Raw genomic sequence first — 56,313 nt, 5'->3', positions numbered from 1 at the left:
TTTGAAATTGGAATCTGCCCCGGCTACACCCAAAGATCGCATAAGACAGCTTATGGAACTTCCACCATTAGCTTGCACAAGTGGTGCAACCAGGCGCTGGTACTGGGAGCGACCGACACTGCGGCATCAGAATTTCGGTGCCATCAACTTAACCGTCGGGAAATACGTCGTGTAGCGACAGACGTCTCGCATCAGCAAAAACGTCGCCACTGCGGCTTGTGCACCAATGAAGAACTCCGGCAGTACACCAGTCCGCGATCCGCCACGCGTCATCGCGATAATGGCCTCCGTATCAAGCCCGTTCCCCGCGTAGCCACGGAGCTTCTGGAAGCGGCTGGCCGGCCTTCTATCATCGGAACTTGTCAGGACGATCCTCGCGTCAGCCGTCGGAGCTAAAGACGTCGGGCGCCCCACAGCAGGCTTCTTCCAGGCCGAAGATCAGGCCAAGGACTGATCAAAATAGAATACATTCAGACTAGAGACTGACGTTAGAAGAGCGTCACACAACTTATAGGCTGAAAGAATCCGGTTGATAGTCAGTCTATATGCTGATAACTTTGAGCGAAAATCAATTTTCAGGCTGAGACATGAAGAGTGACATTCGTAAAAGAGCGCGGACACGGCTTGACGAAAGACTTCAGGCGCTCCAACCAACTGATCGGTTTAGAGCACCGCCGAAGGGATGGATACGAGCGCTACGCGACGCCCTCGGCATGACGGGTGCGCAGCTGGGCGCGCGCATTGGGGTCCGGCCGCAAACAGTTGAATCAATTGAAAAGTCGGAAGCAGCAGAGACGATCCAACTCAACACCCTGCGCCGCGCCGCCGAGGCGCTGGATTGCACGCTCGTCTATGCCCTCGTTCCAAACAGCGCGCTTGAAGCCGTTGTCGAGGCGCGGGCGCGCAAGATCGCAACACGCGAACTCCAGCGCGTCGCGCATACGATGCGTTTGGAAGCCCAAGGCACGGACAATGCGGATTTCGAATCTCGTGTCCAGGCATACATCCGCGATAGGCTCTCGGAACGTGATCTCTGGAACGAAGTATGACAGATCTTATCCAAGAACCTGATGACGCAACACCGCTTGAGCCGCAGGAACGGGAGGGTTTGCTCCAGACTTGGATCACTCACCGCCGCGACCTAAACGAGGCGGAAGAGGAAAGCATCGTCAAGGGCGCCTGGGCGCGTGGCCGGAGGCGCTTGCCACTCGAGCGGATGCTCAGCGAAGACTTCATGCGGACGCTACATAAGCGTATGTTTGGAGAGGTCTGGCAATGGGCCGGCACGTTCCGGACGACGGAGCGCAACATCGGTATACAGGCTTATCGTATTGGAATGGAGCTCGCGAGCTTATTGTGCGACATCCGTTACTGGATTGAAAACAAGACCTTTTCGCCGGATGAGATAGCAATCAGATTCCATCATCGCCTCGTTACCATCCACCCTTTTCCGAACGGGAACGGGCGCCACGCACGTCTCGCGGCCGACCTCCTGATCGAGCGCCTCGGCGGTGATCCTTTTACCTGGGGCGGTGGCAGTCTCGCCACCGTTGGCGAATTGCGGGCACGCTACGTTGCGGCATTACGCGCCGCGGACAACCATGACATCGCTGCGCTTCTGGAATTCGCACGCAGCTAAGTGCAGAAGTTCCCAGTTTTCGTCTGTTTCATCGCCTTGAAGGGATATCTGAACGATTGCTTCCTCGATCCCTTGACGGCACTCCGCTGAAGGGAGGCGGAGAAACCGGCAAGTCCCCCTCCCCACAATCTCGCGCCCCTCGTCGGCAACCTCATCAATGTTGAAAAATCAAAGCAAACCGGAATGACATCCTCCGTCTCGTCACGACGATCCGTTCCGGCCAGGTCCGACCTTCCTCGCGGTCAAAGCGACGTCGCCGAGGCTCATTGAACCATTGCGTCAAGTGACGATGCCGGGCCTCGCCGACGCATCACGCCGTCGCGCCGGCGAACACCTCGAAGCCGGTGTCGAAAACCGAAGGTTCCGGCGGGCGCTGTGGTGACTCGAACGCCTTTTCAACCGCGGTGCGGCCAATGAGAAAGCGGTTCGAGCGGATCGTTGACAGCGGCTGCGGCAATTCCCGGCCGATATCGAGACCATTGAAGCCGAAAATCGCCAGCCGGTCCGGGATGGTGATATTCGCGGCCATGCAGTGAAAGATGCCGCCGACCGCCATGTCGTCGTTGGAATAGACGATGACATCGAGCTCCGGATGCTCGGCACAGAGCCGTGCCGTCATCTCCTTGCCGACGCCGACGGAACTCGGCGCCTCCGCCACTGCTTCCGCCGTGATCGTCAGACCCTCATCCCGCAGGGCATCGACAAGGCCGTCGTAGCGAAGACGCGCGCGTCGGTCCGCCGTCCAGTCGTGGCCGGCATAGCCGAAGCGACGATAGCCGCGCCCGACAAGATAGCGCCCGGTTGCGTATCCGGCGCGCCGGTGCGACATGCCGACGGCGATATCAATCGGGATCGCATCGATATCCATCATTTCCACGACGCGGATATCGCTTTGAATGAGCATGCGGCGCGTCGCATCGGTATGTTCGAAGCCGGCAATAAGGATTGCACTCGGCTTCCACGAAAGCAGCCCGCGAACGACCGCTTCCTCGCGGTCCATGTCGTATTCGGTGACACTAATGACCGGCTGGTTCTCCCCGTCCCGCAGCGCGGCGTGGATGCCCTGGAGCACTTCGGGAAAGACGATGTTCGACAGTGAAGGGATGACGACGCCGACAAGGTGCGAATCGAGCGAGGCGAGCGAGCCGGCAATCTTGTTCGGCACGTAGCCGGTGGCGCGTACCGCCTCCATCACCCTTTTTCGCGTTTCTTCCGCAACCGGGCCCTTGTTGCGCATGATGCGGGAAACCGTCGATTCCCCGACGCCGGCACGCTGGGCAACATCCTTGACGGTGACCTTGCTCTTCCTGTCGGGCAGACGCAGTCTCGGTGGCGTAGCTTCTCCCATTCTTTGTGCTCCAGTGCCGGTTCAAGAAGACCTGTCGGCTCATTCCGACCATTCGTTCCCGTAGAACCTTTATACCAAGTCGTCCGGCGCTGCGAAGAGCGCCGGACGACTTGTTTCACAAGAGGCCGTGGCGCGAACGGCGAATGCCTATCACTTCCGCTTGACGTATTTCCGCCACGAGTGCTGCTCCCGGAAGCCGAGGATCTCGCGTGCCTTGCGATTGGACAGCAGGCTTTCGTACTCTCCCATCGGACGCGTGACTTTGACGCCCGGATAGAAGCGGTCGATCAGTTCCTGCGTCGGGAGATCGGAAGAGGTCTCGTCGTTGGCGGCGTTGAACACCTCGAAGCCCAGCCCGTCCTTGTGGATGGCGCGGTCGACGATCTGACCGAGATCCCGTGCATCGATATAGCTCCACGCAATTCTCTTGCGGAAGCCCGGATCGGCAAACCATTTGGGGAAGAGGTCGTACTCGTGCGGCTCGATCACGTTGCCGATGCGGATGGCATAGATGTCGATCCCGGACCGCAGCGCAAAGGCCTGCGCGGTCTTCTCGTTGCAGATTTTCGACAGCGCATAGCTGTCCATCGGATCGACCGGATAATCCTCCTCTAGCGGGAAGTGAACGGGATGGCGAGGCTCGTTGGCGAAGACAAGGCCATAGGTGGTCTCGGACGAGGCGATGATCACCTTCTTGATCCCGAGCTTCACGGCCGCCTCGATGACGTTGTAGGTCCCCATCGTGTTGATGCGGAACATTTCGTTGTCCGGCGTGAGCATGATCCGCGGGATCGCCGCAAAGTGGACGACCGCATCCACGGGCTGCGCCCTCAGCGACGGATCGAATTCGTGCAGGCCCATATAGCTCGAGAACGCGTTGAACACCTGGCCACTGTCGGTGATGTCGGTGATGAGCGTCCGGACCTTGGGATTGTCGAGCGGCTTGGTGTCGATGTTCAGGACCTGGTGGCCCTGTTCGACGAGGTACTGAACGACATGCTTTCCAGCCTTGCCGCTTCCCCCGGTGAACATAATGCGTTTGCTCATCTCATGCTCCATTGCTGCTGATATTTCTGTTGGGGATGTCGCCTTGCGCGGGTTAGCCCGTCGCGGCGAACATCACGTTTTCCTGGCTGGCTTCCTGGTGGGTGAAGCCACCGGTGATGCGGCCCTCCTTGAGGACGATCACCCGGTCGCTGATGGCGAGAATTTCCGGCAGGTCGGAGGAGACCACGATGATGGACATGCCTTCCTCAGCCAGCTTGTTGAGCAGGGCGTGGACCTCGGCCTTCGCACCGACGTCGATGCCGCGGGTCGGCTCGTCGACGATGAGGATGCGCGGCTTGCGGGCCACCCATTTGGCGATGATGACCTTTTGCTGGTTGCCGCCCGACAGATTGACGACCTTCTGTTCCGGGCTCGGCGTCTTGATCCCGAGCGCCTGGATGAACTCCCGGCAGCGTTTCGTTTCACGGCCGCGATCGACGAAATCGAGCCGGCAATAGTCCGCAAGATGCGTGAGGCTGAAGTTCTCGCGGACCGACATGTCGAGCACGAGCCCCTGCCCCTTGCGGTCCTCGGTCACGAAGCCCAGACCCTCGCCGATCGCGACCGAAGGGTCGCTCATCCTGACCGGCTTGCCATCGATCAGGATCTCGCCGACATAGGCCCGGCTGCCGAAGATCATTTCCATGACCTCCGTGCGACCCGCTCCGATGAGTCCGAAAAAGCCGAGGATTTCACCCCTGTGCAGTTCGAAGCTCACATCCCTGACATTGGCGGAATGATGCGTCGGCCGGTACATGCCGAGATTGCGCACGGACAACAGCACTTCGTCGGTGGCATGTGAGACGTGTTCGCCGAAGAACTGCGACAGTTCGCGATCGACCATCTTGCGCACCAGAAGGTCACGCGTCATGTCGCCGATGGGCCTGGAATCCACCGTCTCGCCGTCGCGCATGACGGTCACCATGTCGGCGATCTCGAAGATCTCCTCGAGCCTATGCGAGATGTAGACGATGCCGATATTCTGCGCGGCGAGCCGCTTGACCATTCGGAGCAGGACCGTCGCCTCATGATGGCTCAGCGACGCGGTCGGTTCGTCCATGATGATGAGTTTCGACTGATAGGAGATCGCCCGCGCGATCTCGACCATCTGCTTTTGTCCAATGCTGAGATCGCCGACCAGCATCGCCGGATTGAGCTTCATGTCGAGTTCGGTGAGAACGGCGGCGGCCGCCGCATTCATCTTCCGCCGGTCGATCAGTCCGGCCGCATTCAACGGTTCGCGGGCGAGGAAGATGTTCTCCGCGATCGAGAGATTATCGACGACCGCGAGTTCCTGGTAGATGATCGATATGCCGAGAGATCTGGCATGCACCGGATCGGAGATCACGACTTCCTCGCCGTCGACCGCAATGGTACCGCCGGGATCACAGCGCTGCACGCCGGTCATGATCTTCATCAGCGTGCTTTTTCCGGCCCCGTTCTCGCCCGCGACGGCATGAACCTGTCCGCGATAGAGGGTGAGATCGACCCCCTTCAACGCCTTCACGCCGGGAAAGGTCTTTGAGATGTTTCGCATTTCGAGAAATGGGGTCATGGTCTGCTCGAATCCCGGTCCGGTGTGAATGGATGCGGAAGCACTCGGCTCCCGCACCCGAGTTCTGCAGGTGTTACTTCGTGTAGCTGCCCAGATTTTCGGCCGTGACGACGGTGACGCCGGTATCGACGTCCGCCGGGCTCTTCTCTTCACCGGTGATCTGCGCCACCAGGTGCTCGACGGCCAGACGTCCCATCGTGACCGGACGCTGGACCATGATGCCGTCGATGAAGCCGTCCTTGACGCCCTTGACCGTGTCCGGCAGGTCATCGAAGGCGAACACCTTCAGTACACCCTTGCGGTCGGAGAACTCCTTCTCGGCGAGAACCTTGGCGACCGCGGGACCGCCAACCTGGCTGATACCGAAGATGCCCTTGAGGTCCGGATTGGCACGCAGCAGCGCTTCGGTCACCGACACCCCGCGAGCGAGATCATCCTCCGTGCCTTCGGTGGCAGCGATGGTGATCTTCGGATAGGCTTCGAGTGCCTTCTTCACGCCGGCGATGCGCTCATTCAGGTTCGACGCGCCGAGCTGACCGGTGACGATCGCCACCTTGCCCTCGCCGCCGATGGCTTCCGCCATCGCCTTGCCCATGGTTTCGCCAGCGGCTTCATTGATGGTGCCGATATACATGCTGCGGCCACTGTTGGCGCTGTCGCTGTCGAAGGTGAGAACGGCAATGCCGGCATCGACGGCCTGCTTGATGATGCCTTCGACCGACTTCGGTTCGTTCACCGAGATCGCGATCCCGTCGACATGCCGCGCGATCAGGTCCTCGATGATCTTGACCTGCGTAGAACCCTGGGTGTTCTGCGGAACGACCCACTGATACTGCACGCCGAGCTTGTCGGCAGCTTCCTTCGCACCGGTGTTGCAGTCGTCGAAGAACGGGACGGCAACCTTCGGAACGACGGCGACGGTAATGTCGGCCTTGTCCTTGGCAAAGGCTGCACCCGTTGCCAGCAGCGACATCGTCAGGATCGCCGCACGAGCGGAATTGAAAAGTACACGCATGAAATCCTCCTCCTCAGCAAGCTCTCCTCGAGCCTGGATTCTTCGTGATTGGTTTTAGACGTTCGGCATGCTCATTCTTCTTGGCTCAGTTCTTTCCTCCCATGATCCTGCTCCGCAGCACGTCGAGGCTCACGGCGATCAGGATGACGCCGCCGGTGATGGCCTGTTGCGCATAGGTATTGATGTTGAGCAGCACGACGCCGTTGGCGATGACGCCGACGAGCGCCGCGCCGATGACCGCGCCGGTCACACTCCCTGCACCGCCGGCCAGACTCGCTCCGCCGATCGCGGCGGCGGCGATGACATCGAGCTCGGACCCGAAGCCGGAAGCCGGCTCGGCCGAGAGATAGCGGGAGAAGCCGATGACGCCGGCCAATGCGGCAATCGTCGAAGAGAGCACGTAGACAGACAGCTTGATGCGGTCGACCTTGACGCCGCTCAGGCGCGCGGCGTGCTCGTTCCCGCCGGTGGCATAGACATGCCGGCCGAAGCGGGTGCGGCGCATGATGACCGCGAAGAGCAGCATCAGGACAACCATGATGATGACCGGAACCGGCACGGGCCCGATATACCCCTGCCCGAGGACGGCAAAACCTTCGGGGGTTTCGGGTGTCACCGGCACGCCCCGGGTGATCATGTACATCAGCCCACGCCCGATGCTCAGTGTTCCAAGGGTCGCGATGAATGGCGGCAAGCCGATAAACGTGATTAGCAGGCCGTTGCAGAGGCCGAAAACCACGCCGACACCCAGACCCGCGGCAACGCAGATCTCGGTCGGGTAACCCGCGCTAAAGCAGAGAGCGGTCACGAGCGAGGCAAGCCCCATGGCCGATCCGACGGACAGGTCAATGCCCCCGGTAATGATCACCATCACCATGCCGATGCTCATGATTGCCGTCAGCGAAAAGGCGCGGAACACACCCATCAGGTTGTTCGTCGTGAAGAAATAGGGCGTATAGAAGCTGATCAGTGCGCCGACCACGACCAGCGCGATCAGGACGTTAAACTCGCGCACCTGGAACAGTTTACCGGCTTCGGTCAGCAGGCGGGAATGAAGCGATCCGGACGCGGATTGGTGCTGATCGGTCGCAAGCATTTCTCATTCCTCCCAAAAAGTTGCTCCGGTGCGCTGCCGCCTTGACCCAAGGGGCTCCTCAACCCCTTTGGCCGTCCCTGTCGCCCTTTCTTCGGTCGAGAATTGACGATTGAACGGCCATCAAGTGGCAGCGCTGTCATTTTCTTGTTCAACTCATCGGTCTTGTCAACCGGCTTTTTACGATTTGCGGATCTTCGCATGCCATCTGCGGATTCCCGCAATTTTCCCGATGATGACGGAGACACAGCGGTTTTTTGTCTGTTGCGTTCATCCGAATATAGACGATAGTATGGCAGCGCTGTCACATTGAGATCTGCTCGAACATGATTGCGGGCGAGAATTAGAACCGGGGAGTCCACTAATGCCCGACACCACAAAGGCCGCTATGTCCATCGCGATGATTCACACCGTCGCAGGCCTCGTGCCGACGCTGGACGCGCTTGCCAGGCGTGAACTGGACGGCTGGGAGCCCTTCAACATTCTCGATGAAAGCCTGCTGAAGAACACGATCCGCGAGGGCAGCCTCTCGAAGACGACGATGCGGCGCCTGACGCAGTACATTTGGTCGGCCGTCGATGGCGGTGCCGACGCCGTACTCGTCACTTGCTCGTCCCTCGGTCCGGCAGTCGATGCCGCGCGACGCCTTTGCCCAGTGCCGCTTTTCCGCATCGACACGGGCATGGCCATGGAAGCGGTGTCGAAATCGTCGCGGATCGGCGTACTGGCGACGTTGCCGACGACGCTCGGCCCCACCGGCGACGTCATCAGGAGGGCCGCGGCCGATACCGGGCGCGCCGATTGCCGCGTTACGGAAGAGCTGTGCGAGGGGGCGTTCCAGCGCCTCTCGGCCGGCGACCGCGAGGGACACGATGCCATTGTGGTCGCAGGTTTCCGGCGGCTTGCGCCGAAGGTCGACCTGATCGTCCTCGCCCAGGCGTCGATGGCAAATGCACTCGCCCCTCTCGGTCCCGAGCCGGGTGGCGTGCCGGTACTGACCAGCCCCGAACTCGGCATGCGCCACGTCAGGGAGCAGCTTTCGGCAGGCGCCAGCCCCCGGTGAAATGACCGGCAACCGCAGATCAAGACGACAACATCAATGCTGTCGGGCATCCTTCCCGGCAAGACCAATCCAGGGAGTAACGCATGGAATATCGGCAACTCGGCCGCTCTGGCCTCAGGGTCTCGGCAGTGAGCATGGGCACCTTCTCGTTCGGCGGCAAAGGCGACTTCGCCATGGTCGCAAGCCAGGGCGTCAAGGAGGCGCAACGGCTGGTCGACACGTGCATCGACGGTGGCATCAACCTCTTCGATACCGCCAACATGTACTCCATGGGACGATCCGAGGAGATTCTCGGTGAAGTTCTCGAAGGCCGCCGCGACAAGGTTCTCGTCTCCAGCAAGGCGCGAATGCGGATCGGCGACGGCCCCAATGACGAAGGCGTGTCACGCTATCATCTCATCCGCGAATGCGAGCGGAGCCTCAAGCGCCTGCGAACCGACCATATCGACATCTATTTCATGCACGAATGGGACGGACTGACTCCCGTCGAGGAGATGCTTTCGGCGCTCGACACCTTGGTCGCTCAAGGCAAAATCCGCTACATCGGCTGCTCTAACTATTCGGGCTGGCACATCATGAAGGCGCTGGCGGTCGCAGATCTCAAGAATTATCCCCGCTTCGTCACGCAGCAGATCCATTACACGCTGGAGGCTCGGGAAGCGGAATACGAACTCCTGCCGGTTTCCGTGGATCAGGGCCTTGGCGTCATGGTCTGGAGTCCGCTTGCGGCCGGTCTTCTCTCTGGCGCGTTCCGCCGCGATCAGACACCTTCCGACTCCCGTCAGGCGGCCGGGTGGAGCGAACCTCCCATTCGCGACGAAAACCGCCTATGGGACATCATCGACGTTCTGGTCGAGATCGCCGGAGCACGAGGCGTCACGCCGGCACAGGTCGCGCTCGCCTGGACCCTGTCACGACCGGCAATTGCCTCGGTCGTCGTCGGCGGACTGACGGAACAGCACTTCAGGGAAAACATCGCGGCGACTGACCTGACGCTCACGCCCGAGGAACTGCAACGGCTAAACGGCGTCAGCCGTCTCCCCTACATCTACCCCTACTGGCATCAGCACAATTTCGCCAGGGAGCGCTTCGGCGCCGGCGACTGGGCACTGCATCAGAGCTACGAGGACCTCGGCAAAATCTGATGAAGACAGGCGGGCCCGGGACCCGCCTTTCGACCTGCTTCCAGGACTCGCCTCGAAGCCCAGCCGGATTAGCCGGCGAACGTCTTCAGCCAGCCCAGCCCGGCGACGGTGTCGCCCGCAGGGCGATACTCGCAGCCGACGTAGCCGGTATAGCCGAGGGCATCGAGTTCCCGCAGGACCCGGAAATCATCGAGCTCACCGGTCCCCGGTTCGTTGCGCGCCGGCACCGACGCGATCTGGATATGGCCGATGATCGGCATCAATTCGCGCAGCCCGCGGATCACGTCGCCATGGATGATCTGGCGATGATAGATGTCGAACTGGAGCTTGAGATTGGGACGACCCATGTCGGCGATGAGGTCGGCCGCCAAATTGAAATCACTGAGGAAATAGCCCGGCATGTCGCGCGGATTGATCGGCTCGATCAGCACGTCGAGACCCGCCTCCCCGGCTTTGTCGCTGGCAAGCGCCAGCGAGGAACGGTACGTAGCACGGGCCTTCGCGTCCGACCGGTCGGCGAGCCCACTCATCACGTGCAAGCGACCGACGCCGGTCGCGCGCGCATAGCGCAGTGCCGTCTCCACGGATTGGCGGAACTCCTCTTCCCTCCCTGGCAGCGCAGCCAGCCCGCGCTCTCCGGCCGCCCAATTGCCGGGCGGGAGATTGAACAGCGCCTGGGTCAGGCCGGCAGTCTCCAGCCGCGCGCGGACGACGTCCGGTTCGAAGTCGTAGGGGAACAGAAACTCAACCGCCTCGAACCCGGCGGCGGCCGCGGCCGCGAACCGATCGAGGAACTCGGCCTCGTTGAACATCATGGTCAGATTTGCGGCAAAGCGGGGCATGTCACTGCCTCCCCGGCGCTTCTGGCAGCTTCAGTCCGGCGACCTGCGCCAGAAGGCGGGCAACCGAGGCGTCGTCGTCACGCCCCATGCCGGCGGCCGAGGTCATGATGAACATTTGAAGGGCCGTCGAGGCGATCGATAGCGGGAACTTCAGGTCCCGCCCGATATCGGAGACGATCCCCAGATCCTTCGTGAAGATATCGATCGCGCTTCGCGGCGTGTAGTCGCCTTCGAGGACATGCGGTACGCGATTTTCGAACATCCAGGAGTTGCCGGCAGACGCGGTGATGACTTCGTAGACCTTGTCTATGTCCAGCCCCAAAGCCTTGGCGAAAGTGATAGCCTCGCATGCAGCCGCAATGTGAACACCGGCCAGCAACTGATTGACAATCTTGAACGAAGCGCCGATTCCCGCCCGATCCCCCAACTCGTAGACCTTCTGCGCGATCGCCTCGAGCACCGGACGGACCTTGTCGAAGGCCGCCGGCCGGCCCGACGCCATGATGGTCAACTGACCCGCGGCGGCCTTGCCGGCGCCACCGCTGATAGGTGCGTCAATATAATCCAGCTCGAGCGCCTCCACCCGTTCCTCGAAGCCGCGGGCGAGATCCGGCCCCATCGTCGCGAAGGAAAGAACGACACCACCCTTCGCCATGGCCGTGACCACGCCGCGCTCACCGAAAAGGACAGTTTCCGTCTGCGCCGCATTCACGACGACGGTGATGACGACATCCGCGCCTTCTGCCGCCTTGGCAGGATCCCCGATCGCTCTGCCTCCCGCCTCGACAAACCGCGCCATGGCAGCCTCACTGACGTCGCAACCGGTCGTCTCGAAGCCGGCGCGCAACAGCGAGGTGGCGACTCCCATTCCCATGGACCCGAGCCCGACGACGCAGACTTTCAAACCCGTTTGCTTGCTCATCTATGAAAACACCTTCTGATCCGTCGTCTTCCTGCCGCTTCGCCGGCGCTTGCTTTTCCTGCCTCGGAAAAGTAATGATAGCGTTGCCACAACATGGTTAGCCCATCTGCGAATTCCATTGCAAGCCCTTATTTTCGACAGAAGATCAACGGCTTCGATGCGTTTCCGGAGGGCCGGCCCGCGGCCGGGCGGCCGCAGTCATATCTGGGAGGAAGAATGTGCTGATTGGCGCTGTTGCCGACGACATCACCGGGGCCACGGACCTGTGCCTCATGCTCTCTCGCGAGGGCATGCGCACAGTCCAGGTCATCGGCGTGCCGACCGATGATGTCGAGCTTACTGACGCGGACGCCGTCGTCGTTGCCCTGAAATCGCGCACGATACCGGCCGCAGAAGCGGTCGAGATGTCATGCGCCTCGGCCCGCGCGCTTCTCGCCGCCGGGGCCGAACAGATCATCTTCAAATACTGCTCGACATTCGATTCGACGGATGCCGGGAACATCGGCCCCGTCGCCGAAGCGCTGCAGGATCTGACCGGCGCGCCGGTGACAATCGCCTGTCCATCCTTTCCGGCCGCGGGGCGCACCGTCTACAAGGGGCACCTCTTCGTCGGCGACAGGCTGCTCTCGGAAAGTCCGCTCAAGGATCATCCACTCACCCCCATGCGTGATCCGGACCTCGTCCGCGTGCTGCAGCGGCAGTGCCGCCGGCCGGTGGGTCTCGTGCAGGCCGAGACCATCGCAAAGGGCCCCGACGCAGTGAAGGCCGCCTTTGCCGAGCAGTACGCTTCCGGCAAGCGCATTTTGATCGTCGATACCCTGAGCGACACCGATCTCAGGACCATCGGCAAGGCCTGCGCCGGGATGAAGCTCGTGACGGGCGGTTCCGGCGTCGCCATGGGACTGCCGGAGAATTTCCGGCAGACGCACAGGTTCGTACCGCCCCCAAGGGAGGCGCGGATGGCAGCCCCGGCCGGCCGCGCGGCAATTCTCGCCGGCTCGTGCTCGGCGGCGACACGCGGCCAGATCGAAGCAGCTGAGACTGTCGGGTTGCCCGCGCTGCGGCTCGACATCACCGCCGTCGCGGATGGGCGCCAGACGGCCGCCGATCTCGCCCAGTGGGCGATCGCCACGCCGGCCGATCGACCGCCGCTGATCTACTCCAGTGCCGGCCCCGACGAGCTGGCCGCGATCCAGGCGCGGATGGGGCGTCATGAGTCCGGGGCGCTGGTGGAAAGAACCCTGGCGGATGTCGCGCGTCGCCTCGCCGGCGCCGGCTTCTCCCGCTTCCTCGTCGCCGGCGGAGAAACGTCCGGAGCGATCGTCGAGGCACTCGGAGTCAGGGTCCTGCTCATCGGGCCGGAGATCGATCCGGGCGTACCGTGGACGCGCAGCATTTCAGGTCCAGACCTCGCACTGGCACTCAAATCGGGGAACTTCGGTGCCTCGGACTTCTTCCTGAAGGCCTGGAAACTGCTCGAAGCGGAGACAGAAAATGCATGATCTCAACCGTCTGCGTGACGAGGTGTGCCGCGTCGGACAGTCGCTGTTTCAAAGGGGGCTGACCTCCGGTTCGACGGGCAATATCTCGGTCCGGACGTCCGATGGCGGCTGGCTGATGACGCCGACCAATGCCTCGCTCGGGAACCTCGATCCATCCCGCTTGTCCCTGTTCGACGCGGAGGGCCGTTTCATCGACGGAGACGCGCCGACAAAGGAAGCGTTCCTGCATTTTTCGATGTATGGCGAGCGTCCGGATGCCGGCGCGGTCGTGCATCTCCATTCGACCCATTCGACCGCGGTGAGCATCATGGCTGATGTCGATCCGGAGGATGTGTTGCCGGCGCTGACCGCCTATTACGTCATGCGCGTCGGCCGCCTGCCCCTCGTTCCTTATTACGCACCCGGCGATCAGGCACTCGCCGAGGCGGTGCGCAGCCTCGCCAGCCGGCATCATGCCATGCTGCTTGCCAATCATGGACCGGTCGTCGCCGGGACGAGTCTCGCCAATGCGCAGTATGCAGCCGAAGAGCTCGAAGAGACGGCCAAACTCTTCCTGATGCTGCAGAACCACGCCAAGCGCGTCCTGACGCCCGAACAGGTCGCAGATCTGCGCCGACGCTTCGCCCTTCCCTGACCGGCCGCGCCGATCAGCAAACCCTATTTTCGATACATTCGCAGGAGAAAACTATGAATACGACGGCAAATGAAACGGTGGGCTTCGTCGGGGTCGGCCTTATGGGTCACGGCATGGCCAAGAACATCGTCGAAAAGGGATATCCCCTGACGGTCATCGCCCACCGGAACCGCAAGCCGATCGAAGACCTCGTTTCGCGCGGTGCGACGGAAGCGAAATCGCTCGAAGAGCTTGCAGCCGCGTCCACTATCGTCTTTCTCTGCCTCACCAGCTCAAGAGAGGTTGAAGCCGTCGTCAGCGCGATGAAGCCGAAGCTCGCCCGCGGGGGAGTCGTCGTCGACTGTTCGACGGGGGACCCGACGGTTACCGCCCGACTGGCGGACGAGCTCAAGGCACTCGGCGTCCATTTCGCCGATGCCCCCTTGAGCCGAACGCCAAAAGAGGCCTGGGAAGGCACGCTCGATGCGATGGTCGGCGCCGACCACGAGATCTTCGCACGAATCCGGCCGGTGATCGCGACCTGGGCCGGGAAGATCGTTCACATCGGCGGCATCGCCGACGGCCACCGGATGAAGCTCCTGAACAACTTCATCGCGCTGGGCATGGGGGCGCTCTTCGCGGAGGCGATAGCGCTGTCACGCAAGGTCGGGATCTCGGTCGACCGGTTCGACAGTGTGATCCGCGGCGGCCGCATGGACAGCGGCTTCTACCAGACCTTCATGGGCTATGTCCTCGAAGGCAACAGGGAAGCGCACCGCTTCACCTTGTCGAACGCCTACAAGGATCTCAAATACCTGGAATCCATGGCAAATGCGGCAACCGTCGCAACGCCGCTCGCCAGTGCCACGAAGAATTCCTACGCCGTCGCCGTCGCTGGTGGCGGCAGCGGACCGGAAGACTACGTGCCGCATCTCGCCGACTTCATCGCCAGACTCAACGGTCTGGAGACGAAATAGGCCGGACATCCGAGATACGTGACGAGGGGCAATCGGACGCGAGGGGTTTCCCCGGCAGGGGAACCCACAATCCGGGCAGCGGCGTCATCATCCGCCCAGAACGGACATGGGACGCGCGATGCCGCTCTCCGCAGGACGAGAGAGGTCGAATGCGTGGCCTTTCGGCTTGCAAGACAAGGCACCGCGGATCAACTGGTCAATTGCGGATAGGTCGCCCGACCCGCGCAGAGCATCGCGAAGGCCGATCGATCCCTCCTTCCCGAGACAGGTGAAGAGTTCGCCGGTGCAACTGACGCGCACTCTGTTGCAGCTTGCGCAGAAATCGCAAGACAAGGGCGTAATGAATCCGAGGCGGCCATTCGTCTCAGCGACCTGTACATAGCGAGCGGGTCCACCGCTGCGGTCCGGGACAGGGACGAGTGTCCACCGTTTCTCGAGCGATCGGCGCAAATGCTGGAGAGACAGGAAACTGCCGCGGCGGTCGTGGCCGGTATTCCCGAGTGGCATTTCCTCGATGAGCGTCAGATCCATTCCGCGTCCATGGGCGAAGTGGATGAGGTCATCCACCTCGTCTTCGAACGCTCCGGACATCGCGACCGTATTGATCTTGACCCTGAGGCCGGCGGAGAGCGCCGCGTCGATACCGTCGAGGACCGGCTGCAGCCGGCCCCGGCGTGTGATCTGCGCGTAGCGGTCGGCATCGAGCGTGTCGAGCGAGACGTTGACGCGGCGCACGCCCGCCGCAAAGAGAGCCCCGGCATGACGGGAGAGAAGTGTGCCGTTGGTCGTCAGGGTCACTTCGTCCAGATCGCCATTGTCCAGATGCGGTGCAAGAAGTTCGAACAACTGCATGACGTTCCTGCGCACCAACGGTTCGCCACCCGTCAGCCTGATCTTGCGCACACCGCCCCGGATGAACACGCAGGCCAGCCGATAGAGCTCCTCGAGCGTCAGCACCTCGCGCCGTGGCAGAAAAGTCATTTGCTCGCTCATGCAATAGACACAGCGTAGATCGCAACGGTCGGTCACGGACAGACGCAGATAGGTGACCCGCCGTCCGAAACCGTCGACCAAGGGAGCGCGCGTCAACTCAGTTGCCGGGGCGAACCCTCGTTCATGCCGCATCGCGAAGGTTCCTTGCTGCCCGCACCGCACGCCGCGCCCAATCGAGGACGCCTTGCCGATCAGGCGCGAGAAGACACCCGAGTTCGCCGGAAAATTTTTGCCACGCGGGCAGATATTCGTCCCGCACGACCGTCAGCACCGGGATTCCTCGGATGCAAGCCTCCTCGATGACGGCTCGAAATCCCTGCCCTTCGGACTCGCCCTTGCCGAAACGGTTGAGAATGAGCAGGTCCGTATCGTCGTCAAGGCGCGCCAGCAGGGTGCCCGCGACCTCCGCCAGCGCCCGCGGGTCGAGCCTGCACCCGCGCGCGCCGGAGCCCAGCGATTGCGAGATCCTGACGCGTTCGCCGGTCCCTATATCCTGGAGCGCAATCTCGCCGCAGCATTCGCCGTCGCCCGTGCCTTCCCATTGCAGGAAGCCGATGACCTTTCGCCCGTCGGCGCCGAGCGCCAGCGCAGTCGCCTTGAGGATATCGTCTACCGGGCTGTCCCTCGTGACGCTAATGGCCGCCTGAAGCGGAAAGGTGAGCTCGGTCATGTGATCTTCCATGAGGGATCCGTCCCGCAAAATGGGATCCACTCGATGCCTTCGCCGCGCGCCACATGCGTGGAATGGGCAGCGAGTATGATGACGCCGTCGGCCAGAGACAACGGCATCAGCGTCGCGGAACTGCCATGCCCGAGGGGCTCGACGATCGGCAGGCCGCTCTCGCTTCGGCCGGCGACCTGCCCCGGCAGATACTCGGTCCGTCCGGGCTTGCGCGCCCATTCGAAGCCGGCCACGGCCGTCTCCACCTTCGCCTTATGGCCGCCAAGCCCGAGCATCGCGCCGATCTGGCGGGCGACGAAAAGCTGGAAGCCGACATAGGCCGACAGGGGATTTCCCGGCAATCCGGTCACCAGCGTGCCTGCGAGGCGACCGAAGAACACGGGCTTTCCGGGCTTGAGCGCGACGCGCCAGGCCTCTACCGTTCCGCCGGCGGCAAGGAGTGCCGGCCGAACGAAATCCCTGCCGCCGACCGAGGCAGCGCCGGACGTGACGATCAGGTCGAAGCGGCCGGCCGATGCGCGGAAGATGTCGGTCATCCTCTCCATGTCGTCCGGGCAGATGCCGAGATCGGTCGTCTCGGCCCCGAGCGCTTCGCAAAGCGCAAGCAACATCGGTCGATTGGCGTCGTGAATACCGGCACCTTCGTCTCCGAGCTCGTCGCCGGTCGAAAGCACCGCGATCCGCGGCCGGCGAAGGACCGGAATGTGAGCATGACCGTTGCCGGCAAGAAGACCGACGTGGCGACCGTCCAGCATGGTGCCCGCCGAGACGAGCAGATCGCCCGATGCAATATCCTCGCCCGCCCGGCGGATGTTGTCACCGTGCCCGGAGCGAATGTGAACCAACACCGTGTCGCCCTGGTCGTCGCACTTCTCCTGCATCACCACCGCGTCCGAGCCGGCGGGAACCGGCGCACCGGTGAAGATGCGCAAGGCCGTTCCTGCCGTGAGGACGGGCGCCGCCGCACCGGCAGCAATCGTGCCGGCCACCGGGAGATGCCAAGGCCCCTCACCCGCGAAATCGGAAAGAGCGATGGCAAAGCCGTCCATCGCCGAATTGTCGAAGAACGGCATCGGGCGTCCGGCGCGGAGGCTCCGGGCCAGCACCCGCCCGCGAGCCTTGTGGACGGCGACGTCTTCCACAGCCGTTAACGGCTGCACCATGCCGACCGCGATTTCGACGGCCTTTTCGACGGGCGTGAGGGCGACGTGGTCTCGCCCCCCGTCGCATCCGCAGGCCTGTTGGGGCAATCCATCCACCACATTCTCTCTTCCTGCCTGGGCGGCAGAACTTCCTGCGGCATCATCGGGCCGTAGACACTGCATCATTGCACCAATGGTCCGTCGGCGCCGAGCAGGTCGATACCCGTGATCGTGGCGTCTGCAGCGAGGATTGCGATATATTGCGACACCGCCTTCGACCAGGTGGAGGCTTCGAGCCAGCCCGCGATGCGCGCTTGAACGAAGTCGAACGGCAGCAACTCTCCGTCGATCCGCCGCTCCAGCCGGATGATGTGAAACCCAAACCGGCTTTCGACCGGCCTTGCCGCGATCTCGCCCTCGGTCATCCGTGCCAGCGCTCGCTCGAACTCCGCGACCGTGCTGCCGCGGGTCAGTTGTCCGAGATTGCCGCCCTGCGCCGCCGACGGACAGGCCGAATGCGTACGTGCCATGGTCTCGAACTCGCCCGGATGTTCGGCAAGCACCGCCGCCAGCCTTTCGGCGTCGCCGCGGGCGGCGGCGCGGGCTTGCTCGTCGGCCGGGTCGGCAGCGATCAGGATGTGGCTCGCCTGGAAGATCGGCTCGCTGCGGAACTTGGCGCGGTTGTTTTCGTAGAAGCGAAGGCACTCCTCGGCGGTCGCTGAGGGCACGGTGACTTCTTCCTCGATCAGCCGGCGTATGGCGGCATCCTCGTCCGTTTCGCTGCGACCTTCAGCGTCGCTCTCGGGCGAGACCGCAATCTGCCGTTCACGAGCCCGCTGCAGCAGGAGTTCCCGTATGGCGAGCGCCCTCGCCGCGGCGAGAAGGGCTGCACCCGGATTTTCGGCCGGATGGTTCTGCGCCTCGGCGAGGATATCGCTTTCGGCGATTTCCACCCCGTTGACCGAGACCGCATCGAGCACCGGTCGGGCCTTGGGCGGAACCCGGGTGTCGGGTTCCTGATAGGTCGAATAGCTGTCCTTCGCTCCGCTCCGGACCGTGCCGGTGCCATTGGAGGCCTTGTCGAAAAGCGTGACCATGGCTCACTCCGCCGGGATGTGACGGGCGTCGGCGCTGCGATTGCGCTGACGAACGACCTGATAGCCGGGCCGCCAGAGGTAGCGCACCGGCGCGCTCAGCATGTGCACGAGCCTCGTGAACGGGAAGAGCAGGAAGATCGTCAGCCCGAGGAAGAGGTGCAGCTTGAACACCACCGCCGCGTCGGCGATGTAGGAAGCGGCCTGCGGGTTGAAGGTGAAGATGCCCTGTGCCCAGCTCATGAATTTCACCATTTCCTGCCCGTCGAGATGGGCGAGCGACGTCGGTATGGTCGAAAGCCCGAGGAAGAGCTGCATCCACAAGAGGATGATGATCAGCGTGTCGGTGGTGCTCGACGATGCGCGCACGCGCGGATCGAAGAGCCGTCGATGGACGAGGAGCGTGGCGCCGATGATCGCCATCGTGCCGGCGATGCCGCCCGCCACCACGGCCAGCAGTTGCTTGGCGCTGTGGCTGATACCGAGCGTGTCAAAGATTACGATCGGGGTCAGCAGACCGACGAGGTGGCCGGCGAAGATGAAGAGGACCCCGAGATGGAAGAGCACGGAACCCCACATGAGTTGGCGTCTGCGCAGCAACTGGCTCGAGCCCGAGCGCCAGGTATAGGGCTCGCGATCATAGCGGATGACCGAGCCGAGGATCAGTACGGCAAGCGCGATATAGGGATAGATCCCGAACAAGAGTGAATTGAGAAAATCAGACATGTCTTGTCCTCCTAGACCGGTATCGTGCTCATGGGATCATTCGGCTTGCGCGCCGCCGCCCGCATCTGCGTGCGCAGTCGATCCGGGCCGCAGCTGTTGTCGCCCGAATTACCTCCGAAGGTCACCGCCTCGTCCTCCCAGATGCGATCGAGCGCGGAGAGATCGTTCGGGTCGTCCTCGGCGCCGTCGAGCAGCTCCTTGAGCAGCTTCTGGTCCGGTGTCGTCTTCGACAGGAGGCGGAGGGCCAGGAATGCGTCTGCGTAGACCGATTGACGCTTCTTCAACCGCTCGCCGAGCGCCGCCGTGATATGGGCGGTCTGGGCGAGCAGGTCGTCGACCTCCTCGACGGAGCGGGTCGACAGGAATTCAAGGAAGAGCGGCAGGTAGTCCGGCAATTCCTTCGCATCGATGACGAAACCGCTGTCCTCATACATCGTCATCAGGTCGACCATGGCCTGACCGCGGTCGCGACTCTCGCCGTGCACATGCTCGAAGAGATGCAGCGACAGCGACCGGCTGCGGTCGAACAGATAGACATAACGTTCCTGGGCGTCATAGAGGTCCTGGCCGGCGAGATCGTCGATCAGACGGCCAAGCAGAAGCTTGACCTCGCGGCCGATCGTATCGTCGCCGTTAAGCGCCGCCTTCAGTTCGGGCGCCCCCGCCAGCAGTTCTTCGCTCGGGTAGCTCAGCAGTAGCGAGATGATTTTCAACGCCTTGTGCATCAGACGTTCTCCTTGAAGAGGTCGGTCGGGGTCTGGACGACCTTCCGGCGCTTGGCGCCGAAAAGATCGCCTTCCGACGTGCCGCCGGAGCAGCCGTTTCCGAAGGAGAAGCCGCAGGAGCCACGGACGTCATAGGCGTCCTCGGTCACCTCGCGATGCGTCGTCGGGATGACGAAGCGGTCCTCGTAATTGGCAATCGCCATGATGTGGTACATCTCCTCGATCATCTCGGCACTCATGCCGACCTTCGCAGCGATCGAGGCGTCGATGACGCCGTCGATCGTCTTTGAGCGCATGTAGGCGCGCATGGCGAGCATGCGCTCCAGCGCCGAGATGACGGGGGCTTCCTTGCCGGCCGTCAGCAGGTTGGCGAGGTAACGCACCGGAATGCGCAGCGACCGGACGTCCGGCAGCGGGCCGTCCATACCGAGCTTGCCCGACTGGGCGGCCGACTGCAGCGGCGAAAGCGGCGGGATGTACCAGACCATCGGCAGCGTGCGATATTCAGGATGCAGCGGGAAGGCGATCTTCCAATCCATCGCCATCTTGTAGACCGGCGAACGCTTGGCCGCCTCGAGCCAGGCATCCGGAACGCCGTCCTTGCGCGCCTGCTCGATGACAGCGGGATCGTTCGGGTCGAGGAAGATCTTCAACTGTTCTTCATAGAGATCCTGCTCATTGGCCGTGGAGGCGGCCTCCGAAATCCGGTCGGCATCGTAAAGGATGACGCCGAGATAGCGGATGCGGCCGACACAGGTCTCGGAGCAGACCGTCGGATGGCCGGCCTCGATGCGCGGATAGCAGAAGATGCACTTCTCGGATTTGCCGGAGCTCCAGTTGTAGTAGATCTTCTTGTAGGGGCAACCGGAGACGCACATGCGCCAGCCGCGGCATTTTTCCTGGTCGATCAGGACGATGCCGTCATCCTCGCGCTTGTAGATCGCCCCCGACGGGCAGGCCGCAGCACAGGTCGGGTTGAGACAGTGCTCGCACAGCCTCGGCAGATACATCATGAAGGTGTTTTCGAACTGGCCGTAGATCTCCTTCTGGACGCCCTCGAAATTATAGTCCTTCGAGCGCTTCTCGAATTCGCCGCCGAGGATCTCCTCCCAGTTCGGACCCCATTCGATCTTTTCCATCCGCTCGCCGCTGATCAGCGAGCGGGGCCGTGCCGTCGGCATGGCACGGCTTTCTCCGGCGGTCTGCAGATGGCCGTAGTCGAAGTCGAAGGGCTCGTAATAGTCGTCGATTTCCGGCAGGTCGGGGTTGGCGAAGATCTTGGCGAGGATGCGCCATTTGGCACCCATCTTCGGTTCGATCTTGCCGTTCGACTTCCGGACCCAGCCGCCGTTCCACTTCTTCTGGTTTTCCCATTCCTTCGGGAAGCCGATGCCGGGCTTGGATTCGACATTGTTGAACCAGGCGTATTCGACGCCCTCGCGATTGGTCCAGACGTTCTTGCAGGTGATCGAGCAGGTGTGACACCCGATGCACTTGTCGAGGTTGAGGACCATGCCGATTTGCGCGCGGATTTTCATTCTGCCGCCTCCTTGTTATATGCGACGCCTTCGGTGTGCGGCCCTTCCAGCCAGTCCACCTTGTCGAGTTTGCGCACCACGACGAACTCGTCGCGGTTGGCGCCGACCGTGCCGTAGTAGTTGAAGCCATAGGCCTGATGGGCATAGCCGCCGATCATGTGGGTCGGCTTAGTGATGACGCGGGTGACCGAGTTGTGAATACCGCCGCGCTGGCCGGTGATCGGCGAGCCGGGCGTGTTCACGATCTTTTCCTGCGCGTGGTACATGAAGATCGTGCCGTCCTTCATGCGCTGCGAGACCACGGCCCTGGCAACGATCGCACCGTTGGTGTTGTAGACCTCGACCCAGTCATTATCGACGATGCCGGCCCGCTTGGCGTCGGGTTCGGAAATCCACACGACCGGTCCGCCGCGATTGAGCGTCAGCATCATCAGGTTGTCGCTGTAGGTAGAGTGAATACCCCACTTCTGGTGCGGCGTGATGAAGTTCAGCACGAGATGCGGCTTGCCGTCCGCCTTCGAGCGGATCGCCGGATTGACCGTTTTGGTGTCGATCGGCGGCCGGTAGACGCAGAAGCCTTCGCCGAAGGCACGCATCCACAGGTGATCCTGGTAGAGCTGCTGACGGCCGGTCAGCGTGCGCCATGGGATCAGTTCGTGCACATTGGTATAGCCGGCATTGTAGCAGACCTTCTCCGATTCCAGACCCGACCAGGTCGGCGACGAGATGATCTTGCGCGGCTGTGCCACCACGTCGCGGAAGCGGATCTTCTCGTCCTCCTTCGGGATCGCGAGATGGGTATGATCGCGGCCGGTGAACCTCGACAGTGCCTCCCAGGCCTTGACCGCCACTTCGCCGTTGGTTTCCGGCGCCAGTGACAGAATGACCTCGGTGGCGTCGATATCGCTGTCGATCCGCGGACGCCCCTTGGTGACACCCTCCTCCTGCACGACACCGTTCAGGCGGGCGAGCAGATCGACCTCGTGCTCGGTGTTCCAGGCAATGCCCTTGCCACCATTGCCGATCTTATCGAGCAGAGTGCCGACCGAGGTGAACTTCTTGTAGAGGTTCGGATAGTCGCGCTCGACCACCGTGACCGTCGGCATCGTCCTGCCGGGGATCGGTTCGATCTCGCCCTTCTTCCAGTCCTTGACGTCGAACGGCTGGGCAAGTTCGCCTGCCGTGTCGTGGAGGGTCGGTACAAGCACGACATCCTTCTCGACGCCGAGGATTTCCGGAGCGACTTCGGAGAACTTGTGGGCAATTCCCTTGAAGATCTCCCAGTCGCTGCGCGCATCCCATGCCGGGTCCGCGGCACTCGACAGCGGATGGATGAAGGGGTGCATGTCGGAGGTATTGAGATCGTTCTTCTCGTACCAGGTGGCGGTCGGAAGGACGATGTCGGAATAGACGCAGGTGGTCGACATGCGGAAGTCGAGGGTCACAAGGAGGTCCAGCTTTCCTTCCGGCGCCTCGTCGTGCCAGACCGCTTCCTTGCTGATCTGCCGGCCCTCTTCGCCCAGATCCTTGCCGAGCATGCCGTGCTTGGTGCCGAGCAGGTGCTTGAGGAAGTATTCATGCCCCTTGCCCGACGAGCCGAGCAGGTTGGAGCGCCAGACGAACATGTTGCGCGGCCAGTTGGCCTTGTCGTCGGGGTCCTCGCACGACATGGAGAGTGTGCCGGCCTTCAACTGCTCTGCGACGAAGTCCCTGGCCTCCCTGCCGGCAGCGGCAGCCTGTTTCGACACCTCGAGCGGATTGGTCTTGAGCTGGGGCGCCGACGGCAGCCAGCCCATGCGCTCGGCGCGGATGTTGTAGTCGATCAGCGATGCATCCCACGGGCCTTCCGGCGCGGTCGGCGAGAGGATTTCGTCGACCTTCAGCGTTTCGTAGCGCCACTGGTCGGTGTGCGCGTAGAAGAAGGATGTGCCGTTCATGTGGCGCGGCGGACGGTTCCAGTCGAGCGCGAAGGCAAGCGCCGTCCACCCGGTCTGCGGCCTCAGCTTCTCCTGCCCGACATAGTGGCTCCAGCCGCCGCCGGACTGGCCGACGCAACCGCACATCACCAGCATGTTGATGATGCCACGATAGTTCATATCCATGTGGTACCAGTGGTTCAGGCCGGCCCCGAGGATGACCATGGACCGACCCTTGGTCTTTTCGGCATTGCTGGCAAATTCGCGGGCGACCGCGATGATCTGGTCGCGCGGAACGCCCGTGATCTTCTCCGCCCACGCGGGCGTATAGGGCAGGTTTTCCTGGTAGGATTTGGCGGAATTCGGATCGTTCAGGCCACGATCAAGCCCGTAATTGGCGACGAAGAGGTCGAAGACTGTGGCGACGAGCGCTTCACCGTCGGCGAGCTTGACCTTGCGGGCCGGTACCTTGCGCACCAGTACGCTGGCATGATCCGTGCCTTCGAAGTAGTCATGCTCGCGATTGCCGAAATAGGGAAAGCCGACATTGGCGATGGTGTCGTGCTCGCCGTCGAGGATGAAGCTCATGGCGAGATCGACGTCTGCACCCTTGCCGTCCTTGGCTTCGAGGTTCCATTTGCCCTCCTCGCCCCAGCGATAGCCGATCGAACCGCCCGGAGAGACGAACTGTTTCGTCTTCGAATCGACGGCGACCGTCTTCCATTCCGGATTGTTGGTCTCGTCGAGCGCTCCGGTGAAGTCGGAGGCGCGCACGAATCGGTCGGGGATGAAATGCCCGTCCTTCCCGGTCAGCTTCACCAGCATCGGCATGTCGGTATAGCGACGACAATAGTCCTCGAAATATTCCGCCTGCCGGTCGAGATGGAATTCGCGCAGGATGACGTGACCCATCGCCATGGCGAGCGCGGCATCTGTGCCCTGTTTCGGATGCAGCCAGAGATCGGAAAACTTCGCCGCTTCCGAATAGTCGGGCGACACGACGACCGACTTCGCGCCCTTGTAGCGCACCTCGGTGTAGAAGTGGGCATCGGGCGTGCGCGTCTGCGGGACGTTGGAGCCCCACAGGATGAGGAAGCCGGCATTGTACCAGTCGGCTGATTCCGGCACGTCCGTCTGCTCGCCCCAGGTCTGCGGCGATGCCGGTGGCAAGTCGCAGTACCAGTCGTAGAACGACAGACAGACCCCGCCCAGCAACGAAAGATACCGTGAGCCGGCCGCATAGGAGACCATGGACATGGCCGGGATCGGCGAGAAGCCGATGACACGGTCAGGACCATAGGTCTTCACCGTGTAGGCATTTGCCGCCGCGATGATTTCGTTGACCTCGTCCCAGGTCGCACGGACAAAGCCACCGAGGCCGCGCATCTTCATGTAGTCGGCGCGCTTTTCCGGGTTCTCCTGGATCGCAGCCCAGGCGCCGATCGGCGTCTTGACGGCCCGTTCCTTTCGCCAGAGCTTGAGCAGACGCGAACGGATCAGCGGGTGCTTCACCCGGTTGGCCGAATACATGTACCAGCTATAGCTGGCGCCGCGTGCGCAACCGCGCGGCTCGTGGTTGGGAAGATCCGGCCGCGTGCGGGGATAGTCCGTCTGCTGAGTTTCCCAGGTAACGATCCCGCCCTTGACGTAGATCTTCCACGAGCAGGAGCCTGTGCAGTTCACACCGTGTGTGGAGCGTACGATCTTGTCGTGCTGCCAGCGCTTGCGATAGGCGTCCTCCCAGTCGCGGTTCTCGGTGGTGGTGACGCCGTGGCCCTCCGAGAAGGTGCCGGCATTCTTGCGCGCCAGAAAGTTCAGGCGATCGAGCAAAAGGCTCATGATGTATTCCTCCAGATTTCAGGCGGTTGCGGCAGTCGGGCTCATTCGACCGCGCTCGAGGTCGTAGAGCAGCCCGCCCTTGCGAGTGTAGACGGCCCAGGTGATCACCAGGCAGGTGACGTAGAAGATCAGGAAGGACCAGAGTGCCGCCTCGGGTCCGCCGGTCAGCATGATCGACGTGCCGTAGCCCTTGGGGATGAAGAAGGCTCCGAAGGCAGCGATCGCGGAGGTGAAGCCGGTGATCGCGGCCGATTCCTTCTCGGCCTGCAGGCGACGCTCTTCCGCAGTCGCCTGCGGCATCAGCCGGCCCATTTCCTTGCCCATGATCGCAGGGATCATCTGGAAGGTGGAGGCATTGCCGACGCCGGTTGCGAAGAACAGCAGCAGGAAGGAGGCAAAGAAACCCCAGAAGGCATTCGGCTGATCCTTGACGCCGATGAAGTAGAGCACGCCCGAGACACCGATCATCATCAGGACGAACGCCCAGAAGGTGACGCGACCGCCGCCGAACTTGTCGGACAGCCAGCCCGTGCCGGAGCGCGAGAGCGCGCCGACCAACGGCCCGAGGAAGGCGAATTGCAGGACGTTGACGTCGGGAAACAGCGTCTTGGTCAGCAGCGGGAACCCTGCGGAATAGCCGATGAAGGACCCGAAGGTGCCGGTATAGAGCCAGCACATGATCCAGTTGTGCTTGCGCTGGAAGATCACCGCCTGCTCGGCAAAGGATGCCTTGGCGGAGGCGATATCGTTCATGCCGAACCAGTTGCCGAGGGCCGCCAGGATGATGAACGGCACGAAGATGAAGCCGGCATTCTGCAGCCAGAGGGGGGCCTCGCCTGTCGCGGACGCGACCATCGCGGGATCACCGCCAAGTCCGCCGAAAATGCCGGCGGTGATCGCCAGCGGCACGACGAACTGCACGACGCTGACGCCGAGATTGCCGAGACCCGCGTTGAGGGCGAGCGCATTGCCCTTCTCCGCCTTCGGGAAGAAGAAGGAGATGTTCGACATCGAGGAGGCGAAGTTGCCGCCACCGAAGCCGCAGAGCAGTGCGAGCAGGAGAAGGATCACATAGGGTGTGTCGGGATTCTGCACGGCATAGCCGATGCCGAGTGCCGGTATGATCAGCGACCAGGTCGTGAGCGTCGTCCAGAGGCGACCGCCGAAGACCGGTACCATGAATGAATAGAAGATGCGGAGGGTCGCGCCGGAAAGGCCCGGCAATGCCGCCAGCCAGAAGAGCTGGTCGGTGGTGAAGTTGAAGCCGACCAGTGGCAGCTTGGCGACGACGACCGACCAGACCTGCCAGATGGCGAAGGACAGAAGCAGTGCCGGGATCGAGAGCCACAGGTTGCGGCGTGCGATGGCTCGGCCTTTCTCGTTCCAGAAGGCAGGATCTTCGGGCCGCCAGTCGGTCAGAATGGTGGTATTCTCCTTGACCGGCTTGCGAACGCCCTCGCCCATACCCTTCATTTCCGGGAAGAACGGCAACTCGGCAAGCTTCTCGCCGACGGCCTCCTTTTCCATCTGGCGGATAGCGAGATGCATCCAGGTGAGCGACCCGAGCGCGATGAGGAAGAGCAGCATGAAACAGCTCGTCCAGAGGCCCGTTAGATCAAGCAGCAGGCCGAAGACGATCGGCAGGACGAAGCCGCCGAGGCCGCCGATCATGCCGACCAGGCCGCCGACGGAGCCGACGCTCTTCGGATAATAGACCGGGATATGCTTGAATACCGCGGCCTTGCCGAGCGCCATGAAGAAGCCGAGGATGAAGACCGTGACGGTGAAGCCGATCAGGCCCATCTCGGCATGGAAGGCGATCGGACCTTTCACGCCCTGCACGACGTAATCGGTCGGCGGGTAAGCGAGCACGAAAGTCGCGACGACCGAGACCATGAAGGTCCAGTACATGACGCGGCGAGCGCCGTAGACGTCGGAGAGATGCCCGCCATAAGCGCGGAACAGGCTGGCCGGAACAGAGAAGAAGGCGGCAATCATGCCCGCGGCGCGAATATCGACGCCATAGACGTTGATGAGATATTGCGGCAGCCAGAGCGCGAGCGCGACGAAGGCGCCGAAGACGAAGAAATAGTAGAGCGAGAAACGCCAGACCTGGACGTTCTTCAGCGGCTCGAGCTCCATCCAGGTGCTCTTCGGCTTCTCACCGGTGCGACGGCGCTCGACGAGAACCGGGTCATCCTTGGTGGTGAACCAGAAGATGATCGCCATCACCACCAGCGCGCCTGCCCAGACCTGCGCGACAGCGTGCCAGCCGAAGGCGACGAGGACCAGGGGGGCCAGGAACTTGGTCACGGCCGAACCGACATTACCGGCGCCGAAGATGCCGAGCGCCGTGCCCTGCTTTTCCGGCGGATACCAGCGCGACACATAGGCCACGCCGACGGCAAACGAGCCGCCGGCGATGCCGACGCCGAGAGCCGCTATCAGCATTTGCGGGTAGGTCGTGGCGTAGGTCAGGAAGAAGGTCGCGACAGCCGCTGCCAGCATCGTCGCGGTGAAGACCACACGTCCACCATAACGGTCCGTCCAGATGCCAAGGGCGACGCGGATGAGGGAACCGGTGAGGATCGGCGTGCCAACCAGCAGGCCAAACTGGGTTTCCGAGAGATTCAGATCCTGTCGGATCTGAATGCCGATGATTGCGAAGATCGTCCAGACGGCGAAACAGACCGTGAAGGCGATGGTGCTCATCGCCAATGCCGTCTTCTGTCCCTGAGGACTGCCACCCACTGAGTTTGGCATTGCCATGCTCCCGTTTCGAATTTCCAGGTATTACACAGCACACAAAATCGCAGATTCGCGATAATCGTCGTTGATTTGGGTCAATACCCTTTCAGCAGTTCCATTTTATACACGCGCCAAACTATTTAATACAATGACTTGATATGTTCTAACTTTCCTATGCAAGAATTTATTCTCTTCAATTGACATTTTTCGTGTTCTGAAATGAAATCACTGGAGAGCGAGGCAGGTGCTTGAGAATGCATAACGACGACATCGAGAAACTGAAGCGTCTGAACATTTTCCAGGACGTGAAGGAGAGCACCTTCAGCCGGGCCATAGCTCCGAGCTTCCTGCAGTCTTTTCCGGCCGGAACCGTACTTCTGCGCGAGAATACGTCTGCTGACTTCCTCTATATCGTCCTCGAAGGGCTGGTCGAAATGTCGGCAGCCTCGGACGACAGTGATACTGTTACCGAAATTCTCGGCCCCGTAAACCTGTTTATCCTTGCGGCCGTCTTGAACGATAACGTCTGCCTTCAGTCCGCCCGCACACTGACGCCGGCGCGCATTCTCATGATCCCCGCTCCGCTGATCCGCGAACTGCTCGGCGAAGACCAGAGCTTCATGAGGGCGGTCGTGTTCGAACTGGCGCGGGCCTATCGTCGCACCGTCAAGGAACTGAAGAAGCAGAAGCTGCGCAGCGGGGCGAAGCGCCTCGCCAACTGGATCCTGCGCGAATACGCCCGGCAGGGGCAAAATGTCGCAATGAAGCTGCCGTTCGAAAAGCGCGTGCTCGCGTCGTACCTCGGGATGACGCCCGAGAACCTGTCCCGCGGCTTCGCCACGCTTGCGCAATATGGGGTCCAGGCCAGTGGCGGCAGCGTTCTTCTGTCGGATATTGCCGCCCTGACCGGCTACGCCAATCCGTCTCCACTGATCGACGGAGATGAGCCGAGCGTGATGACCACGCGGGGCGATGACGGCCGGATGGAGCCACCGACGGTTTGAACCGTCCCCAGGAGACAGCGACCCGCTCGACCGCCGACCTCGTCAGAGATTTTCCTTCAGCAGGATCTCGATGCGTATCCGTTCCTGCGAGACGATGGGCTCGCGCTGTTCGAGACGAGCACGCATGATGCGGGTCGCGCTTCGGACGGCATGGCCCGGGTCCTGGGCAATAACGGCATCGATCCTTTCGTCTCTGAGCGCTTCCTCGCTAAAGGGCGTGAGCTCATGGACGACCACCGTCAGCGGCCGCGGATCGGTGACCGCCGCGATGGCGGAGACCGGGATCCGTGCCTCCGCGCTCAGCACGTAGACCGCCGCGATGTCCGGGTTGTGCTCTAGCATCCTGCGGATCACGAGGCCGGCGCGGCGCTCGTCGCCGTAGGTTTCCACCGACGGCAAGGGAACGAGGTGCGGGAACTGGTCGTGGATGATCCTGTCGAAGCCCAGCCGGCGCTCTATGCTGTCCTGCGCCATCATGGTTTCTGCCACGACCATGATCTTCGCCGGCGTGCTTTCGAGAAACCGCCCGACGAGCTTTCCTGCCGTGGCGCCGGCAGCGAGGTTGTTCACGCCGACGAAATCCGCCGCCGGCAGCTTTTCGTGACCGGAAAGGAACTGCACGACCTTGATGCCGCGCTCGATCAGCCGAGCCATGGCGTCGCGGACCTGCGGCGATTCCGGCGCCATGATCGCCACACCGTCGAGTTCGTCCGGTTCGAGGCCGGAGAGATATCTCGCGACCGCGTGCGGATCGGACATCGGCATCTGCGTCAGATCGATGTCGGTGAGATCGGACCGGAGAGCCTCGCGCGCCTCCCCCACTTCCCTGAGGATTCTTTGCAGATACTGATCGCCCGCGAGCGGCAGAACGAAGCGGAAGCGATAGATGCGGTTGCGCGCGAGATTGACGGCCGCGGGATTGCGCACGAAGCCGATCCGCTCGATCGCCTCGTTCACTTTCCGCGCCGCCTTCGCACTGACATTCGGCCGATCGTTCAGCACACGGTCCACCGTGGCAAGACTGACACCTGCGGCTTCCGCGAGGTCCTTGGCTGTAGGTCTCATGAGGCCTTTCTACATATCGACACCGGAGTCGGCATAGACTTCTCCAACAATTTCAAACGAAAAGCAAGAAATTGAGGTGCGCACCTCAAAATTTCCTTGCATTGAGGTGCGCACCTCAATTATAGAATCCCCAAGGGTCGAGAGCCCGGACGCGACCTGCGTCCGGCGAGCACTCGATATCGCGGCCGGCGGAGGAAATTGCCGGCCCCGAGGACTGTACATTGCATTGATTGCCCTGGAGGGGGCGTCGAACGCATCCCGATGGAGGTCGGGATCGGTCAAGGGAGGAGAACGTCATGAAATCAGCATTCCTGAAATCCACGGTCGCCGCGGGCGCGCTTGTCTGGTCGAGCCTGTCGGGCGCGACTGCAGTCAAGGCAGAAGAACTCACATTGTGCTGGGCTGCCTGGGACCCGGCCAACGCACTGGTCGAACTCAGCAAGGATTTCGAAGCCAAGTCCGGCCACAAGATGAAGTTCGAATTCGTGCCGTGGCCGAACTTCGCCGACCGCATGCTCAACGAGCTGAATTCCGGCGGCAAGCTGTGCGACCTGATGATCGGCGACAGCCAGTGGATCGGCGGCGCCGCCGAAAACGGTCAGTATGTGAAGCTCAACGATTTCTTCGACAAGGAAGGAATCAAGATGGAGAACTTCATCCCTGCGACCGTCGTCGGCTATGCCGAATGGCCGAAGAACTCGCCGAACTACTGGGCGCTTCCCGCCTTCGGCGACGTGGTCGGCTGGACCTATCGCAAGGACTGGTTCGCCCGCCCCGAACTGCAGGATGAATTCAAGAAGAAGTACGGCCGCGACCTCGCCGTGCCGAAGACCTTTGCTGAACTCAAGGACATCGCCGAGTTCTTCCAGGGCCGCAACATCGACGGCAAGACGGTCTACGGCGCGGCGATCTATACCGAGCGCGGCTCGGAAGGCATCACCATGGGGGCAATGGACGTCCTCTATTCCTTCGGCTTCGAATACCAGAATCCCGACAAGCCCTACGACATGGAAGGCTTCGTCAACTCGCCCCAGACAATCGCGGGCCTCGAATACTACAAGGCGCTCTACGACTGCTGCACGCCGCCCGGCCATTCCGACGCCTACATGTCGGAAAACATCGACGCCTACAAATCGGGCCAGGTCGCGCTGCAGATGAACTTCGCCTTCATCTGGCCAGGGATCAACGCCGACCCGAATGTCGGCGGCGACAAGTCCGGCTATTTCCCCAATCCCGCGGGTCCCGACGGCAAGCAGTTCGCCCAGCTCGGCGGCCAGGGCATCTCTGTGGTTGCAGCCTCCGCGAAGCAGGATGCCGCACTCCAGTACATCAAGTGGTTCGCCCAGCCCGAGATCCAGCAGAAGTGGTGGTCGCTCGGCGGCTACTCCGCGCTCCGCTCGGTCGTCGAAGATCCGGGCTTCGCCACCAGCCAGCCCTATGCCCAGACCTTCCTCGACTCCATGGCGATCGTGAAGGACTTCTGGGCGGAACCGTCCTATGCCTCGCTCCTGCAGGCGACGCAGAAGCGCTTCCACGACTACGTGGTCGCCGGACAGGGCACGGCCAAGGAAGCCCTCGACGGCCTCGTCAAGGACTGGACCGAAGTCTTCGAGGACGAAGGCAAGATCTAATCCCCTGCCCCGGCCTATCGATACGGGGGTCATCCGTCCAAGCGGTGCCGGCATCCGTCCGGCACCGCCCGCTCATTCCTTTCTTGTTGGGGGTTAGCCCATGTCCGAGAGCGCCATCGACCGCCTCGCGCGCGCAACGCCGTCCGGTGTCTCCAGGAGAATTTCAGGCCTGTCTGACCGGGCGATCGCCTGGATCTTCGTGACGCCGACGATCCTCCTGCTCCTTGCGGTCAATATCTTTCCGCTGATCTGGACCATCAGGCTGAGCTTCACCAATTTCCGGGTTAACAGGCCCGGCGAGGCGCCGGAATTCGTCGGATTGCGAAACTACACCCGCATCCTGACCGATGGCGACATCTGGCTTACGATGCAGGCGACGGCGCATTTCCTCTTCTGGACGATCGCGCTCCAGGTGCTGATCGGCTTCACGCTCGCCTACCTGATCAACAAAAAGTTTCGTGGAAACGATCTCTGGACGACGATCATCGTCCTGCCGATGATGCTGAGCCCGGCCGTCGTCGGCAACTTCTGGACCTTCCTCTACCAGCCGCAGATCGGCCTCTTCAATTACGTGGTCGGCTTCTTCAGCGGCGTCGACCCCTCGAGCTTCTCGATGATCGGCGACGTCTCGCTCGCACCCTGGGCGATCGTCATCGTCGATACATGGATGTGGACGCCCTTCGTCATGCTGATCTGCCTCGCCGGACTGCGGTCCATCCCCGACAGCATCTACGAGGCAGCCGAATGCGACCGGGCGAGCAAATGGCGTCAGTTCTGGACCATCACCATTCCGCTGGTGCTGCCCTTCCTGATGCTCGCGATCCTGTTCCGGGGCATCGAGAACTTCAAGATGTTCGATCTCGTCGTGCAGCTGACCGGCGGCGGGCCGGGCTCGGTGACGGAACTCACCTCGATCAACCTCAAGCGCGAGGCCTTCGAGAAATGGCGCACCGGCTATGCCTCGGCCTATGCGGTGATCCTCTTCGTCACGGTCTTCGGCCTCGCCTCGATCTATGTGAAGGCGCTGAACAAGGTGAAAGAACGATGAGCAATTACTCTGTCACCGAGCCATCGGCTCGCCAGAAATGGTTCGCCGGCATCCTCGTCGTCTTCTATGCCGTCGTGACGATCTTGCCGCTCGTCTGGATCATCGCCACCGGCTTCAAGAGCCCTTCCGACGCGATCGCCTACCCTCCGAAGGTGCTGTTCGAGCCGACGCTCGAAGGCTATGTGAACCTCTTCACGACCAGGACCCGCGTCTCCGACGCGGACCTCGAGGCCCTCGGAGAACCGAAGACCTGGTATGAAAGGCTCGTGCGGAAGGACGGGCTGGTGATTGCCGGTCCCTCCCGCTTCGGGGAGCGTTTCTACAACTCGGTCGTGATCGGCTTCGGGTCGACGCTGCTCTGCATCGTCCTCGGAACGGCGGCAGCCTATGCCTTCTCCCGTTTCAAGGTGCCGCTGAAGGACGACCTTCTGTTCTTCATCCTGTCGACCCGCATGATGCCGCCGATCGCCGTTGCGATCCCGATCTTCCTGATGTTCCGGTCGCTCGGCCTGAGCGACACGCATGCGGGCCTGATCCTTCTCTATACCGCGGTGAACCTGTCGCTCTCGGTCTGGCTGCTCAAGGGCTTCATCGACGAGATCCCGATCGAATACGAGGAGGCAGCACTGATCGACGGCTACACGCGCTTCCAGGCTTTCTACAAGGTCGTATTGCCGCAGGCCGTGACGGGCATCGCGTCGACTGCGATCTTCTGCCTGATCTTTGCCTGGAACGAATATGCCTTCGCGGTGCTCCTGACCTCGGGCACGGCGCAGACGGCACCGCCCTTCATTCCGACCATCATCGGCGTCGCCGGGCAGGACTGGCCGGCCGTCGCCGCCGGTGCCACGCTCTTCCTCGTCCCGGTCGTCGTCTTCACGATCGTCCTGCGCAAGCATCTCCTGCGGGGCATCACCTTCGGAGCCGTTCGAAAATGAACCAATTCCTCAACAGGCTGCGCCGGCTGCGACGTAACGAATGGGAGCTCGTCGCCTCCGCGCTGATCGCGCTCGGCGTCTTCATGATGATGCAGCCCTTCGCGCTGTCGCTCTATACCTATTCCTTCGTCGTGACATTGGTGGGCACCGTGATGTTCGTCATCGTCAGCCACTTTCCGGAGTAAGACATGGCGCAGATCAGAATACAGAACCTGCGCAAGGAGTTCGGCGCCTTCACCGCCGTCCAGTCGTCGAGCTTCACGATCGAGGACGGCGAGTTCTTCATGCTGCTCGGACCGTCCGGCTGCGGAAAGACCACCACCTTGCGGATGATGGCCGGCCTCGAGCTGCCGAGCAGCGGCGAGATCCATATCGACGGCGAGGAGGTCGGCATGAAGCCGGCGAGCCAGCGCGACATCGCCTTCGTCTTCCAGATGTTCGCGCTCTACCCGCACATGAACGTGCGCCGGAACATTTCCTATCCCCTGTTGAGCCAGGGCGTTCCCAAGGCGGAAGTCAGGACGCGGGTCGAGGAGGTTGCGAGAATCCTGCGGATCGAAGACATCCTCGACAAGCCAGTCGGCGGATTGTCGGGCGGCGACCGCCAGCGCGTGGCGCTCGGCCGTGCAATCGTGCGCCGGCCGAAGGCCTTTTTCATGGACGAACCGCTCGGCGCGCTCGATGCTGAATTCCGCGAACACATGGCGGAAGAATTGCGGGCGCTTCACGACCGGATCGGCGCGACCACAGTCTATGTGACCCACGACCAGCTCGAAGCCATGCAGATGGGCGACAAGATCGTGGTCATGAACCATGGCGTGGTCGAGCAGTTCGGCCAGCCGCAGCAGATCTACGACTGGCCTGCGACTCGGTTCGTCGCCGACTTCATCGGTTCGCCGCCGATGAATTTCCTGGAGTTCGAGGGCATGATCGGCATCGGCGGCGATCACGTCGTTCTCGACGGTCATCGCTTCGCGGTTCCGGTGTCGCGGCAGGGCGCCGAGGGAAGGCTGACGCTCGGCGTCCGGCCCGAGCATATTTGCTTCTCGGATGCGTCAACCTATCGTGGCAAGGTGCTCGCGACCGAGTATCTCGGCACGACCCAGATCATCACGCTCTCGACGTCGAACGGCAACATCAAGGCGCGGATCTCCTCCGCCGTTACCGTCAGGGAGGGCGAGATGGTCGGGCTGGAATTCGACAGTCGCACGCTGACGGTCTTCGCGGGCGAACGCGGGCATGCCCTGATCTCCGAAGGAAACGAAGGAGTGCTCTACCATGGCTGATGTCGTCCTCCAGTCCATTACGAAGAGTTTCTCCGGCCACAGGGCGCTCGACGACGTGTCGATGACCATACCCGACGGCTCCTTCGTCGTGCTGCTCGGCCCGACGGGCGCCGGCAAGACGACGACGCTCAGGATGATTTCGGGGCTCGATCATCCAGACCGCGGCGATGTGTTCATCGGCGGCCGGTCGATGAAGGGCCTCACGCCTGCGGAGCGCAACGTCGCGATGGTCTTCCAGCAATATTCGCTCTATCCGCACCTGACCGTGCGCGAGAACCTCGCCTTCCCGCTGAAGTCGCCGCTTCTGAAAACCCCACCCGCCGAAATCGAGCGCAAGGTGCAGGCCGTCGCCGAGACGCTCCGCATCGCCCACAAGCTCGAAAACAAGGCGACGGCGCTTTCGGGCGGAGAGATGCAGCGGGTGTCGATCGGCCGCGCGCTTGTTCGAACGCCCGAGATCTACCTGATGGACGAGCCGCTGAGTTCGCTCGACGCGAAACTGAGAGCCGATCTGCGCGTGGAACTGAAGAGTATCCAGGCCAATTCCGGGGCGACCCTCCTCTATGTCACGCACGACCAGGTCGAGGCCATGACCATGGCGACCCATATCGGCGTCCTGCATCATGGGCGGCTGGTACAGTTCGGCTCGCCGCGGGACGTCTACGAACGTCCCGTCAGCCTCTATGCCGCCCAGCGGCTCGGGCAGCCGCGCATCAACGTCCTGCCGGCGAACCTCTTCCCGGCGGCACCCCCGCGTGCGGCCAGCATCGGCCTTCGGCCGGAGCACATTCGCCAGGGCAGCGGCGAGGAGAGCCTGGTCACGCGCGTCGAAAGGCTCGGCGACCAGACACGCCTGCACCTGTCCTTCCGTGGACACTCCATCGTCACCGTCACCGAACCCCACACGGCCCGGCGTGACGGAGAGATTGTGAAGATCGAACCCGTTGATCCACTCTACTTCGATGCCGACGGCATGCGGCTCGCCTAAGGAAGGTTTTCATGGCTCAGTTCATCAACAAGAAAGAAGACGTCGTCATCGAGGCCGTGGAGGGCCTGCTGGCAACGGCGGCCGTCCCGCTGGCGCGCCTCGACGGTTACCCGCACATCCGTGTGATCGTGCGGGCGGATTGGGACAAGTCCAAAGTCGCGCTCGTTTCGGGTGGCGGATCCGGCCACGAGCCGGCGCATGCGGGCTTCGTCGGTGCCGGCATGCTGACTGCCGCCGTCTGCGGCGACGTCTTCGCTTCGCCGAGCGTCGATGCGGTGCTTGCAGGCATACTGGCGGTCACCGGTCCGGCCGGATGCCTCCTGATCGTCAAGAACTACACCGGCGACCGGCTGAACTTCGGACTGGCAGCCGAACGGGCGCGGGCCTTCGGGCTCAATGTCGGCATGGTGATCGTCGACGACGACATCGCCCTGCCGGACCTGCCGCAGGCCCGTGGCGTCGCCGGAACGCTGTTCGTCCACAAGATCGCCGGGGCGCTCGCCGAAAGCGGCGCCGATCTCGAAACGGTGACGGCTGCCGCGCGCAGGGTCATTGCGGCGACGAAAAGCATCGGCATGTCGCTCGACACCTGCACCGTTCCGGGGTCGCCGAAGGAAAACCGCATCCCGGCAGGCATGGCCGAGCTCGGCCTCGGCATTCATGGCGAGGCCGGCGTCGAGCAGGTCGACTTCTCCGGCGCCCGGTCCGCGATGACTGCCGTCGTCGCCAAGCTGCGGTCGGCGATCGGCGACGAGCCGCACGTCGCATTGATCAACAATCTCGGCGGGACGTCGGTTCTCGAAATGTCGATCCTCGCCCATGAACTGATCCAGTCCGACATCGGCGGACTGATCAGCCACGTCGTCGGTCCGGCGGCCATGATGACGTCGCTCGACATGCGCGGCTTCTCCATTTCGCTCTACCCGGCAGAGGCCGAGGACATCGCCGCACTTGCACGGCCGGTCGGCCCCGCTGCCTGGCCGGGGCTCTCTCCCGTCCGGCCCGTTTCGGTCGTCGCCTTGCCGGATGGGCTCACCCCGATCATGCCGCTGCCCTCGGACCACAGGCCGACGCGCGAATTCCTGACCGACTGCTGCAACGTGCTGATCGCCGCCGAGGAGCGCCTCAATGCGCTCGACGCCAAGTCGGGTGACGGCGACACCGGGTCGACCCTCGCCGGTGCCGCCCGCGCGCTCGTCAAGGCGATGGACAGGCTGCCGCTTTCCGACCACACGCAACTCTTCCGGGCGATAGGGCTCGAGCTTAGCCAGACGATGGGCGGCTCTTCCGGCGTGCTGCTGGCGATCTTCTTTGCCGCTGCCGGCGACGGTGCATCGAGCGGCCTGCCGATCCGGGACGCCTTGCGGGCCGGGCTTGCGCGCATGCAGGAAATCGGCGGGGCGAAGGTCGGCGACCGCACCATGGTCGACGCACTCGCCCCGGCTCTCGATGCGCTTGAAAGCGGCCTGACGGCGGCGGCCGAGGCTGCGCGCGCCGGAGCCGACCGGACCGCCACGCTTGCCAAGGCCCATGCCGGCCGTGCCGCCTATCTCAGCTCGAAGCAGCTCTTGGGGCACGCCGATCCGGGCGCCGAAGCCGTGGCGCTGCTCTTCGAATTCCTGGCCCAGCCTGGGGAGCGTCGGCAAGAGAGCGCCCAATTCCAATAGTGGGCCAGGTATCCTTCGCGCCCGGTCATCCCGCCCAGTCACCGGTCGCCAGTGCAAACGGCGACCATTCGGTAAGCTCGTAGCGAAGGGGAAGTGCGTCGTCCCTGCGGACGACGCGCTTGGGGCGAAATCGCCAGTACCGTTCCGCGCCGGCGACCGAAACGTCGGCCCGGTCGTCCGGCAGGAGCTCGGCCTCGCCCGTCATCTGTAGCAGAGTACCGGTCGAAAAGTCCGTGAAGACCAGCCCGGCTCGCGGATTGACCGCGATGTTGCCGAGCGTGTTGAAGAAGCGATTGCCGGCAAAATCCGGAATGGTGAGCCAGCCGTCGTCGCCGACCCGAACGAAGCCTTTGCGGCCACCGCGATGGGAGACGTCGACCTGGCGACGGCCGCCGATGTCTGCGTAGGTGCCGACGAAAAACGTGTCCGCTTCTTGGACGAGGCGTCGGGCCGTCATGTCGAGCCCGGCACTGGTCACCGGCCGTGCCGCCGACGGCAGTGCCGGATCGCGGGCGAAGCGGGGCTCCCGCAGCTGGATGTATTTGGGACAGTTGCCAAAGCTCTGCTCCACGACAACATCGAAGCCTCCTTCGTTGCGGTGCACGGTGCCGTTCAGCCGGTTGCGGCGGCGGGTCCTTAGATCGATGCCGAGAAGGCCGATGGCTGCACCATCGTCCATGCCGGCGTCTGCGGGGTCCGCCGGGTCCCGTGCGAGTTCGAGCGTCAACCGGCGCGCATCCGGCGCCCGGAGGAAGCCCGGGTGACCCGCCCGCACGGTCGGCCAGACATGCCCCTCCCCGTCGACTGCGGCGACCACCACCATCGGCAGGAGCGGATAGAACTCCCGATGCTGGTCGATCAGATGATCGCGCAGGACACGGCGTCCGACCTCGTCCATGCGCGTCTCCACGCCATAGCGCCTCTGGAGGGCGAGCTCGCCCTCGTGCCAGGGCGAGCGGAGGAGCGGAGGACTGTCCATGACAATCTCCCCTCAGGCCTCAAGTCCGACCGGTGTCTTCTGGAACTCGATGAACCCCGGCAGCGCCTCGATGCGCCCGAGCCACTGCCGGACGTTGGGATAGGGCTGAAGGTCGACATCCCCTTCAGGCGCCCGCTCAACATAGCTGTAAAGCGCGATGTCGGCGATCGTCGGGCGGTCTGCGGCGATCCATTCCCGCCCGTCGAGCGCGTTTTCGATCAGCGCCAGGATCGCATGCGAACGAGGGATGACCTCTTCCGGACGATAGGGCGCCTTGAAGACATTGACGAGCCGGGCCTGTGCCGGCCCGTGGGCGATCTGCCCGGCGGCGACCGAAAGCCATCGCTGGACGGCGGCAGCACCGGCCGGATCTTCCGGCAGCCAGTCGGTCCTGCCCGTCTTCTTGGCAAGATAGACGAGGATCGCGTTGGAATCGCAGACGATCGTGCCGGCGTCATCGAGGACGGGAACCTGTCCGAACGGGTTGATTTCGAGGAACGTCTCCGACTTGTGCTCGCGTTTGGCGAGATCGACGTACTGGAGCTCATGCGGGATATCGAGCAGCGAAAGGAAGAGCCGTGCCCGATGGGCGTGGCCGGACAGCGGATGATAATAGAGTTTCATGTTGGATCTCCTGCGAACGACGATGGATCGCAGAATGATTGTTATTCCGGATGTTGATAACTACCTTTGCGAGAACTAGACTATTGCGCTAACCGGAATAACAATCGGAGCGCCAAGACGTGGATCGCTGGCAGGCGATGCGGATATTCACGCAGGTGGTGGACTGCGGCGGTTTTGCACCTGCCGCGAGATTGCTGCACATGAGCCCGCCGGCCGTGACCCGCGCCGTCGCCGGGCTGGAACGACACATCGGCACCCGCCTCCTCATCCGCACGACCCGGTCGCTGAAGCTGACCGCCGCCGGTGAAGGCTATGTCGCCGATTGCCGGCGCATCCTGGCAGAGATCGCCGAGGCGGAGGCGAACGCCGCCGGCAGTTTCACCCATCCGGCCGGCCTGCTCACCGTCACGGCGCCGACGCTCTTCGGACGCATCCATGTGTTGCCGGTCGTTCTTGATTTCCTCGATCACTACCCGGCCATGCAGGTGAAGACCGTCTTCGTCGACCGCGTGACGAATCTCGTCGAGGAGGGGCTGGACGTCGCCGTGCGGATCGCTGCCCTGCCCGCCTCGGGCCTCGTTGCACGGCGGGTCGGGTCGATCCGCCAGGTTCTCTGCGGGTCACCGGAGTATTTCAGCCGCTGTGGGGAACCTCGAACGCCACAGGACCTTGCGCACCACCGCATCATCGGACGCGACGGCCTTTTCGGCCACTCCGAATGGCTCTTCGGCCGCAATGACGATATCCGCGTCCCGATCAGCGCGCGCCTCGTCTGCAATACCAATGATGCAGCCATTGCCGCGACCGTCGCCGGATGGGGCATTTCCCGCTTTCAGTCGTATCAGGTCGCCGCGGACGTCGAGGCCGGCAGGCTCAAGGTCGTTCTTGCCGATTACGAGCGCGAGCCCGTGCCGGTCCACCTGGTGCATGCCGAAGGCCGGATGGTGTCGGCCCGCGTGCGTGCTTTCGTCGACTTCGCCGCCGATCGCCTGAGACATCGACCGGGCGTCAATGCAATACCCTGACTCTCCGTTTGGCCCGTATCGGAAGATCAGAACTGCACGTCGATCCTCGCCTTGAAGCCGTGCTCCCGGGCATCGGCCGCGATCTGGCCGTTGTAGGAAAGTCCGAGCCTGGCGCCCGCGGCGATATCGAAATCGAGACCGGCCTCGATAACCGCGGCGTCCTCGGCAATCGGCGTACCCGCAACCGTGAATGCGTCGCCGCCTGCGAAGGCCTGCGTCGACTGCGGAACCGTGTCGCCGAAGGCATGCCGCCAGCCGAGGGTGCCGTGAGCTCTTGCTTTCGGCGTGATCAGGCCCAGGTCAGTCGTGGCGCGCAGTCCGATCGTGGTGAAGGTCGTTTCCGTCGACTGGGCGCCTGCCGCCAATGCTGCCGCACCGCCATCTTCGCTGAAGGCACCTGTGCGGAGATTGACATAGGCAAGGCCGGCGAAGGGTTCGAAGAAGCCGGTGGCAGTGTCGATCCGGTATCCCGCTTCACCGAAGGCCTGGAAGGTGTGGGCATCATAGTCGGCGGACAGACGATCGGAAAAACCGTTGAAGGCGACGGAGCGATCGGTTCCGATGTCGTGCCAGGTATAGGCCAATCCGCCTGTGATCCGGAAAGCATCCCAGCGGCCGCCACCGTACAGTCCGATATGATAGTCGTCGCTCGAGCCGGAGGACGACCTGTCATCCGATGCGAAATAGGTGTGGCTGTAACCTGTCAGCAGACCGACCCGGAAGTCCGGAGAGAACGCTCCGTCGATGCCGGCGAGAAAACCTCCGATCGAGCGGTCGAGCGTTGCGGCATTGCCGTCACCGTCCGAAGAGCCCCAGGCGCCGAAGGCGTGGCCCCACGCCAGCAATCCATCGCCATCGGCCGGCGCGGGGTGCGACCCGTCCGGTCCGTAGGCCATGGTTTGCATGGAGGATGAAGGAACGCCGGAGAATGCGGCCTGCAGGCGTTCGTTGACGGAATCGCGCACGAAATGGCTTTCCTCGATCAGCGCGGTCTTGGCCGATGCGTGGATCTCGCCGGAAAGCGCGTCGAACGCCTGGCCAATCACTTCCTCGTCGTCGGGCAGGATCGCGACGGCACCATAGATTTCCGAACCGAGGCCCAGGCTCTCGACGCCGGCAGCAGTCGCCTTCTGGTTCCTGGTCCTCGCCTTGTCGACGAAGTCGATGTCGTTGCGCGTCAGTTCGAGATAGACGTTGTTGGCGTCATAACCGAGTTCCGGCGTGAGAAACGCATAGTTCGAGATGACATCGCTGAATGTACCGTCGATGCCGCCGTCGGCGGTCAGGATGACGTAGGTGGAGAACGGCCGGTAGCTCCCGGTCATGCCGACATGGGCGACGCTGGCACCGTTCAGGTAGGCGGTTCCTGTCGCGTGAACGAGGTCACTGTCGGTGCTTGCGGGATCGACTTCCACTTCATAGCTGGATGCGGCGTCGAAAACCACGTCTCCTGCGACGTTGATCGTCCCAACCGAGTTGCCGGGCGCGATCGTCGCGCCGGCGCCGAGTGTCGTCGTGCCGATCGTGCCCGACCCGCCGAGCGTTGCGCCGGCAAGCACGTCTATGGTGCCGCCGAGGACGGTCGTTCCGCCCGTCGGGCCGATACTCAGGAGCCCGTCGGCAACAGTGGTGGTGCCGGTGAAGCCGGACCCGTCCCCCGTATAGAGCAGAGCCCCGTTGCCGCTCTTGACCACGCTGCCCGAACCGGAAAGCGTGCCGCCATATTGGGCATCCGTCTGCTGGGAGAACGTAAGACTGCCGCCGGCGGCGATCACCGCGTCGCCGGTGAAGCGCTCGGCCGCAGTCGTCAGGCCGCCGTCGTCAATCGTCCAGTCGAGGGACGAGCCTCCCGTGAGGGTCAGCATGCCGGCGCCCTGCTTCACCATGGTCCCGCCCGTGCCGCCATAGCTTGCGATATCGCCGGAGAAGCTCGCGTCGGCACTCTGGTCGAAGATGACCGTCCCCGCATTGCCGATATCGCCGGCAATAGACGCGGCGTCGCCGCGGAGGGTTCCGGCGGCGACGAGTGTCCCGCCATAGGAGTTCGCGCCGGTCAGGACGAGCGTGCCGGCACCCTTCTTGACGAGTATGCCACCGCCGGCGATGTCCTGCGAGAGAATGAAGGCGTTGTTCTGGTCGACGATCTCCAATCCGCCGCCGCCTGTACCCCAGGAGAGGGTCCGGGCCGTGCCGTCGTAGCTCGTGCCGGTCACCTGCAGAGTGCCGCCGTCGAAAGCCAGCGTACCGGCGGCGTCGCCGAGGTTCCCATCCGCCGAAACGGAAATGGTGCCGCCGAGCAACCGCGTGCCGCCCTGATAGGTGTTGGTCCCCTCCAGCACCAGGACGCCGCCTTCGGTCTTCGAGATGCCGCCTGTGCCGGAAATCTCCGTGGCGATTTCCGCCGTCTCGTTCGCGAGCACGCGGATTTCCGCGTTGCCGTCCGCGCGCGCCGACCCGTCCACCAGGAGTTCTCCGGAGCCTTCCAGGCGGTAGCCGCTGTCGACGAACTGCAGTCCCTTGAAGCTCTGCGTACCGGTAACCGCGATGGCGCCGCCGCTGAAGCCGCCGGGCTCGTTCTTGAATACGGCAGTATTTCCCGCCCATATGACAGGGATCACACCGCCGGTGCTGAGCCATTTGTCATCGGTTGCGTTCCATGTGCCGTTGCCACCCTGCCAGTGCTGCAGGGTGTCGTCACCGGACGCGGCGATAAACAGGTCGACATTGCCGCCGCCCGCCTGGATCGCGTAATCCGCCGGGTCGGACAGGACCGGCGTCGTGCCGACGACGAGCCCGTTGTTGGTCAGCGTGCCACCGTAGGTCATCAGCCGGTAGTAGCCGAAGCCGGCCGTACCGTCTGCCGCATTGCTGCTCTGGGCCAAGTTGAGCGTGCCGTCCAGCGTCAGGTCGCCGGTCACGTCGATGCGATCGCTCGTTCCCGGGCTTGCCGCAGATGTGCCGGGGCTACCAAGCTCGTAGTCGAGGATTGATCCAGACAAAAGGGAAAGATCGCCACTGACCGTCAGCGCCCCGACGGAATTCCCCGGCGCAATCACACCGCCATTGGCCACGGTCGTCGTCCCGACCGTACCGGATCCGCCAAGCGTCGCACCATTCTGGACCGCCACGGCGCCGGCAATGCTCGCTCCGGGATGGCTGGCATCACCGATCACGAGCTTGCCGCCGCTGATGGTCGTCAGCCCGGTGTAGGTATTTACGCCGTTCAGCGTCAGTGTCCCTGCACCGGTCTTGGTGAGATCGCCGCTGCCGGAGATGATGCCCGAGACAGACAGGGCGGCCACGCTGCCGCCAAACGTCACCGAAGAGCCGCTTGCGAGGTTGATGTCATTGCCGAGCGCCAGACCCGTATTCTGTGCAGCGATCGTGGCAGAGGCACCTGACGTCAGCTCGAGATCGCCCAGCAAGACCGAACCGGTCAGAAGGTTCAAGCTGTTGCCGCTGCCGCCGAAGCGGATGGCGGCGGCACGTGTCACGCCATCGCTGTAGAGCCCGCCGGCAATGGTACCGGCATTGGTGATGATACTACCCCCATAGGTCGTAACGCCAGCACCGGCCACCCCGTCGCCATTGCCGGCACCTCCGGTAATCGTCCCAACGTTGAGCAGGATACCGCCGGTGCCGACCATATTGACCCCGGCGCCGCCCGTGCCCGCGGAACTCGTCCAACTGGGTCCGATCGCGCCTGCTCCGCCGGTGCCGCCCGTAATTGTCCCGACGTTGGTGGCGATCGTGCCGACTCCGAGCATCAGGAGACCGTCCCCGCCGCCGCCGCCACCGCCGGCAAAACCGCCGCCGCCGCCCGCTCCGCCGTTGCCACCCACGACATTGCCAGAGTTGTCGATGGTGGTCCCGAGGCCCACGATCGCTATGCCGGAGCCGCCTCCGCCACCGCCGGCACCGTTGGCAGCAATTCCGGACGTTCCCTCGCCACCGGCACCGCCATTCCCGCCGGCCACGGTAACCCCTGAACTCACGGTGAGGCCCGAACCGCCGAAATAGACGCCGGCACCGCCGCCACCACCGCCTGAGGCGAAGTTGAATCCGTCGGCCCCGACGCCTCCGCCTGAGCCGCTCACGCCCCCGACGACCGAGATCGTTCCGGAAAAGGTCCTGAAGCCCGCAACACCACCGGTGCCACCGGCGGCTTCGCCGGAAGCCCCAGCGCCTCCGTCACCGTTTGAGCTGGGGTCACCTGGAAAGACGACCGTATCGGGGCCGACCAGGACGCTCGCCCCGCCGCCATCGCCGTTGCCGGCGCCCCCGTCGCCGCTGCGATCAGCGTAACCGGCACCGCCGGGGGCGCTGCAAGCGGCCGTCGCACCGGGGGCGCATGCAGCCCAGGCGGCATCGGATCCGGCAAGGAGCGCGCCTGCCAAGGGAAACAATAAACCTGCAAGAGCGGAGGCGCCGCAGAGAGCACTCGAGGCCTGCAAGCCGCGAACACGCGATTTCGCCGACGAGCGGCGGACGACGTCTCCGAAACCGGTGTTGGCTGACCCTGAATCCCGCACCGTCCGCATACCCGCTGTGAATGTCGGCATTCATCCCCCGGTGTCGAGCTGTGTAGTCCGAACGCTGACCGGCAGCGACTACTTAATCAGTCAACCCCGATATTCCATAACGGGGTGCAAATTTCAATAGCGCACAACCGGACATAGCTGAATTCGACCCGATGCCGTGAGGCACCAGAGAATAAACCAGGCTTAAGATTGCCGGGAGCCCCGGCAGCCGTCGCGCCGGGGTTTCGGATGTCCTCACGTGCGCAGTCGCAGCGTGCCGTAGACGATGTTGCGGTTTTCTCCGAACCAGACCTCCGGCTCGACCGTGTTGCGGTCGATGCTTGCGTTGACGATGCGCCACATGTCCGCCTCGTTGCGCCAGAGAAGTTCCCAGTTCATGAAGGTTTCCATGTAACCCTCGACGCGAATACCCTCCGCGAAATTGGCAAACAAAAAGAGCCCGCCGGGTTTCAGCATCTCGAGGCACTTCTGCGTCAGTTTCACCGCCACGTTGTCCGCGAGGTAATCGTAGAGGCCCGCTGCATAGATGAAATCAAATCGGCCGAGCTTTTGCTTGTTGTTCAGGATGCTCCGGACCGAGCCGTTGACGGCCTCGACAGAAGTTCCCTGAAAATCGCGGGCGACCGATCCGACGCTGAGCGGATCCTGGTCGAGCGCGATCCAGCGCTTCAGCCGCCGCTCGCGCAACGCAACGGAACGATCCGCTTCCCTCAGATGCCCTGAGGCGATGGTCAGGATTTCCGTCTCCGCTCCCCGTGCATCGGCGACCTGATCGACATATTTTGTCAGCAGATCGCGACGCTCGCGGACGGCGACCGACGACGAGGCGTCCTTGGTATAATTATAAAGGGCCTTTCCGGTCGGCGTGGCGGCGGCAATCTCGGCTTCGGCATCCGGATGTCCGTAGATGAAATCCAGAAGATGCGCGTCGCCGGAATATCCGCGCGGTTTCTCGAAAGACCAGCGCGTGAACGGATCCTCGAGGAAGAACGCCGACACCGGGTGGCGCTGCACCACCGGCACGAGCGCCTTCCAGACGGTCGGATTGAACCGGGAACGAATATCGTGAAGCCCACCTGCCACGTAGTCGATGATGGCGCGCGGATCGTCTGCCCTCTCCCAGCGCTGCCTTGCGAGCTCCAGCATGACGGCGATCTCGCCGCGAGCAATCGCGAGTTGTTCGTCGAAGTGCTCATAGTCTCCCGCCGTGGCTCCTCCAGCCATCGCCTCGGGCGTGATAAGGCTTTCGCCGTCGAACACTACTTGCAACTGACTCATAGAGGCTCCGCTCCTTAACAAAGGCTTAACTACGCGGGCGAGAATGGCCTGATTTGCTACAACTTGTACAGTGCGAGAAATCATAAAAAGGCGAGGTAGAGAGATGTAGCATTTTGGTACAAGAATTCAATTTAACTCAATCTTCACGAACACCTTTTACTCTGTAGTGATGACTTGGAGAACATGGCCTGTCACCTTGCATCGGAATGTGATTGAAGCAAATTGCACGCGATTATGCGCAGCTGCGCGGTCATAATCTGCCGAGCGGCAGGAGACTGTGAGAAGGGGCATGAGGCACACCTGGACTGGTGGAATAGACGAAGACCGGCATGAGGCCCCCACTTTGCCGCCCGAGGCGGAATTGCGGCAACTCTACCGCAGGCAGGACGAGGAAGACCGCCGAACCGCCGTCAGGCAGGGCTTTTGGGTTGCGGTTATCGTCTATCTCGCCTTCGCCATTCCCGACATCATCCTGATCCCGGACGTCGCCGACTATACGATCGCGGCCCGCATCGCCATCGGAGTCGGCGCACTCGCCCTCTTCGAAGTACAGCGGCTGATGAACGTGGCAACCGAATGGCTCGACCGCACCTGCGCCAGCGCCGTGGTACTCGGTTATATCGGCTGGATGTATCCGGCCCTCATGACGACCCACACCGAAGCGATCTCGTACTACATGATCTTCGGTGCCATCTTCATGATGGGCGAGAATCTTTTCTTCAGCTTCCGCTTCAGCCTGTCACTCACAGCCTCGGGAGCGATCCTGCTCGCCTTCCTCGTGTCGCTTACAAGCTTCCGACCGGAAGGCGCTTATGCGTTCGCGTTTGCGCTCTTCTATGTCTCCTGCTTCGTCTTCACGTCCTATGTGAACTGGAAGCTCAACCGGGAGCGCTACAACGTCTTCGTCAACGCGCTCGAAGCGCGCATCCAGCACAAATCGGCCGCAGAGCGTGGCGAGGCACTGCTGAAGCTCTCCTACACCGACCCGCTCACCGGGCTCGACAACCGGCGCGCCCTCGACCTGCAATTGCGCAAGCATTGGAACATGTGGCGAGTTTATGGCGACGACTTCGCCGTCCTCTTGATCGACGTCGATTTCTTCAAGATGTACAACGACCGCTACGGCCACCAGAACGGCGACCACAGTCTCTGCCTGGTGGCGGACACGCTCCGCGGACTGGTCGAGGCCCTCGGCGGCACGGTGGGACGATTCGGCGGTGAGGAGTTCATCGCCATCCTCCGCACGAACAGCGTCGCACATATCGAGGAGCTTTCGAATGCGATCTGCCGCGCTGTGGAAGAGCTCGCGATCGAACACGACCAGCGCCCGGACGGCATCGAAGTCGTCACCGCGAGTGTCGGTGCGACGTTCACCGGATCGACCATCGCAACGAAACTGGAGATGCTGGTCCGGGAAGCGGACCGCGCGCTTTACGGGGCCAAGGCGAGCGGGCGACACTGCGCGAAGATCTTCGACCCCAACGACCCGCTGATCAGCGACGAAAGCGAAGGCATCTCCGCTCTCCTCAACATCGCCATCGCCCGCAATCTCGTCTCACTGGTCTATCAACCGATCAGGGACGCCGACACCGGAAGGGTGGTTGCCGCCGAGGCACTGATGCGGCTCAACGGGCTGAACGGCACGCCGATCCTGCCAAGCTCCTTCATTCCGATCGCGGAACGGACGGGGGCGATACACGATCTCGGCCTGTGGGCGATCCGCACCGCCTGCGAGGAAATGCTGGCGCCGAACAAGGTGGAACTGGTGAGCGTCAACGTCTCGCCCGTTCAGTTGCGGGCACCGGGCTTTGCCGCCGCGGTCGCCGAAATCCTCGCCCGCAGCGGCGTCGCTGGCAACCGCCTCGCCCTCGAAATCACCGAAGGGCTGGCGATGGAACTGCACTCCTATGTCACTGCCAGCATTTCCGAACTCAAGGCTCTCGGCGTCAGGCTATGGCTCGATGACTTCGGCACGGGACATGCGGGCCTCTCCTGGCTCCGTGCCGTGGATTTCCACACGGTCAAGATCGACCGGTCCTTCCTCCATGCGGCGGATACCGCCGACGGTCGGGCAATGCTCGAAGACATGGTGACCCTCATCCGCAATCGCGGATCGGGCATCCTGATCGAGGGCGTCGAAACAGAGGAACAAGGCGCGTTGGCAAGGGACCTCGGCATCGCCCGCATCCAGGGATACCACATCGGACGTCCGGCACCGGCTTCGCAATTTGCGTCCGTCGACACGGCGAACGACGGCAAGACGCCCCGAGCAAAACGCGCCTGAGAACCGGTTCGGCTGTCATTCCTTGACCGCACCCGTCATCGACGACACGTAATAGTCGACGAAGAACGAGTAGAGGATGACCACCGGCAGCGAGCCGAAGAGCGCGCCAGCCATCAGCGATCCCCATTCGAAGATGTCGCCGCGGACAAGCTCCGTCAGAACGCCGACCGGCACCGTCTTGTTCTCGGACGACTGGATGAAGGTGAGTGCATAAATGAACTCGTTCCACGACAGCGTGAAGGCGAAGATGCCGGCCGAGATCAGCCCCGGCACCGCGAGCGGCAGGATGATCTTGGTGAGAATTTGGAGACGGCTCGCTCCGTCGACCAGCGCGCTCTCTTCGAGTTCGAAGGGGATCGAGCGGAAGTAGCCCATCAGCAGCCAGGTGCAGAAGGGAATGAGGAAGGTCGGATAGGTAAAGATCAGCGCCATCCGCGTATCATAGATGCCGATCTTGAAGACGATGAAGGCGAGCGGGATGAAGAGGATCGACGGCGGCACGAGATAGGCGAGGAAGATCATCAAGCCGACGGAGCGAGAGCCGGTGAAGCGGATGCGTTCGATCGCATAGGCACCGAGCACTGCCGCGAAGAGCGAGAGCGCCGTCGAGGCGACAGCCACCAGCATCGTGTTCCAGAGCCAGCCCGGATAGGACGTCTCGAAGAGCAAGTATTTGATGTGGTCGAGCGTCGCACCGACCACCCAGAAGGGGCTGTAATTGTCGTAGTCCGTCAGCTGGGAATTCGGCTTCACCGCCGTGATCGCCATCCAGTAGAAAGGAAAGAGCAGCACGAAGACGAAGACGGCGAGCGGCAGGTAGATCGTCATGACCCGCCGGGGCAGGCTGCTGAGATAGGACATGCCCTGGCTGTCGTCGGTCAGAACCGCCTCGGGAACAGGGCTCTTGGTGTTCATGATCGGCTCCATGGTCAGTCGCCTCCGCCCTGCTGCCACTTGCGACGCTGCAGCCCGAAGAAGGAGAACATGATGGCGGCGAGCAGGAACGGGATCATGGCGACGGCGATCGCCGCCCCCTCGCCCAATTGCCCGCCGGGGATCGCGCGCTGGAAGGAGAGCGTGGCCATCAGGTGCGTGGCATTCACCGGCCCTCCCTTGGTCAGCACGTAGATCAGCTGGAAATCGGTGAAGGTGAAGAGAACCGAGAACGTCATGACCACCGCGATGATCGGCGTCAGCATCGGCAGTGTCACGTACCGGAAACGCTGCCAGCTGCTGGCCCCGTCGAGCGAGGCGGCCTCCTGCAAGGAGGCCGGAATCGTCTGCAGGCCCGCGAGCAGCGAAATCGCGACGAAGGGGATGCCGCGCCAGACATTCGCGGCGATGACCGAAATACGCGCATTGGTCGGATCGCCGAGGAAATTGATCGGCTGATCGATGAGCCCGAGCTTGATGAGCGACCATGAAATGATCGAGAACTGGGAATCGTAGATCCACCAGAACGCCAGCGCCGACAGGACTGTCGGCACCACCCAGGGAAGCAGAATGATTGCGCGGAAAAACGACTTGAACGGCAGATGTTCGTTGAGAAGCAGCGCCAGCCAGAGACCGAGCGCAAACTTCAGCACCGATGCGACCGCCGTATAGAGGACCGTATTGAAGACCGAGAGCCAGAAGACGCTGTCGTCCCAGAGAAACTCGTAGTTCTCCAGCCCGATGAAGATGCCTTCCCGGCCGATCCGCGTATCGGTGAAGCCGAGCCACACGCCGAGCCCGAGCGGATAGGTGAGGAAGCACAGAAGGAAGACGGCCGCCGGCAGCATGAAGAGAAAGCCGAGCACATCCCTATTGTTGCCGAGCCGCGACCAAAGCGAGCCCTGCGGAGGACCGGGATCCGTTGTCGTCATCGTCATCAGTGTTTCACTCCAGAGAAGAATCGGGATGCGGGAGCGCGGCGATTTTCCGCGCCCCCGGAACGACGAACAATCAGACGCGGTAGTAGCGGTTCGCCCGCTTCTCGGCCTGGGCCATGGCGTCTTCCGGCGTTGCCGCGCCGGTCACCACGGAGGCGAACATATCAACCAGGACGTAGTCGGCCATCACGGCCGCCGACGCATAGCCGAGCGGACCGGCATATCCGTTCGGCCGCAAGGTCTCGGAAGCCTTGGCATAGGGGGCATGGATCGGGTTTTCCGTCCACACCGGATTGTCGGCAAACGCCTTCAGCGGCTGGCAGCAATAGGCACTGGAGCCCTTGATCCAGGCGTTCATCTGATCGGCTTCCATCATGAACTTGATGTAGGCCTTGGCAGCTTCGGGATATTTCGTGTGGTTGAACACGAGCAGCGAGCTCGTCTGGTGCAGCTCCACGCTTTTCCCGACCGGTCCGACGGGGAAGTTGGTGCTGCGCATGTCCTCGGCGATCGCGGCGAGGTTCGGATCTTTCTTCGCGGCATAGTAGACCGAAACGCCATTGGCAGTCAGCGACACCTGGCCGGCGAGGAAGGCGCGGTTGTTGTTGATGTCGAGCCAGCTCTCCGTGCCTGGAATGAAGGTCGCATAGAGCTCCTTAGCGTAGTTAAGGGCTGCCAGCGTTTCCGGCGAATTGATCGTTACGTTGCCCCCTTCGTCGACCATCTTCCCGCCATGGCTCCAAAGCAGCCAGTGGGCGTAGTTGTTGCCGTCACCGACCGCCTTTCCGTGCGGGAAGCCGGCTGGCGTTCCCTTGGCCTTCATCGCTTTGCAGAGCTCGAGGAAGCCTGCCGTATCCTTCGGGAACTCGCTGAAGCCCGCTGCCTTCATGTGGCTATCGCGGTAGACGACCGCGTTGCCGATTGCCGTCAGCGGCATGGCGATGAACTTGCCGTCGCGCATCGCATAGCCCTTCAGGCCGTCGTAGAAGCCGCCATACTTGCCGTCGAGATAGGTGCCGAGCTCGGTCAGGTCGACGAGCTTGTCCGGATACTGGTGCGCGTCGTCGAACCAGCACATCACGAGGTCGGGCCCCGACCCGACATTGGCGGCAACGGCGGCTTTGGGCCGGATGTCCTCCCAGCTTTCCTTGTCGATACGCACCTCGACCCCGGTCGCCTCCGTGAACTTCTTCGTATTGGCGAGCCATGCCTCCTCGTCACCCTGCACGAAGGGTGCCCAGCGCAGGAGGCGCAGGCTGGCACCCGCCTCCGGCGTATAGGTGGGTTCGGCTGCAAGGGCCGGCCGGAGTCCGAACGCCGGAAGACCGCCGGCACCAATGAGGCCGGCCGTGCCGGCAAGGAATGTTCTTCTCTTGATCGTCATGAATGCTCCTCCTCCAAGTACGGGACGCTGGTCACGCGACACTGCCTGTCCCCTCGGCGATTGCCGCGGTTTCATGCTTCTCCCCGCGCCCGGCGTTCCTTCCGACGGGCACGGCCTTGCGGTGTCATCCGGCAAGTCGCATGCCGGTTTCTTCATCGAAGAGATGGACGTGCGCCGGGTCGATGGCGATGCCGATCGGTTCGCCCGGCTTCGCATCGAGGCGTTCGCGGAAGATGCACGTGATCTCTTCTCCGCCGAACCTGGCGATGATCTGCGTTTCGTAGCCGGTCGGCTCGGTGACGACGACTTCCGCCTTCATGCCGTCGCGGTCGAGTCGGATGTATTCCGGGCGCAGGCCGTAGACGAGGCTCTTGCCCACGGCTTCCGCAAAGGGCTTCGACAGCGGCAGGCGCGTGCCGTCGGCGGCGACGAAGACCTGCGGGTTCTGTCGATCGAGCGTGCCCTTGATCATGTTCATGGCGGGCGAACCGATGAAGCCGGCGACGAAGAGATTATTCGGGTAGTCGTAGAGCTCGAGCGGTGAGCCGATCTGCTCGACACGGCCGTCATGCATCACCACGATCTTGTCGGCCATGGTCATCGCCTCGATCTGGTCGTGCGTCACGTAGACCGTCGTCGTCTTCAGCCGATGGTGCAGTTCCTTGATCTCGGCGCGCATGGCGACGCGCAACTTGGCGTCGAGGTTCGACAACGGCTCGTCGAACAGGAAGACCTGAGGGTCCCGCACGATCGCGCGGCCCATGGCGACGCGCTGGCGCTGGCCGCCGGAAAGCTGGCGCGGATAGCGGTCGAGCAGGTTCGTCAGGCCGAGAATGCCGGCCGCATAATTGACACGCCGGTCGATCTCTTCCTTCGGCGAGGCGTTCAGCATCAGCGAGAACGCCATGTTCTTGGCAACCGTCATATGCGGATAGAGCGCATAGTTCTGGAACACCATAGCGATGTCGCGTTCCTTCGGTGGCAGGTCGTTCACCTTGCGCCCGCCGATCCGGATCTCGCCACCGGATATGTTCTCGAGTCCGGCGAGCATCCGCAGGAGCGTCGATTTTCCGCAACCGGATGGGCCGACGAGAATGACGAACTCGCCATCCTCAATGTCGATGGTGACGCCCTTGATGACGGGAAAGGCGCCGAAGGACTTTCGTACCTCGGCGAACTGGACATTGGCCATGCGTCTCCTCCCAGAGTGCAGTCGGTCAGATTCTTGTCTTTCCTGCCCCTCCTCGCGCGACGTGGAGCTCCTCAACTCCTGCGCCCCGGAACGGCCGGCATGCTGTCAGTGCCGGTGCCAGGGCGACCGGCGTACGGCGATCACGGCAGTCGGCCTCCAAGCTCGTCCTCGATATGGATGCGGATGATCTCGTCGAATGTGGTTTCCGCCCGAAAGCCGAGCTTCATCGCGCGGCTCGCGTCGAAGTTGCTCGGCCAGCCGGCGACGATTCCCGCGATCAGCGGGTCCGGCGCGCGGCGGATCAAAGAAACGGCCCTGTCGCCGGCGACCCGCCGCAGAGCCTCGATCTCCTCGCCGACCGTTGCCGAAAGCCCGGGCATCGTGAGATTACGGCGCGGACCGATGAGGCTGGTGTCCATCGTCGCGGCATGCATGAAGAACCCGACCGCCGAGCGGGGGCTGGCAAACCAGTGACGGACATCGTCGCTGACCGGCAGTATGGCCTCGTTGCTGGCAAGCGGCTCGCGCAGGATGTTGGAGAAGAAGCCGGAGGCTGCCTTGTTCGGCGTGCCCGGACGAACGCATATGGTCGGCAGGCGTATGCCGACGCCGTCGAAGAGGCCGCGGCGGGAATAGTCGGCGAGCAGCAATTCGGCGATCGCTTTTTGCGTTCCGTAGCTGGTAAGCGGTGTCGCGAAGAAGTCCTGTCCGATGATTTCGGGAAACGGCGCACCGAAAACGGCGATGGACGATGCGAAAATCACCCGTGGACGATAGGGCTCACGGCGCCCCTCTCTTCGGATCGCTTCGAAAAGCGCGCGCGTACCGTCGAGATTGACCGCATAGCCCTTGTCGAAATCGGCCTCCGCCTCACCGGAGACGACCGCCGCAAGATGGAAGATGACGTCGGGTCGTCCCTCGGTCAGTCTCGTCGCCGTGTCTGCGTCCGCGAGATCAACCGTGAGCGCCGCCGTGACCGATTGCAGCACCTCGGGGACTGCGGGCGTGATAGCGTCAGCCAGTGTCAGGTGCTCGATATCGCTGCCGAGGACGGAGGGCGAGCCGGCAAGCCGTTCGACCAGTTTGCGACCGATCATCCCGGCGGCACCGATCACGAGAACATGCATTCGCGGCTCCCCTCCCTCAAATCTGCTGTCGGCTCTTCCTTTCGGGCTCGAAGGAGCTTCGTCCTGTCGGGGCCCGCCTCCTCTTCTCACCGCGTGCCGCGAGAATGCTGCGCTCAGGCAGCGGCTCTCTTGCACTCCTTCGTTGGCACCGTTATCGGTACCGGTATCGATACCGCCAACCTAGGGCGACCAAGTCGCTCTTGTCAACGCGGGTTCGGTTCGCTGAGCCCGCCGCGACATGTACATCACTGCGGCGTCGGCGGGATGGCCGGTAGGATCCAGTATGAGAAGACCCACTCTCGAAGAAGTGGCCGCAACGGCCGGAGTCTCCAAGATGACCGCATCACGCGCGCTCCGGGGCGCGTCCGACGTTTCGAGCGATACGGTCGTCAAGGTAAGGCAGGCCGCCGACCAGGTAGGATATGTGGGCAACAGACTGGCGCTCTCGCTCTCCTCCAGGCGCACCAACCTCATCGGCGTCGTCGTCCCCAGCATGTCGAACATCGTCTTCCCGGAAGTGCTCTCAGGGATCAGCGAAGCCCTCGAAGGCACCGGCATGCAGGCCGTCTTCGGTTTGACCGACTACGACCCCGGCAAGGAACGTGAGGTTATTCGCAACATGCTCTCCTGGCGCCCGGCCGCAATGATCGTCACCGGCCTCGACCAGCCGGAAGAGACCGTCAAGCTTCTGAAGCAGGCCGATATTCCGGTCGTCCAGATCATGGACACCGATGGCACGCCGATCGACTATTGCGTCGGCCTCTCACACACAGCGGCGGGCGAGGAGATGGGTCGCGCCCTCCTCGGGGAAGGGCGGCGAAAATTCGGCTATGTCGGCAGCAGGCTCGACAGGGACCAGCGTGCCAGCCGGCGCAAGGCAGGGTTCGAGCGCGCACTGGCCGAGGCCGGATTGCGGTTTACGGTAGAAAAGGTGGGCGACAAGGGCTCCTCGCCAGTTATGGGCAAGCGGCTGACAATGACACTGCTCGCCGAAACGGGGGACCTCGACTGCATCTACTACTCGAACGACGATATGGCGGCGGGCGGGCTCTTCGCCTGCATCGAGCAGGGCATTTCCGTTCCCGATACGATCCTGCTCGCCGGATTCAACGGCCTGGAATTGACCGATGCCCTGCCCGCGGCGATCGCGACTTCCTACTCGCCGCGCCGCGAGATCGGCCGGACGGCAGCCAGCCTCGCCTTGCGCGCGCTTGGCGATGCCGGCGAGAACCATGAGCGGATTGTGACGTTGTCGCCGAGGCTTTCCCTCCGACGCTAGGCGCACGACGGATCCCGCCGCGACGGGGCCATCGGTCCGCGTACCACTCGATCTCGGCACGAAATTTGGCTTGAACCCTTGCAACAATTGCAGTGAGCGATTAGATAGTAATCACTTACTATCTTTTGGAGTTTGAGCATGGCCTCTCGACCGGCTTACCTTTCCGCCGAGGAGCGACGCGAGGTGACGATTGAAACCGTCGTCGAGCTAGCCGCGGAGCAGAATCCGAGCGACATCACGACGGGCGCGATCGCCAAGCGAATGGGAGTGACGCAGGGCGCCCTGTTCAGGCACTTCCCCTCCAAGGACGCCATTCTCGAGGCGGTCATGGCGTGGGTCTCCGACCGCCTGCTCGCCCGGATCGACAAGTCCACCTCCGCCGCTGCTTCTCCGCTTGCTGCCTTGGAGGCGGCCTTCATGACGCACATCGCGTTCATCACGGATCATCCGGGCGTCCCGCGGATGCTGTTTGGAGAACTGCAACGCGGCGAGCAGACATTGGCCAAGCGCATGGCGCAGACACTCATCCAGCGATACGGCGAGCGCCTTCGTCGTCTTCTCGTTCAGGGAAAGGAATGCGGCGAATTCCCCGCATCACTCGACGAGAGAGCCGCGGCCGCGCTTTTCATCGGCACGATCCAGGGACTTGTGATGCAGTCCTTGCTCGCCGGAAATGTCGAGTTCATCCGCGAGAGCGCTCCAGGTGTCTTCGCGCTCTACCGGCGCGCAATCGAGGTGACGAAATGATCGTCGTTCGCGTGGAGAAGATCTCCCCGACACAAGTCATGACGGAGGCGGCACGATGAGGCTCCCGTCTGTTCAGCGCCGCAGCCTGATGCCGCTGGCCGTTGCAGTTCCGATTGTCGCCCTCTTCGGCTACGTGGTTCTTCGATGGCGAAGGAAAAATGGGCCGAGCGCATCAAGCTGCTCACGCCCTA

The 56,313-nt window shown here is 62.8% G+C and carries 45 protein-coding genes and 1 pseudogene; 19 read left to right on the top strand and 27 right to left on the bottom strand.

What is annotated here, in order from left to right; translation table 11 throughout:
* Positions 1-126 precede the first annotated feature (126 nt).
* Positions 127-264 (bottom strand): annotated as a pseudogene (locus ACM6UT_RS21845) (DNA-binding protein); the annotation flags it as partial.
* A gap of 323 nt (positions 265-587) precedes the next feature.
* Here ACM6UT_RS21845 and ACM6UT_RS21840 point away from each other — a divergent pair.
* Entirely contained in the window at positions 588-1,049 is a 462-nt protein-coding gene (locus tag ACM6UT_RS21840; RefSeq protein WP_416799431.1) for a mobile mystery protein A, read from the top strand.
* Entirely contained in the window at positions 1,046-1,639 is a 594-nt protein-coding gene (locus ACM6UT_RS21835; protein ID WP_416799430.1) for a mobile mystery protein B, read from the top strand. The genes ACM6UT_RS21840 and ACM6UT_RS21835 overlap by 4 nt, the downstream gene beginning before the upstream one ends.
* A gap of 310 nt (positions 1,640-1,949) precedes the next feature.
* Here the strand turns inward: ACM6UT_RS21835 and ACM6UT_RS21830 are convergent, their stop codons facing one another.
* The 5 genes from ACM6UT_RS21830 to ACM6UT_RS21810 form a co-directional block, all read right to left on the bottom strand.
* A complete protein-coding gene (locus tag ACM6UT_RS21830; protein WP_416799429.1) occupies positions 1,950-2,987 on the bottom strand; it encodes a LacI family DNA-binding transcriptional regulator in 1,038 nt (345 codons plus the stop codon).
* Positions 2,988-3,137: 150 nt separating this feature from the next.
* Positions 3,138-4,034 (bottom strand): NAD-dependent epimerase/dehydratase family protein, encoded by an 897-nt coding sequence (locus ACM6UT_RS21825; RefSeq protein ID WP_416799428.1) that lies wholly within the window; start codon positions 4,032-4,034, stop codon positions 3,138-3,140.
* Between the two features lie 52 nt (positions 4,035-4,086).
* On the bottom strand, positions 4,087-5,589 hold the full coding sequence (locus ACM6UT_RS21820) for a sugar ABC transporter ATP-binding protein (RefSeq protein WP_416799427.1): 1,503 nt from the start codon (positions 5,587-5,589) through the stop codon (positions 4,087-4,089).
* 73 nt (positions 5,590-5,662) lie between these two features.
* Entirely contained in the window at positions 5,663-6,604 is a 942-nt protein-coding gene (locus ACM6UT_RS21815; protein ID WP_416799426.1) for a sugar-binding protein, read from the bottom strand.
* A gap of 85 nt (positions 6,605-6,689) precedes the next feature.
* Positions 6,690-7,700 carry an ABC transporter permease gene (locus tag ACM6UT_RS21810; RefSeq protein WP_416799425.1) on the bottom strand — a complete coding sequence of 337 codons (1,011 nt, stop codon included), beginning with the start codon at positions 7,698-7,700 and terminating at the stop codon, positions 6,690-6,692.
* Positions 7,701-8,061: 361 nt separating this feature from the next.
* Here ACM6UT_RS21810 and ACM6UT_RS21805 point away from each other — a divergent pair, with 361 nt between their 5' ends.
* Positions 8,062-8,760 (top strand): aspartate/glutamate racemase family protein, encoded by a 699-nt coding sequence (locus ACM6UT_RS21805; RefSeq protein ID WP_416799424.1) that lies wholly within the window; start codon positions 8,062-8,064, stop codon positions 8,758-8,760.
* An 83-nt stretch (positions 8,761-8,843) separates the two neighbouring features.
* Positions 8,844-9,905, top strand: a complete 1,062-nt coding sequence (locus ACM6UT_RS21800; protein WP_416799423.1) for an aldo/keto reductase — start codon at positions 8,844-8,846, stop codon at positions 9,903-9,905.
* 68 nt (positions 9,906-9,973) lie between these two features.
* On the opposite strand, the gene otnI is transcribed toward ACM6UT_RS21800, so the two are convergent.
* Together otnI and ltnD are read right to left on the bottom strand one after the other, a co-directional pair.
* Positions 9,974-10,747: a 2-oxo-tetronate isomerase gene (otnI, locus tag ACM6UT_RS21795; RefSeq protein ID WP_416799422.1), complete on the bottom strand. Its 774-nt coding sequence runs from the start codon at positions 10,745-10,747 to the stop codon at positions 9,974-9,976.
* 1 nt (position 10,748) lies between these two features.
* Positions 10,749-11,669, bottom strand: coding sequence for an L-threonate dehydrogenase (gene ltnD, locus ACM6UT_RS21790; protein WP_416799421.1), 921 nt, complete (start codon positions 11,667-11,669; stop codon positions 10,749-10,751).
* Positions 11,670-11,887: 218 nt separating this feature from the next.
* Between ltnD and otnK the strand changes: the two genes are divergently transcribed.
* From otnK to ACM6UT_RS21775, 3 genes are read left to right on the top strand one after another with little or no spacing between them, the layout of a single operon-like run.
* Positions 11,888-13,171 (top strand): 3-oxo-tetronate kinase, encoded by a 1,284-nt coding sequence (gene otnK, locus ACM6UT_RS21785; protein ID WP_416799420.1) that lies wholly within the window; start codon positions 11,888-11,890, stop codon positions 13,169-13,171.
* Positions 13,164-13,805, top strand: coding sequence for a 3-oxo-tetronate 4-phosphate decarboxylase (gene otnC / locus ACM6UT_RS21780; RefSeq protein ID WP_416799419.1), 642 nt, complete (start codon positions 13,164-13,166; stop codon positions 13,803-13,805). The genes otnK and otnC overlap by 8 nt, the downstream gene beginning before the upstream one ends.
* Before the next feature lie 32 nt (positions 13,806-13,837).
* Positions 13,838-14,761 carry an NAD(P)-dependent oxidoreductase gene (locus ACM6UT_RS21775; protein ID WP_416799433.1) on the top strand — a complete coding sequence of 308 codons (924 nt, stop codon included), beginning with the start codon at positions 13,838-13,840 and terminating at the stop codon, positions 14,759-14,761.
* A gap of 87 nt (positions 14,762-14,848) precedes the next feature.
* On the opposite strand, the gene moaA is transcribed toward ACM6UT_RS21775, so the two are convergent.
* The 9 genes from moaA to ACM6UT_RS21730 all read right to left on the bottom strand — a co-directional run bounded on the left by moaA (position 14,849) and on the right by ACM6UT_RS21730 (position 28,179).
* Positions 14,849-15,886: a GTP 3',8-cyclase MoaA gene (gene moaA, locus ACM6UT_RS21770; protein ID WP_416799418.1), complete on the bottom strand. Its 1,038-nt coding sequence runs from the start codon at positions 15,884-15,886 to the stop codon at positions 14,849-14,851.
* Entirely contained in the window at positions 15,876-16,424 is a 549-nt protein-coding gene (locus ACM6UT_RS21765) for a DUF2478 domain-containing protein (RefSeq protein WP_416799417.1), read from the bottom strand. Before ACM6UT_RS21765 ends, moaA begins: the two co-directional genes overlap by 11 nt.
* Complete coding sequence (locus tag ACM6UT_RS21760; protein ID WP_416799416.1) at positions 16,421-17,695, bottom strand: molybdopterin molybdotransferase MoeA; 1,275 nt, start codon at positions 17,693-17,695, stop codon at positions 16,421-16,423. The genes ACM6UT_RS21765 and ACM6UT_RS21760 overlap by 4 nt, the downstream gene beginning before the upstream one ends.
* Positions 17,696-17,760: 65 nt before the next feature.
* Positions 17,761-18,675 (bottom strand): peptidylprolyl isomerase, encoded by a 915-nt coding sequence (locus tag ACM6UT_RS21755; protein ID WP_416799415.1) that lies wholly within the window; start codon positions 18,673-18,675, stop codon positions 17,761-17,763.
* A 3-nt stretch (positions 18,676-18,678) separates the two neighbouring features.
* A complete protein-coding gene (gene narI / locus ACM6UT_RS21750) occupies positions 18,679-19,398 on the bottom strand; it encodes a respiratory nitrate reductase subunit gamma (RefSeq protein ID WP_416799414.1) in 720 nt (239 codons plus the stop codon).
* An 11-nt stretch (positions 19,399-19,409) separates the two neighbouring features.
* Positions 19,410-20,123: a nitrate reductase molybdenum cofactor assembly chaperone gene (gene narJ, locus ACM6UT_RS21745; RefSeq protein ID WP_416799412.1), complete on the bottom strand. Its 714-nt coding sequence runs from the start codon at positions 20,121-20,123 to the stop codon at positions 19,410-19,412.
* Positions 20,123-21,661 carry a nitrate reductase subunit beta gene (narH, locus tag ACM6UT_RS21740; RefSeq protein WP_416799411.1) on the bottom strand — a complete coding sequence of 513 codons (1,539 nt, stop codon included), beginning with the start codon at positions 21,659-21,661 and terminating at the stop codon, positions 20,123-20,125. The genes narJ and narH overlap by 1 nt, the downstream gene beginning before the upstream one ends.
* Positions 21,658-25,416 carry a nitrate reductase subunit alpha gene (locus ACM6UT_RS21735; protein ID WP_416799410.1) on the bottom strand — a complete coding sequence of 1,253 codons (3,759 nt, stop codon included), beginning with the start codon at positions 25,414-25,416 and terminating at the stop codon, positions 21,658-21,660. Before ACM6UT_RS21735 ends, narH begins: the two co-directional genes overlap by 4 nt.
* Positions 25,417-25,434: 18 nt before the next feature.
* Entirely contained in the window at positions 25,435-28,179 is a 2,745-nt protein-coding gene (locus ACM6UT_RS21730; protein WP_416799409.1) for a nitrate/nitrite transporter, read from the bottom strand.
* 239 nt (positions 28,180-28,418) lie between these two features.
* On the opposite strand from ACM6UT_RS21730, the gene ACM6UT_RS21725 reads away from it, so the two are divergent.
* Positions 28,419-29,168, top strand: a complete 750-nt coding sequence (locus ACM6UT_RS21725) for a cyclic nucleotide-binding domain-containing protein (RefSeq protein WP_416799408.1) — start codon at positions 28,419-28,421, stop codon at positions 29,166-29,168.
* Between the two features lie 42 nt (positions 29,169-29,210).
* Here ACM6UT_RS21725 and ACM6UT_RS21720 read toward each other — a convergent pair whose 3' ends face one another.
* Positions 29,211-30,233 (bottom strand): LacI family DNA-binding transcriptional regulator, encoded by a 1,023-nt coding sequence (locus ACM6UT_RS21720; RefSeq protein ID WP_416799407.1) that lies wholly within the window; start codon positions 30,231-30,233, stop codon positions 29,211-29,213.
* A 296-nt stretch (positions 30,234-30,529) separates the two neighbouring features.
* On the opposite strand from ACM6UT_RS21720, the gene ACM6UT_RS21715 reads away from it, so the two are divergent.
* The 7 genes from ACM6UT_RS21715 (at position 30,530) to ACM6UT_RS21685 (ending at position 37,791) form a co-directional block, all read left to right on the top strand.
* Positions 30,530-31,864: an ABC transporter substrate-binding protein gene (locus ACM6UT_RS21715; RefSeq protein ID WP_416799406.1), complete on the top strand. Its 1,335-nt coding sequence runs from the start codon at positions 30,530-30,532 to the stop codon at positions 31,862-31,864.
* A gap of 100 nt (positions 31,865-31,964) precedes the next feature.
* Entirely contained in the window at positions 31,965-32,912 is a 948-nt protein-coding gene (locus ACM6UT_RS21710) for a carbohydrate ABC transporter permease (protein ID WP_416799405.1), read from the top strand.
* Positions 32,909-33,850, top strand: coding sequence for a carbohydrate ABC transporter permease (locus tag ACM6UT_RS21705; RefSeq protein ID WP_416799404.1), 942 nt, complete (start codon positions 32,909-32,911; stop codon positions 33,848-33,850). The genes ACM6UT_RS21710 and ACM6UT_RS21705 overlap by 4 nt, the downstream gene beginning before the upstream one ends.
* On the top strand, positions 33,847-34,035 hold the full coding sequence (locus ACM6UT_RS21700; protein ID WP_416799403.1) for a hypothetical protein: 189 nt from the start codon (positions 33,847-33,849) through the stop codon (positions 34,033-34,035). Before ACM6UT_RS21705 ends, ACM6UT_RS21700 begins: the two co-directional genes overlap by 4 nt.
* A 3-nt stretch (positions 34,036-34,038) precedes the next feature.
* On the top strand, positions 34,039-35,136 hold the full coding sequence (locus ACM6UT_RS21695; RefSeq protein WP_416799402.1) for an ABC transporter ATP-binding protein: 1,098 nt from the start codon (positions 34,039-34,041) through the stop codon (positions 35,134-35,136).
* Entirely contained in the window at positions 35,129-36,124 is a 996-nt protein-coding gene (locus tag ACM6UT_RS21690; RefSeq protein ID WP_416799401.1) for an ABC transporter ATP-binding protein, read from the top strand. Before ACM6UT_RS21695 ends, ACM6UT_RS21690 begins: the two co-directional genes overlap by 8 nt.
* Positions 36,125-36,135: 11 nt before the next feature.
* Positions 36,136-37,791, top strand: a complete 1,656-nt coding sequence (locus tag ACM6UT_RS21685; protein ID WP_416799400.1) for a dihydroxyacetone kinase subunit DhaK — start codon at positions 36,136-36,138, stop codon at positions 37,789-37,791.
* A 25-nt stretch (positions 37,792-37,816) separates the two neighbouring features.
* Here ACM6UT_RS21685 and ACM6UT_RS21680 read toward each other — a convergent pair whose 3' ends face one another.
* Together ACM6UT_RS21680 and ACM6UT_RS21675 are read right to left on the bottom strand one after the other, a co-directional pair.
* Positions 37,817-38,770 carry a pyridoxamine 5'-phosphate oxidase family protein gene (locus tag ACM6UT_RS21680; protein WP_416799399.1) on the bottom strand — a complete coding sequence of 318 codons (954 nt, stop codon included), beginning with the start codon at positions 38,768-38,770 and terminating at the stop codon, positions 37,817-37,819.
* A 12-nt stretch (positions 38,771-38,782) separates the two neighbouring features.
* Positions 38,783-39,394, bottom strand: coding sequence for a glutathione S-transferase family protein (locus tag ACM6UT_RS21675; protein WP_416799398.1), 612 nt, complete (start codon positions 39,392-39,394; stop codon positions 38,783-38,785).
* 119 nt (positions 39,395-39,513) lie between these two features.
* On the opposite strand from ACM6UT_RS21675, the gene ACM6UT_RS21670 reads away from it, so the two are divergent.
* Positions 39,514-40,419, top strand: a complete 906-nt coding sequence (locus ACM6UT_RS21670) for a LysR family transcriptional regulator (RefSeq protein WP_416799397.1) — start codon at positions 39,514-39,516, stop codon at positions 40,417-40,419.
* A 26-nt stretch (positions 40,420-40,445) separates the two neighbouring features.
* On the opposite strand, the gene ACM6UT_RS21665 is transcribed toward ACM6UT_RS21670, so the two are convergent.
* Positions 40,446-44,981 (bottom strand): autotransporter domain-containing protein, encoded by a 4,536-nt coding sequence (locus ACM6UT_RS21665; RefSeq protein ID WP_416799396.1) that lies wholly within the window; start codon positions 44,979-44,981, stop codon positions 40,446-40,448.
* A 213-nt stretch (positions 44,982-45,194) separates the two neighbouring features.
* A complete protein-coding gene (locus tag ACM6UT_RS21660; RefSeq protein ID WP_416799395.1) occupies positions 45,195-46,238 on the bottom strand; it encodes a class I SAM-dependent methyltransferase in 1,044 nt (347 codons plus the stop codon).
* A gap of 289 nt (positions 46,239-46,527) precedes the next feature.
* On the opposite strand from ACM6UT_RS21660, the gene ACM6UT_RS21655 reads away from it, so the two are divergent.
* Positions 46,528-48,522 (top strand): putative bifunctional diguanylate cyclase/phosphodiesterase, encoded by a 1,995-nt coding sequence (locus ACM6UT_RS21655; protein WP_416799394.1) that lies wholly within the window; start codon positions 46,528-46,530, stop codon positions 48,520-48,522.
* A gap of 15 nt (positions 48,523-48,537) precedes the next feature.
* On the opposite strand, the gene ACM6UT_RS21650 is transcribed toward ACM6UT_RS21655, so the two are convergent.
* The 5 genes from ACM6UT_RS21650 to denD form a co-directional block, all read right to left on the bottom strand.
* On the bottom strand, positions 48,538-49,437 hold the full coding sequence (locus ACM6UT_RS21650) for a carbohydrate ABC transporter permease (protein ID WP_416799393.1): 900 nt from the start codon (positions 49,435-49,437) through the stop codon (positions 48,538-48,540).
* A 14-nt stretch (positions 49,438-49,451) separates the two neighbouring features.
* Positions 49,452-50,387: a carbohydrate ABC transporter permease gene (locus ACM6UT_RS21645; RefSeq protein ID WP_416799432.1), complete on the bottom strand. Its 936-nt coding sequence runs from the start codon at positions 50,385-50,387 to the stop codon at positions 49,452-49,454.
* Positions 50,388-50,466: 79 nt separating this feature from the next.
* Positions 50,467-51,777, bottom strand: a complete 1,311-nt coding sequence (locus ACM6UT_RS21640) for an ABC transporter substrate-binding protein (protein WP_416799392.1) — start codon at positions 51,775-51,777, stop codon at positions 50,467-50,469.
* A gap of 124 nt (positions 51,778-51,901) precedes the next feature.
* Positions 51,902-52,969, bottom strand: coding sequence for an ABC transporter ATP-binding protein (locus ACM6UT_RS21635; RefSeq protein ID WP_416799391.1), 1,068 nt, complete (start codon positions 52,967-52,969; stop codon positions 51,902-51,904).
* A 140-nt stretch (positions 52,970-53,109) separates the two neighbouring features.
* Positions 53,110-54,096, bottom strand: coding sequence for a D-erythronate dehydrogenase (denD, locus tag ACM6UT_RS21630; protein ID WP_416799390.1), 987 nt, complete (start codon positions 54,094-54,096; stop codon positions 53,110-53,112).
* Positions 54,097-54,334: 238 nt separating this feature from the next.
* Here denD and ACM6UT_RS21625 point away from each other — a divergent pair, with 238 nt between their 5' ends.
* Complete coding sequence (locus tag ACM6UT_RS21625; RefSeq protein ID WP_416799389.1) at positions 54,335-55,375, top strand: LacI family DNA-binding transcriptional regulator; 1,041 nt, start codon at positions 54,335-54,337, stop codon at positions 55,373-55,375.
* Between the two features lie 138 nt (positions 55,376-55,513).
* Complete coding sequence (locus tag ACM6UT_RS21620) at positions 55,514-56,122, top strand: TetR/AcrR family transcriptional regulator (RefSeq protein WP_416799388.1); 609 nt, start codon at positions 55,514-55,516, stop codon at positions 56,120-56,122.
* Positions 56,123-56,313: the final 191 nt, after the last annotated feature.

The sequence above is a fragment of the Ciceribacter azotifigens genome, assembly GCF_048159625.1.
GTDB lineage: Bacteria > Pseudomonadota > Alphaproteobacteria > Rhizobiales > Rhizobiaceae > Allorhizobium > Allorhizobium azotifigens.
Note: the sequence above shows the minus strand (reverse complement) of the source record. Positions and strands in the feature narration are given on the sequence as shown.

Coding starts and splice junctions, on each gene's coding strand:
- ACM6UT_RS21840 (WP_416799431.1), top strand. CDS start 588: ATGAAGAGTGACATTCGTAAAAGAGCGCGGACACGGCTTGACGAAAGA.
- ACM6UT_RS21835 (WP_416799430.1), top strand. CDS start 1,046: ATGACAGATCTTATCCAAGAACCTGATGACGCAACACCGCTTGAGCCG.
- ACM6UT_RS21830 (WP_416799429.1), bottom strand. CDS start 2,987: ATGGGAGAAGCTACGCCACCGAGACTGCGTCTGCCCGACAGGAAGAGC.
- ACM6UT_RS21825 (WP_416799428.1), bottom strand. CDS start 4,034: ATGAGCAAACGCATTATGTTCACCGGGGGAAGCGGCAAGGCTGGAAAG.
- ACM6UT_RS21820 (WP_416799427.1), bottom strand. CDS start 5,589: ATGACCCCATTTCTCGAAATGCGAAACATCTCAAAGACCTTTCCCGGC.
- ACM6UT_RS21815 (WP_416799426.1), bottom strand. CDS start 6,604: ATGCGTGTACTTTTCAATTCCGCTCGTGCGGCGATCCTGACGATGTCG.
- ACM6UT_RS21810 (WP_416799425.1), bottom strand. CDS start 7,700: ATGCTTGCGACCGATCAGCACCAATCCGCGTCCGGATCGCTTCATTCC.
- ACM6UT_RS21805 (WP_416799424.1), top strand. CDS start 8,062: ATGCCCGACACCACAAAGGCCGCTATGTCCATCGCGATGATTCACACC.
- ACM6UT_RS21800 (WP_416799423.1), top strand. CDS start 8,844: ATGGAATATCGGCAACTCGGCCGCTCTGGCCTCAGGGTCTCGGCAGTG.
- otnI (WP_416799422.1), bottom strand. CDS start 10,747: ATGCCCCGCTTTGCCGCAAATCTGACCATGATGTTCAACGAGGCCGAG.
- ltnD (WP_416799421.1), bottom strand. CDS start 11,669: ATGAGCAAGCAAACGGGTTTGAAAGTCTGCGTCGTCGGGCTCGGGTCC.
- otnC (WP_416799419.1), top strand. CDS start 13,164: ATGCATGATCTCAACCGTCTGCGTGACGAGGTGTGCCGCGTCGGACAG.
- moaA (WP_416799418.1), bottom strand. CDS start 15,886: ATGCGGCATGAACGAGGGTTCGCCCCGGCAACTGAGTTGACGCGCGCT.
- ACM6UT_RS21765 (WP_416799417.1), bottom strand. CDS start 16,424: ATGACCGAGCTCACCTTTCCGCTTCAGGCGGCCATTAGCGTCACGAGG.
- ACM6UT_RS21755 (WP_416799415.1), bottom strand. CDS start 18,675: ATGGTCACGCTTTTCGACAAGGCCTCCAATGGCACCGGCACGGTCCGG.
- narI (WP_416799414.1), bottom strand. CDS start 19,398: ATGTCTGATTTTCTCAATTCACTCTTGTTCGGGATCTATCCCTATATC.
- narJ (WP_416799412.1), bottom strand. CDS start 20,123: ATGCACAAGGCGTTGAAAATCATCTCGCTACTGCTGAGCTACCCGAGC.
- narH (WP_416799411.1), bottom strand. CDS start 21,661: ATGAAAATCCGCGCGCAAATCGGCATGGTCCTCAACCTCGACAAGTGC.
- ACM6UT_RS21735 (WP_416799410.1), bottom strand. CDS start 25,416: ATGAGCCTTTTGCTCGATCGCCTGAACTTTCTGGCGCGCAAGAATGCC.
- ACM6UT_RS21730 (WP_416799409.1), bottom strand. CDS start 28,179: ATGCCAAACTCAGTGGGTGGCAGTCCTCAGGGACAGAAGACGGCATTG.
- ACM6UT_RS21725 (WP_416799408.1), top strand. CDS start 28,419: ATGCATAACGACGACATCGAGAAACTGAAGCGTCTGAACATTTTCCAG.
- ACM6UT_RS21720 (WP_416799407.1), bottom strand. CDS start 30,233: ATGAGACCTACAGCCAAGGACCTCGCGGAAGCCGCAGGTGTCAGTCTT.
- ACM6UT_RS21715 (WP_416799406.1), top strand. CDS start 30,530: ATGAAATCAGCATTCCTGAAATCCACGGTCGCCGCGGGCGCGCTTGTC.
- ACM6UT_RS21710 (WP_416799405.1), top strand. CDS start 31,965: ATGTCCGAGAGCGCCATCGACCGCCTCGCGCGCGCAACGCCGTCCGGT.
- ACM6UT_RS21705 (WP_416799404.1), top strand. CDS start 32,909: ATGAGCAATTACTCTGTCACCGAGCCATCGGCTCGCCAGAAATGGTTC.
- ACM6UT_RS21700 (WP_416799403.1), top strand. CDS start 33,847: ATGAACCAATTCCTCAACAGGCTGCGCCGGCTGCGACGTAACGAATGG.
- ACM6UT_RS21695 (WP_416799402.1), top strand. CDS start 34,039: ATGGCGCAGATCAGAATACAGAACCTGCGCAAGGAGTTCGGCGCCTTC.
- ACM6UT_RS21690 (WP_416799401.1), top strand. CDS start 35,129: ATGGCTGATGTCGTCCTCCAGTCCATTACGAAGAGTTTCTCCGGCCAC.
- ACM6UT_RS21685 (WP_416799400.1), top strand. CDS start 36,136: ATGGCTCAGTTCATCAACAAGAAAGAAGACGTCGTCATCGAGGCCGTG.
- ACM6UT_RS21680 (WP_416799399.1), bottom strand. CDS start 38,770: ATGGACAGTCCTCCGCTCCTCCGCTCGCCCTGGCACGAGGGCGAGCTC.
- ACM6UT_RS21675 (WP_416799398.1), bottom strand. CDS start 39,394: ATGAAACTCTATTATCATCCGCTGTCCGGCCACGCCCATCGGGCACGG.
- ACM6UT_RS21665 (WP_416799396.1), bottom strand. CDS start 44,981: ATGCCGACATTCACAGCGGGTATGCGGACGGTGCGGGATTCAGGGTCA.
- ACM6UT_RS21660 (WP_416799395.1), bottom strand. CDS start 46,238: ATGAGTCAGTTGCAAGTAGTGTTCGACGGCGAAAGCCTTATCACGCCC.
- ACM6UT_RS21655 (WP_416799394.1), top strand. CDS start 46,528: ATGAGGCACACCTGGACTGGTGGAATAGACGAAGACCGGCATGAGGCC.
- ACM6UT_RS21650 (WP_416799393.1), bottom strand. CDS start 49,437: ATGAACACCAAGAGCCCTGTTCCCGAGGCGGTTCTGACCGACGACAGC.
- ACM6UT_RS21645 (WP_416799432.1), bottom strand. CDS start 50,387: ATGACGACAACGGATCCCGGTCCTCCGCAGGGCTCGCTTTGGTCGCGG.
- ACM6UT_RS21640 (WP_416799392.1), bottom strand. CDS start 51,777: ATGACGATCAAGAGAAGAACATTCCTTGCCGGCACGGCCGGCCTCATT.
- ACM6UT_RS21635 (WP_416799391.1), bottom strand. CDS start 52,969: ATGGCCAATGTCCAGTTCGCCGAGGTACGAAAGTCCTTCGGCGCCTTT.
- denD (WP_416799390.1), bottom strand. CDS start 54,096: ATGCATGTTCTCGTGATCGGTGCCGCCGGGATGATCGGTCGCAAACTG.
- ACM6UT_RS21625 (WP_416799389.1), top strand. CDS start 54,335: ATGTACATCACTGCGGCGTCGGCGGGATGGCCGGTAGGATCCAGTATG.
- ACM6UT_RS21620 (WP_416799388.1), top strand. CDS start 55,514: ATGGCCTCTCGACCGGCTTACCTTTCCGCCGAGGAGCGACGCGAGGTG.